A 57,671-nucleotide genomic window follows, 5' to 3' on the forward strand; every position below is an offset into this window, starting at 1 on the left:
GAAAACGCGGTTGCAAAATCAGGCAAAAAAACGCATTCTTGAGTCCCTTCGAAATCGCGTTTCGGGGCCATTCCAGGTGGCCTCATTACGCCGATCATCCCCGGCTCGATTACGCCGATCCGTGACAGCCGGCAAACTCCGCCTTCGCAATGCCTTGCCGGAGGGCGCCACAAACGCTCCGCGATGCCTCATTGATGCAGAATCGGCACTAAGGCCACAACGACACGACCTGAATACGATGGACGACCCAGAATCGCTTTCCATAGCACTGCCCGACGGCACCAAGGTCTCTGCGCTCCTCCGGGTGGCGGAGGACGCGCGGGCCCTTTATGTCTTCGCGCACGGTGCCGGGGCGGGCATGCAGCACGCCGGCATGTCGTCATTGGCCGACGCACTTGCGGCGGCCAATGTCGCCACATTGCGCTACCAGTTTCCGTACATGGAGCGGGGCTCCAAGCGGGTGGACTCGCCGGCCGTGGCACATGCTGCCGTGCGGGCAGCCGTCGCCGAGGCCCGCCGGCGGCTGCCAGCCCTGCCGCTCTTCGCCGGCGGCAGGTCGTACGGCGGCCGCATGACGTCCCAGGCCCAAGCCGTCTCCCCACTCGACGGTGTGCGTGGCCTCGCTTTCGTCGCGTTCCCGCTGCACCCCGCGGGCGCGCCCGGCGTGGAGCGGGCACGGCACCTGGCGGACGTCACGGTGCCGATGCTCTTCCTGCAGGGCACGCGCGACAAGCTGGCCGAGCTTCACCTGCTGAGGTCGGTCGTCGAGACGCTGCGGCCACGCGCCACGCTGCATGTGGTGGACGACGCAGATCATTCGTTCCACGTGCGCGCGTCGTCCGGTCGGACCGACGCGGAGGTCGTGCTCGAACTGGCGCGGACGATGTCGGCGTGGTTCTTCGCCGAAGGAGAGTTCGTGCCCGTTACCTGAGCAAGCGCAGGAATGCTTGTAGCAGGGTCGGGACGGCGAGCCGGCGAATTCGCCGTGCGCCGATCCGTGAGTGACCGCTTAGGGATGCGGGCGGAACCAGACAGGCGGAGCGTCGAACGACGCGCATTGGCCGGTCACTGCCCGACGCGGTCGCCCGAAACCGACCCTCCTCGGCCGCTCAGTGCATCGATCGAAGGCGACGGCTTTCGATTGGATACCGGCCGTTGAGACTAAGCATCAAGAGGTCGCAGAATCGCCCTTCGATCCTCGCCGCTTGCTGGTCGTCCTGCGCGTCGTCGGGTCAACTGGCGCAGCGACAGCGCGTGCAGAAGGATCGAACTCGGCACCACGAAAGCAGGGGTCAGCACATACGGATAAGCGCCGGCGTTAATGCTTGTCACATTCGGAACGATCAACTGGAAGCGGCCGGGCGAGGTTACTATCCCCAAGGTAACCGCGACGGCGAAATCGGCGAGGCCGAAGATGTTCCAGACGAGCGCCGCCTTCCGCCCTTGAGCTGTACCGCTCGCCACCGCGATTGCCGCCGGCACGGCGAACAAGCCCGTCAGTACATCGCCAGTTCCCGCTGGCAATGCCACGAGACCTGGCAGCGCACCATGCAGCCAGGCAGCAAGAGCCCAACTGCCGAACACCCGGTAAAGCTGAAGAGCGACCAGCCAAGCCGCCGGCATCACGTCGAGCACCTGGCCCACCCGCTTCGAAAACAGCAACAGCGGCGCGCCGATGACCACCGGCAGGATGATCGCCAACGGCAGCAACGGCACCGGTGGCGGGGAGTAGCTCAGGTGAAAGACGCCGTGGATCGCGACGCTCCAGACGATCGCGAACCATAGTGTGTGCGGGATGATGATCGCAAGCCAGGTCGTGCGGCGTTGACCCGGCGTCAGGTCGGTGCGTTCGAGGCCGAGCCACAAGCCGACCGCGATGAACGCCTGGGCAATCAACTGGTGTGCCGTGGTTTGAGCGCCACTGTCCGGGATAATCGGTTGCCAGTAGATCAACACAATCCATAGGACCGTAAGCGGGGTGAGCCAAAGCAGGCTGCGCCAGGCGGGGCGTGGCAGGACGATACCGGCGGAAACAGAGGCGGCGGTCATCAGCGGTTCTCCTGGTGAATTCAGGACTTCATGGCCAATCAGGCCGGTCGCGCGATCGTGTTCGCGCATCGCCATCAAATGCGTGAGGCATTGCAAGCTCGTCACTCCTGACTGACACGTTAGGTTTAGCATCAATCTGCGTGTGCGACTATTCCTCACAATGTTGATGGGCTATGAAGCAGAACTTCACAGTCAGGCAGGGGGCGCTCGATCACCTGAAGAGCCGCCAGGCAGGCGATGGCGATGTCCCGGCACAGGGATGACATGAGACAAAGAGCGTGATGGCCTGCGTCATTCCACGCATGGGACCGCGTTCGACCGTTCGACGTTACTGCAAAGGCGTCCGCTTTCGCGGTCCTTTCCGGCCGCTCGCGCCCGTCCTGGACGACCGCGCTCAATGTACAGCCGGCGGCGAGATCCTGCGTCGCCGTCAGGCGCTCATTCACGCCAACGCGAAGAGTTCAGGGTGCGTATCGCGATGCGTAACTCGCAGCACGCGCAGCCAACTGTGCTTGTCGTTCCGTCGCAGTGACGTACTTCGTTGTCGTCGGGAGAACGGTCTGAAGATCGCCAAGCTTGACAACCTTGACCGTCGCCGACGGACCCACCGAAGCAGGCGTCGCGGGTAACCCTTGCCAGCGTGGGTTAAGGAAGCCTTGGTGCAGTCCTGCCGTGTCAACCCAGTTGTAGACGCCTGGGTCTTTCGGCGATATCACGAACGTGTACGTGCCATCCGGGTTGGGCACCGCTTGCGCGTTGTTCAGCGTCTGGGTGTGATTGATGTAGTCGGTCGTGATCGTCCATCGGCCATAGGCCGGTGCGATGAAGTATTTTGCCCCACCGAGGTTGACGTTAAGGACCAGTGCTTCGTCATCGGCAAGCTGGAATGCAGCATATGAGGCGGCCTGGTTTGCGAGGCGCCCCCCGGTGCCGCCAAGCGATGGCGCAGGAAGCGTGTTGACAGGCTGAGCGTACCCAAGGGCATTGTAGGCAATGAAGGGCGCAGCCGCAGCTGGAGTTTGCAGTGTCGCTGCCAGAGTTGTAGCGAGAGCGTCAGCGGTCTGTGGTTGCGTCGAGACTGGCGGGGTCCGCTTTATCGCCAGGCTGTTGAATTGTTGTACTCCCCATTCGTTGATCGTATCGCGCACGAAGATGGATGCGGCTCCCGAGACGAGCTGGATTTGATTGCTGCCCCCGCTTGATAACGAGCTGGCGTTGATGACGAAACTGCCATCCGCCTGTGTGGCGAGCTGGTCGCCGGCGAGGTTGGAAAGCGTTGCGCTGGTGCTGCTGTAGAGGCTGAAATTGAAATCGACAGGCTTTTGCGCGTGGACTGTTCCCGCTAACACGTAGCTCGACGCAGGATCAACCGGGATCTTGCGGTATATGGTGTCCGGGTTATCAAAGGTTGTCCGCGATCCCGGCACGTTCATTCCGTACCAATTGTGCGGGGCTGCGAGAAAGGAAACCACCTTCGGGTCGTTGGCATCGCCGGAAGCAAGCGATAGCGCGAAGGCGAACACACTTTCATCTACGGCTTCATCGAGGTTTGTCAACGCCTCATCCGATACACCGCCGGTCGCTTGAGCCGCCGCGAGCCAGTTGGCTTTAAGCGTAGCTTTTGCCGCAACAACGGCAGGCTCCTCAACAACAGCGATTGCAAGTTTCTCGGCTGCCAACTGATCCGAGGTCGCCAAAGGGTTCGGGCTATCCGAAATACTACCTCCACCGCAGGCCTCCAGAATGAATGGGAGCGCGGCCAAAGCTATCAAACGTCTATTGGACATGTCGAGCGTGTCTAAGTTATTGGAATTTTCGAACGCACAATCTATTAGACGTTAAGGAACAGCGGAACCAAGAAAAACGAATATGGAAAGTCATTTCTCCGGCTATGCGGCGTGCATTCGAACAGATATCCGCAGTGCTTTCAGTGGTGAATGACCGGCTCGCCTTTCCGCCGTCGGGAAAAATACAGGTAGTTCAGGGCACTGCGGCGCTGTCTTGTTGCCGTGAGCGTAAGCAATGCCACGGTCAGGTGCCGCTGTGGCAACTTCAACTCGCCACGGTCGCAACACACGACGCCCGATGCGCGCGTGGCACGCGACTGGACACGGGCCTCACCAGATCGGAAACACGAAGTCCGGCTGCGGCTCAAACTGAATGCCGGATTCTGGACAGATCACGCGGCCCCTGACGGCGACTCGCTGGTTAAGATACGGCAGCAGGAGTGTGGGGGGCATCGCACCGCCTTCGCCAAGGAGGATGTCGGTCACCACCTTGTCAGTGCAGGGGGAGGTCGAGGGGCGATCCAGCGTGATCGTCGTATAGTCGCCCGGCGCATACGTCCCGCTGCCACGTCCGATTGTCCCGGTGATCCAGATATCGCGCTGCAGAGGCAACGTCGGCAGCGGCGGGCTGGCTGGCATCGTGGTCTCTGGCCACAACCCGGCAATCGCCGCTGCCGCGAGTAATCCACACAATCGTCTCTTCATGGCGAAGGCCTCTTACCGTCCAGTGCTGCCCGCCTGCGCGTCACCGTTTGGTGTTCACTTCCCTGAACTCCGCATCGATCACGTCATCGTCCACGTCTTGCCCCGGGCGGCCTGCCTCTTGCGGGCTGGTCGCAGGCCCGGGGCTGCTCCCCTGTGACTGCACGTCTGCGTAGACTTTTTCTCCGAGTTGCTGCGAGGCGGTAGCGAGTGCGCGGGTCCTGACGTCGATTTCGTCCCGGTCGGAACCCTTGAGCGCGGCCTCCAGTTCCCTGATCGCGGCTTCAATCTTCGCCTTCTCGTCCGGACTCAGCTTCTCGTGGTATTCGCCGAGGGCCTTGCGCGTGCGGTGTATCAGGGCGTCGCCCTGATTGCGCGCCTCGGCCAGTTCACGCAGCCGATGGTCCTCCGTGGCGTGCGCTTCGGCGTCTCTCACCATCTTTTCAACTTCGCCTTCGGACAGGCCCGAACTGGCCTTGATGGTGATCCGGTTTTCCTTGCCCGTCGCCTTGTCTCTGGCCGACACGTGCAAGATTCCATTCGCATCGATGTCGAACATCACCTCGATCTGCGGCATGCCACGCGGCGCAGGAGGGATGCCCTCCAGTTTGAACTCACCGAGCAGCTTGTTCCCGCTCGCCATCTCGCGTTCGCCTTGATAGACCTTGATGCCGACTGCCGACTGGTTGTCGTCCGCGGTCGAAAAAACCTCCGAGAACCGGGTCGGTATGGTGGTGTTCCTTTCGATCATCCTGGTCATGACCCCGCCGAGCGTCTCGATGCCAAGCGAGAGCGGTGTCACGTCAAGCAGCAGCACGTCTTTTCGTTCACCAGACAGCACGGCCCCCTGGATCGCCGCGCCCACGGCGACCGCCTCGTCCGGATTGACATCCTTGCGGGGTTCGCGCCCGAAAAACGCCTTGACCGCCTCCTGCACCCTTGGCATCCGCGTCATGCCGCCAACGAGGATGACGTCGTCGATCTTGTCCGTGGACAACCCGGCGTCCTTGATCGCAATTCGGCACGGCTCCATCGTGCGCTCGATCAGATCCTCGACGAGTGCCTCGAGTCTGGCGCGCGTGAGCTTCACGCTCAGATGCTTCGGCCCGGAGGCATCTGCCGTGATGTAGGGCAGGTTGATCTCGGTCTGTTGGCTCGAAGACAGTTCGATCTTCGCCTTTTCGGCCGCTTCTTTCAGGCGTTGCAGTGCGAGCACGTCCTTCGACAGATCAATGCCTTGCTCCTTCCTGAACTCGCCGACGAGATGGTCGATGATGCGCTGGTCGAAATCTTCACCGCCGAGGAACGTGTCCCCGTTCGTCGACAGCACCTCGAACTGTTTTTCACCGCGCACGTCGGCAATCTCGATCAGGGATATGTCAAAGGTGCCACCACCGAGGTCGAATACGGCGATCTTGCGGTCACGGTTTTCCTGCCTGTCCAGACCGAACGCGAGGGCAGCTGCGGTCGGCTCGTTAATGATTCTCCTGACTTCGAGCCCCGCGATACGGCCCGCGTCCTTGGTCGCCTGGCGCTGGCTGTCGTTGAAGTACGCTGGCACGGTAATCACGGCTTCCGTGACTGGCTCGCCGAGGTAGTCTTCGGCCGTCTTCTTCATTTTGCGCAACACCTCTGCGGACACCTGCGGTGGAGCGAGTTTTTCGTCGTGCGCTTCGACCCACGCGTCGCCGTTATCGGCCCTGATGATCCTGTAGGGCATCAGGCCGATGTCCTTCTGGACTTCCTTTTCCTCGAAGCGGCGACCGATCAGACGCTTCACTGCGAACAGCGTATTCCCGGGATTGGTGATGGCCTGGCGTCTGGCGGGCGCCCCGACGAGTATCTGGTTGTCATCGAGATACGCGACCACCGACGGCGTCGTACGGGCGCCTTCCGAGTTTTCAATCACTTTGACCTGCTTGCCTTCCATCAGCGCCACGCATGAGTTGGTGGTGCCAAGGTCGATACCGATGATCTTGCCCATGATGTCCTCGCCGATGCTCAGTCTTTGCACTGCATCGCCCGCGCAGGCGGACGCCCTCTGCCGCCGTGCGGACCGCCGTATCAATAATCGCCTACCGGAGGCACAACCGCCTTTGCCTCGTCTTTCGGCAGTTCAGCAACCACGGCATCGGTGGTGAGGATAAGACCGGCCACCGACGCGGCATTTTGCAGCGCCGTGCGCACCACCTTGGTCGGGTCGACCACCCCCATCTCCAACAGATCGCCGTAGGTGTCTGAAGCCGCGTTCCAGCCGAAATTGCCCGTCTCCCCGACCACGCTGTTCAGCACAACCGAGGACTCCTCGCCCGCGTTGGTGGCGATCTGGCGCAGCGGCTCTTCAAGTGCGCGCAGCACGATGCGGATGCCCGCGTCCTGGTCGGCATTGGCGCCCCGTACGTCGCCGAGGCTGGCCCGGGCACGCAGCAATGCGATGCCGCCGCCCGGCACGATGCCTTCTTCGACCGCCGCGCGCGTTGCGTGCAGCGCATCCTCGACTCGTGCCTTGCGCTCCTTCATCTCCATCTCGGTAGCGGCGCCTACCTTGATGACGGCAACGCCACCGGACAGCTTCGCGATGCGCTCCTGCAGCTTCTCCCTGTCATAGTCGCTCGTCGTCTCGTCGATCTGGCGACGGAGCGCCTGGACGCGCCCATCGATCGTCTTCCGGTCACCGGCGCCATCGATGATCGTTGTCGCGTCCTTTTCGATCTCCACCCGCTTCGCCCGTCCGAGGTCCTCCAGCTTGACGTTTTCGAGCTTGCCGCCCGTTTCTTCCGAGATGACGAGCCCGCCCGTCAGCGTCGCGATGTCCTCCAGCATCGCCTTGCGCCGGTCGCCGAAACCAGGCGCCTTCACGGCCACGGTTTTCAGGATGCCGCGCACGGAATTCACCACCAGCGTGGTCAGGGCTTCGCCCTCGACGTCCTCGGCAATGATGAGAAGCGGCTTGCCTGCCTTGGCCACCGCTTCCAGCAGGGGCAGCAGGTCGCGGATCGACGAGATCTTCTTGTCGTGCACGAGGATGTACGGTTCTTCAAGCACAGCGGACTGCTTTTCGGGATCGGTGATGAAATAGGCGGACAGCCACCCGCGGTCGAACTGCATGCCCTCTACGACCTCGAGTTCGCTTTGCAGCGATTTGCCTTCTTCGATGGTGATGGCGCCGTCCTTGCCGACCTTGTCCATCGCTTGGGCGATGAGCCTGCCAATCTCCTCATCTGCATTGGCCGAGATGGTGCCCACCTGGGTGATCTCGCGGCCGGTCGTGACAGCCCGGGAAAGCTTCCTGAGCTCCTCGACAATCGCCGCGGTGGCCTGGTCGATGCCACGCTTGAGGTCGATCGGGTTCAGGCCCGAGGCAACGTACTTCATGCCTTCCCGTACGATGGCCTGGGCGAGCACGGTGGCGGTGGTTGTACCATCACCGGCGACATCCGAGGTTTTGGCGGCGACCTGCCTGACCATCTGCGCCCCCATGTTCTCGAACCTGTCGCTCAGCTCGATCTCCTTCGCGACCGACACGCCGTCCTTGGTGACGGCCGGTTCGCCGTACGCGCGCTCGAGGACGACATTTCGCCCCCTGGGGCCGAGCGTGACCTTGACCGCATCGGCAAGGATGTTGACGCCCGTGAGAATATGCTGGCGGGCGAGTTCGTGAAACCTGACATCTTTGGCGGACATTTCGCGCTACCTCCTGACCTGTCAAACGAAGCACAGTTGCACCGGGCGCGGGCCTATGGGGCCGGGCCGAACAGTACGCGGTCGCCGACGTTGACGTCGGGCGCAAAGGCGACCGTCCTCAAGCCGCCTGCCGGGGCCTATCGCGATGACTTCTCCCTTACGCGACAGGATCGCTCGCGGGGAAGGTTTCCTCCAGCGCCTCGTCGAGCATTCTGTCCACGTCATTGATACGGTCTCGCGTTGGTCTCGTGGCTGTTTTCATCGTTGCCCTCCGTCATTGGTTCGGACGTTGCAGCGTCCGCACTCAATCATGAACGGGCCGTGCCCCCTGTGGGGTATCGCGCCGCGTCGCCTCGTCAAAATCCCTGGAAAGCCCGGATGCAGGCGGCAGCGTGCCCCGCGCGATGTAACCGGCAGGCTCGACCGACGGCTGCGGTGTCAGCCGCAGATCACCGAGCCTCGCCGTGAGAAAAGCGTCGGCATGGGCAAGCCGGTGCCGGAGTTCCTCCTCCGTGATCCCCAGAACCTGTGCCGCGGCGGCTTCCGGCTGCGCTTCAAGACGGCAGAGCGTCACGGCGCGACGCCATGGCTCTGGCAGCTCGGCGAGAAGCGCGGCGACCAGCTCGCGCAGCTCCCTCGAGATGACGGCGTCCTCCGGCGTGCCGTCCGCCGCTGGCACCACGTCCTCAAGGCGCAGCACTTCATCGGGCTGCCAGTACTCGAACAGCAGCTCGTCATCGTCTTCACGCGGTTCGTGCAGTTGGACGGGCAGCCGGCCCTCAAGCGAGATGCATCGGCCTTCCTCCATCTGGCGATGTGCGACTTCTGCTTCAAGCAGTTCCAGTGCGATCTGATAGAGCCACTGCAGGGGTTCGAGCCGACGCGGGCGCTCAGCAAACCGCTCGCAGGCGCGCGCGAGCGCCTCGTCGACAATATCGTCGACCGATGGGTCGTCCGAAGCGAGATCACCCCGCGTCTGAAGATAGGCGAGTTCCCGCTGCACGAAGCGCTGGAGCGACGCGAGCAGCGGACGAACGGTCTCGCCGAACAGCGTGGACGCGGCGTCCGTCTGTTCGGCCACCGCCGTCCTGAGTTGCCGCAACCCGGCGCGCCGCTCCTTGCGACGCCAGGCGTCCTCGTGACGCAGGTGTGCGACGTGGCGTTCCAGTTGCCGCTCCAGTTCAGTGATGGCATGCTCGATCGCCGTCTCTGGCTTCGGCGCATCGTGGCCGCACGCAAGCGTTGCGCCCGGTAGCACCAGCCTGAGCCGGACGTGGTAGAGACTGCGATGCAGGCTCCTTTCCAGCATCGCCTGCAGCCGTACCAGCCCGGCCGGGAAGTGCGACAGATGGGGCGTCAGACGCCGATCCGTGAGCCGGCTGATCAGGTCTTGCAGCCCGGGGCGGGAAAGTTTCGCGACATTACGGTAACTGATCGCCGTTTTCATCTCAAACCTGTCCATGGCCCACCGCCTAATGGTATCGCCCGGCCGTCCGCGATCCTACGCAGCACGCAGAGCCGGCATCCCCGGCGAGCAGGGATTTTCAGCGCATCCCGGCACCCTTGATGCCTCGTCATCCGTGGCAGCCTTGCCTAAATCTCATTAGTGATCCTGCTAATGTTAGACACGCACTCGAGAACCCCCGCCTCACTCGATGCGTCCGGATCATCACCGGGCGCCCACCTGAATGTTGGTCCTGTTCAACCGGCGCCCGTCCTTCCATTGACGTCCGACTCCCGGCCTTCCAGAGTCAGATACGTGTCAGTCGCCACCAGCCCGAAGAGGATGTGATTGAGAAAACTCACCAGCCTCGCGCGTCGGCAAACCACGGGAACAGGTATGTCATGCCGTGGAAATTGATCACGTACAGGAGCACGCCGAATACCACACCCACCACCGACGCCAGTCCGACGCTCGAATCCAGGCCGAAGGGCGCCATGATTACAGCGAGAATGACGGCGAAGAAAATCGACAGCACAATCGCCCGGCTAGCGTCTGCGCATGCGTGATCTCAACTGTCGGATCGTGGGTCGCATCGCATTGACCTGTGCATGGAGCATGCGACGGGCGCGCTCAGGGAGCGGTCGCAGAACGTCGGCAAGGGAGGCCGTCGTGCGGTGGAGGCGCTCGATCAGAGGGGAGTCCGAGCGTGGATGGAGGTTGCTCATCGTCTTCTCCTCAGAGGCAGCAAGGAAGAGAACGGGCTTGCGCGCTCCAGTTCGCCTGCCATGCTGCGAGGCAAACAAATCGAAACACGCAGTGTGCGACCCGTGGATCATGGGGCACACTGCCTGAGCTGGATATAACTTAGCTTCACTGACTAAAAATTTCAAGATACGTGCGCACTCAGATGCGGGACGCCGCGACGCCTCATGTCAGCACCCACGTCGGCGCTACCAACCCTCTCTGCGAGCGCCTTCGGCGGAAAATCATCAGAACTTTCGCATCTAACGAGGGCGACCAGCGCAGTGGTGTGACCTGATGAGACCCCGTCCGTGTCCTGCCGGACGGCGCCGCCCTTAACGGTGCCGAGTCACTGGATCGGCGGCGCCGTGCCCAGTTTTTCAGCGAGCATCCCTTCATACATGCCAAAGTCCTCGCGACCGGTTTCCTCACCGAGAAGCTGCGGACCGCGCGCCACGTCCTCTCCATAGGTGCCGAACGCCTGACGGCAGGCGAGCGCCTCGGCGGCGCCGGCGCCGATCACATTGCAGCCGCGCCGCTCGACGCGCTCGACATCCCACGCACCGGATTGCCATGCCGCATCCAGCAGCACGGTGTCCACGGTCTCGAAACTGTGCCACGGCGCATCAAGCTGGATCACCGAGGCCGGCACGGGCTGTGGAGTGATATCAACGCCGGGCAGGACAAGCGGTGTCGCTCGCCGGAAACCGTGCCAGTGGAGTATCGCGATGAGCGGCGTATTCACCTGCGCAGCCGCCGTGACCGTGACGGCAAAGAGTGGCAGGCGCACGCTGTCCATCTGTTCCTGAAGCATATCGAAAAGAACCATGCAGCCTCCTGAGTGACATGTTGCAGGGCCACTTGAAATTTCCGTTCCTTGCGCTATTTTGATCATCGCTCAGGCAGTCGCGATAAGCGCTGCGTGTTTCGATTTGTTTGTCGGCGGTGTTTTTCCACGGACGGGCGAACTGGAGCGCGTGGTCCGGTTCGTTCTTCGTGAGAGGCCCGGTTTCAGGGAGCCAGCCATGAGCGATCTTTTCTTCGGCATCGACCGGCCAGGCGAATTCGACCGCCTGCACCGGCAGATGGCCGGCGTCTTTGCGGCTTTCCCGCGAGCCTGCGCGCGATGCGCATCCTTTCTTTCCGTCAACCGTCGCAGCATCGACGACTGCGCCGAGATCGTCGCGTCCGCGCCGGGGCTTCGCCTGGCAGCGATCGAGGTCCCGGTTGAAAAGGGGGCTGTCGATCAGCGGCGAACGCAAGCCCCCGAGCCGGAGGCCGAACATAAAACGACGCATTACACGAGACCCGCCACCCAACGCGGGCTGTCCAGACGACGCCGGTTCGCCGGCGCGCTTCCTCGCGCAACAGCGCCACGCTGCATGGCAGCGCGGCCCTTGTACGGCCTGAAGTAAGCACGTGTCGTTTTCATGCATCGTGCGCCTGTTAAAGGGGCCATGTTTTACGGGAGACGGAAATGCTCAGTCCACACGAATTTGCGACCCTGATACTGGTTCGCCAGGCGCCGGACCAGCTCGACATGAATCGCGCCGAGCTCGACGCGCTGCTCGAGCGCCAGTTGGTCATGCTGGAACATTGCGCCTCGGGCGCACGCCGCGCGTACCTGTCAGGGAAGGGCAGAACGTTTCTCGACGCGCTTCACCCGGGCGGCACACCGGTGTAAGCCGGCAAGCCGCCGGCAATGGCGGTGGGGAAAGATCGGAGACGCCCCTCGTGCAAGGTGGCCGCACGCCCGACATCGTAGTGCCGGGACACGCAGGCTGAATGGCTGCACGATCGCAACGACAGGCGTGCCGTCCGCGCCGTGACGCGCGGGTGCGGGGCTGTCAGGGCAGGCCGGGCGGACGCGCGGGCGACGCCCGCGGTCATTGAAACGTTGCTCGCGCATGCCGGTGTCGCGGGCTTAGGTCTACGCGGCAAGGCACGGGCTGCAGGACTGATTGAAAAACCGCGTCGCCTCGCGTCTCCGGTGCGCCGCGACGCTTTGCGGAGGTGTCATATGCAAACGGACAAAGTGATGGAGTATCACGGCTACGAGATCCGGCCGATGGTAACCCCCACGGAGACGGGTCGCTACGCGGCGGCGGCCATTGTCACCGGCCGGGCCGGCGATACACGCACGCTCGGCGTCGATGTGGACTTTGCCAACGCCCAGGAGGCTCGCGACGAGGCACTCGAGCTTGCTATCGCATGGATCCAGCAACGCTCGGTTGTTTCGGACCGGTATGTTCGACGGACCTAGCGCGCCGGTCAGCAACCTCTGGCCGGACGCGAGTTGGACACCTGTCGATCCGCTTCCGGTTCGATATCCCGAGCCGTTTGGGCTCGACTCACCGCGAGGAAAAGAGAATGACGGACACCGCTGTCATCGATCCCGCCGAAGACGCGCTCTATGAACGCATCCGGATCCTGCTCTTTAGCGCGGACCTGCCGGCGCAGCGTTTGGAATCCGATATCGACGATATCGGACGCTTCACCGCGCCGGACGTCCGTTCATCGCAACTGCGCCTGATTGAGGTCATGCCGCCGCTTACACCGGCGGCCGAAGCAATTGTGCGGGCCATGATCCGTGCATATGGCACTGAACTGTTTGGGCACGGCAGTGCGAATTCCGTGCTGCGTGCCATGATCAAGGCCGGACCTGTCAGGTTCGGACAGACAGCCTTGACGTTGGGGCCTGATGCGCCGTTGCCAGAGCGTGTCCGTCCGCTTGTCGCGGAGATTAACCGGATTTTCGAGCGCTACCCCGAAAGCGGCTTCTCGCACGCCCGATACTCTCTTTCGGCGATTGGCTTGCCGGTCCCGCAAGTACACCGCTCGGTCCAACGCGGCCGGAACCTTCAGGGCTCGCCCGATTCGCGAGTTATCCTCAGCAACCCCGAACTGCGCGTCTTTCGTTCAAGTATCTAGCGTGTCAGCCGGCGGCAGGTGCCAGGCTCGGTACAGCGCGAGCGAAAGCCGGCCAAGTTGGCACCACACCACCATCCCAAGCGCATCTGTACGTAGCGTGCCGGGCAGAATCCTGGAGAGATCGGTGCCGATCAGTTGCGTGATAGTCGCACGCATATGGACGCTCGGCTGCGAACAGCGATTCGATACCGTGGGTTAGCCATACGACGCCCACCTGATGAAAGACAGTGCGCGGTACTATCTTCATCGGCCCGTCACGTAGACGCCTGTCCCATGGAACTGAAGCAGATCCAGTACTTCATCGCGCTTTTCGAAGAAGGCACCGTCACGCGCGCCGCCAGGCGGCTCAACATCGCGCAACCGGCGCTCAGCATGCAGATCGCCAAGCTCGAAACGGAGATTCGGCAGAAGCTCTTCGAGCGGGGGCCGCACGGCATGGCGCCGACCGAAGCCGCACGGTTGATGTACCGCCTTTACACGCCGATCATGCGCGACATCGATCACGCACGCGAACACCTGAGCCGTCGCGATGTCATCGTGACGGGCCGCGTGTCGCTGGGAATGGTGTCGTCGGAGGCGCAGAGCGTATTGCCCGAATCGCTCGCCCGATTCGATGCACTTTTCCCGCAAGTCGAAGTCTCCGTCGCCGATGGCTTCAGCGCGCAGCTGATCGACGCTGTCGAATCGGGCCGGCTCGATGCCGCCATCATCAACAAGCCGCGCGGACGGCTGACGCTCCACGTAGAGCCGTTGCTGGTCGAGGAAATGGTGCTGGTGACGAGCGTGGAGCGCGGCCCAAAGCTGCCCGACGAGATCGATCTCACGCAGCAGTCGGACATCGAATTCGTGTTGCCCACGCGCCGCAACGGCCTGCGCGGCGCGCTCGATGCCGCGCTGATGGCGGCTGACGTCGTCATCAAGCCGAAGTTCGAGATCGATCTGCTCAGCACCATCGTGCAGTTCGTCGAGCAGAGCGATGTCGCGACCATCCTGCCGCGCGTCGTCGTGCAGGCGAAAGTGGAGGAAGGGCGCTTGCGCGCACGCACGATAGCGTCGCCGCCGATCGTGCGCCACATCATTCAGGTCACGCATCCGAAGCGGCCGATCGGACCGTCCGCCCAGGCGCTCATCACGATTATCACTGATGAGATCAAGCGCGTGACGACGGGTGTTTCGGGGAAACAGGCGCCTTAGCGGCCGCGTTCCAACGGTTCGCGCGCACGGCTCGGAACGTCGCTGCGCGTGCCGAACAGCGTGTCGCAGATCGGGAACGTGAGGTTGAAGTTCTGTGTCGCCATCACTTCGGGATCGTGGTGTGTGGCGTGCAGGCGCCGCACTGTGTTGACGAGCGGAACGCGGTCGAGCAACGGGCTGTCGGTGACGTGGGAAAGCGTATGCAGGCCCTCGTACATCAGAAAGTACGCCGCCATCGTGAGCAGCGCGATGTAACCTGCGTTGCGGGAGAATGCGAACCCAATCACGAGCGCGAACGGCACGGCCGCCAGCACGAACGCAACCGGCGCAAAAGGCGGAAACAGCAGCGCGCGCCAGTGACGGTGGCCCTTGTATTCAAGCGTCACATGCGTGAAGAACCGGTGATGGACCGCGCAATGGCGCTTGTAGATCATGCTGAAATACTTCGTCGGGCGATGCAGCACGTAGCGGTGCGCCGCCCATTCCGCCCAGTTGCCGAACAGAAAGAGCGGAATGACCGCCAGCCATTCGGCAAGCGTCGGTGCATGAAGCTGCATCAGGCAATACACGATCACGCCGCCGGTGAAGAGCAATGTAAAGCCGAGGTGCATTTCACCGCGATACCACCATGGCGTGGCATTGACATACTCGTCACGGAACTTGTAGGAACGCGCACGAACGTCTTCTTCGTATTTCATCGATGTCTCCGGCTTTAGCGAAAGGCGTGCGCCCGTTGGCGTCCGCCATTACGTCCAATGACTCAGGATCCACTTCGCGCGGAACCGCCTTCGAGCTTGCCGAGCGTCTCGGGCACCACGAACGCGCCCACGAGAAAGATCACGCTGATCGCACCGACGAAGATCGCGAGCGTCGACGGCAACTGGCCCGCGTCCTTCGCGACGAGGGAAACGAACGTCGGCATCATTCCGCCGATCGCGAAGCCGATGTTCCACGACAGACCCGTTCCGGTCGCGCGGATCGCGGTCGGAAAGCGTTCGTTCAGGAAGATCAGCACGGGCGCATAGCCGGCGCTGCCGAGCGCGGAAAGCAGCACCGCGTAGACGCCGACCATCGTGATGCTTTGCGCCGTCGGCAGCAGCAGGAACAGCGCCGGCGTCGCGATGAGCCGGATGATGCCGATCCAGATAAACGCGCCCTTGCGTCCGATGAACGTACTGACGTGCCCTGCCGCGACCGAAGCGATCACCACGGCCACGCTGCAGATCATCAGGATCGCGGCGGCGGCGCCGTTCGGCGCATGACTCACGACTTTCAGGAAGGTCGGCAGATAGCCTGATGTGAGGTAGTAGCCGCTGCCGCCGCCGATAGTCAGCAGCAGATTGACGAACAGCACGCCGCGATATTCCCGCGAGAACAGCGTGCGGATCGGCGAGCGCGCGTTATCGGCGTTGACGATCTTCTTCTGTTCAGCGGCTTTCGCAGCTTTTTCCGCGGCGAGCTTCTTCCAGAGCGGCGATTCTTCCAGACCGTTGAACACGAAGAGACCGAGCACCGAACTCAGGATGCCTGTGAAGAACATGCAACGCCAGCCCCAGGCGTCGAACGCATCGCCGGGAAAGACCGCGGACATCGCCAGATACGTGAGCGATGCGAGCAACGCGCCGAGCCCGGCCCCGCCCCCACCGATGAGACCGGACACCGCGCCGCGATACTTCGGCGCGACGGATTCGGTGCCGATCGTATGCGTCGACGCCACCACGCCGCCGACGAACACGCCCTGCACGAGACGCAGCAGCAGAAACAGGACCGGAGCCACGAGCCCGACCTGGGCGACCGTCGGCAGCGCGCCGAAGGCCGCCGTCGAAAGCCCGACGCCGACGACCGCGACGATCATCGCACCCTTGCGGCCATGACGGTCGGCATAAGAGCCGAACAGCGCGGAACCGAGCGGGCGCATCAGCAGCGTCACCGCGAAGGACGCGTACACCGCCGCGAGCGAGAGCATCGCATGTTCGGACGGAAAGAACAGACGCCCGACAACCGGCGCCACATACAACAATACGAACAGGTCGAACAGGTCGAGGGCCCAGCCGAAGCATGAAGCCATCACAGCGCCCATCACCTGGCGCTGATTGACCGAAAGCACGGTGGCCCCGTCTTGCGCTGCTACAGACATTTGCGTCTCCTTTGTGTCACAGGCGCGCTTTGTTGGATGCGCGCTCTTGTCGAGGTTGAAAAATCGTCAGTGCGCGGAGGCGAACGGCGATGCCACGCTCGCCCGTCGCTGGGCGAGCATCGCATCGGCGATCTTCTCGGCGATCATGATGGTCGGTATGTTCGTATTCGCCGATGGCAGTCGCGGCATCAGCGATGCATCCACGACGCGCAGCCCGCGCGTGCCTCGCACGCGGCCTTGGGTATCGGTGACCGCGTCGAGGTCCTGCGCGCCGCCCATGCGGCACGTGCCGCTCGCATGCCACACGCCGAACACGTTCGCGCGGATGAAATCGGCGAGCGCGCGCTCGTCGCGGATCAGCGAAGTCATCTGCAGGCCGCGCGTGAAGAAGCGTTCGATCAGCAGACGCCGCAGCGGCGCGGGCGTATCGAGCAGCACGCCGAGGATCGAAGTCAGAAGCGCATTGCCTTCGCCGACCTTGCTCAGCGCCTTCACGCGTGGTGAGAATGCGGCCGGGAAGAAGTCACGTGAATCGCGGCCAAGACCTGATGCGTGGACGACGCGCGCCAGCATCCGCACGCCGGCGGCGAGCCGTTGCAAATCGCGTTCGTCGTCGAGCAGATTCAGATCGACGCGCGGCGCAACGGCAGCATCGGGCGATGCCAGTTGCACGCGGCCTCGCGAATACGGCCGGTTGCACCACAGGAAAAAGAGGCCGAGCCGGTTGCCGAGCGCATGCCACGCGGCGCGCGTCGCGCTCGACAGATACAGGTCCGACGCGTCGCAGCCCGCGACGCCCGAACTCATGCGCGCGGCCATCATGCTCGCGCGGCGGCGCGCGAGCGGCATGCGAAAGCGCGGCTCGAGAAAATGACAGAAGGTGAGCGACGGATGATCCTGCAGATTGCGTCCGACGCCCGGCAGGTCGGCCACACACGGAATACCCATCGCCACGAGTTGGCGAGCATCGCCGACACCGGCGAGCATCAGCATCGCGGGCGACTGCAACGCGCCCGCGCTCAGCACCACTTCGCCCGCATCGAAACGCACGCGCTCGCCATTCGCCGCGATCGCGACGACACCGCGGGCCGTCGCGCCTTCCATCACGATGCGTTCGACACGCAGATTCGAATAGATGCTGAGGTTCGGACGCTTGCGCGTGGCTTCGTCGAGATAGGCGATGGCCGTCGACACGCGCTTGTCGTCGATGTTCGAGAATGCGCCCGGAAAGAAGCCGTCGCCGAATTCGCCATTCTGGTCCTGAAGTTCCGCGAAGCCGTTCGCGCGCAAACCCTTCGCGAATGCATGGCAGAACGCCGGCCAGTCCTTCGGCATGATCCGGCGGATCGGCACCGGTCCGTCGCTGCCGTGCAATTCGCCGCCGGGAAAGTTCACGTCGCGTTCGAGCTTGCGAAAGTACGGCAGCACATCGCGCCACGACCAGCCTTCGGCGCCGTTCGCAGCCCATTCGTCGTAGTCGCGCGGCAGGCCGCGATTGGCCGATTGCACGTTGATGCTCGAGCCGCCGCCCATCACGCGGCCCTGCTCGTAGACGCGCGGCGCGGCGTGCTGCGTGGCCTTCGCTTTCAGATCGGGCCAGATGTACGCGTCGCCGCAGAAGACGGGCATCGGATAGCTGTCGAGAATCGCCGCGGGCACCGCGCCCGGCGGCGTATCGGCGCCCGCCTCGATCAGCGCGACGCGCACCGACGGCGCCGCCGACAGTCGATGCGCGAGCACGCATCCGGCCGAGCCGCCGCCTACGATCACGTAGTCGAAGCGAGTCATCGCGTTGTCTCCTCTTGTCTTTTGTTTAGCCCGCCGCGCGGCGTGTCGGGTATCAGCTGCCGCGAAACACCGGCTTGCGCTTGCCATGAAACGCTTCGACGCCTTCGCGGAAATCGTCCGACGAGCGCAGACGGCTATAGCAATGGCCTTCGAGTTCGATCGCGATCGACAAGGGCGCGTCTTCCGAATCGTTCAAGAGCTTCTTCGCGGTGCGTTGCGCGAGCGGCGAGAATGCGCGCAGTTCGTCGACGAGCGCGTCCGTCGCCGCTTCGAGTTCGGCGTCCGCGACGAATTCGACCGCGATGCCCCACTCGTACGCCTGCTCGCCAGGAATGCGGCGCGAGCGCATCACGATGTCCTTCGTGCGGCCGATGCCGACCATCGACTGCAAACGCGCCGAACCGCCCGAGCCGGGAATCTGGCCGAGCTTCTGCTCCGGCAGCGCATAGAAGGTCGTATCGGTGACGATGCGGAAATCGCACGCCAGCGACAACTCGAAGCCCACGCCGAAGCAGAAGCCGCGATTGGCCGCAATCACCGGCTTCGAGCAGCGCGCGGGCGCCGCGATATTCCACGCGAGCTTCGACACGTGTTCCGGCGATGCTTCCAGAAAGCCCTTGATGTCGCCGCCGCTCGAAAAATGCTCGCCCTTCGCGCGCACGACGATCACGCGCACGCGTTGATCTTCGTCGAGTGCTTCGAATACGGCGCGCAACTGATCGCGTGCGTGCATCGAAATGACGTTGAACGGCGGCCGATGCAGGATGATGTCGGCGCGCTCGCGCTGCGCGTCGATTTCGACCGAGAAGCCGTCGAGGTCTTGCAGCAGAGTCTGGCCGCGATGGTTGAGATCACTCATTGTGGGTTACTCCTTGGTGGTTGCTGTAGGTTGCGCGGGCAGGGCGTGTGAATCGGGCGTGTACTCGCCCGCTTGCAGCTTGCGGCGCAGGATCTTGCCGACGGGCGACTTCGGAATGTCGTCGACGAACACGTAATCGCGCGGACGCTTGAAGTTGACGAGGTCCGACTGACGGCACCATGCATCGAGCGAGTCGGCATCGACGTACTCGCGGCGCTTGATGAATGCGACCACACGTTGCCCCCAGCGCTCGTCCTTGACGCCCGCGACCGCGACTTCATCGACGGCGGGATGCAGCGACAGCACCGATTCGATGTCCACCGGTGAGATGTTTTCTCCGCCGCTGATGATCATGTCGTCGACGCGGCCCGTCACGTACAGATCGCCGTCGCGGTCGAGATAGCCCGTGTCCCCGGTGAAGTACCAGCCCTCGCGCAGGCACTTCGCATTCGCGTCCGGACGATTCCAGTAGCCTTCGAAGGCTTCGTCGCCGAGCAGGTCCACGATGATCTGTCCTTCTTCGCCGGCTTCGGCGATCGCATCGGGCGAGAGCGCATCGAGCTTCACGACGCGCAGCCGCGTATTGATGCCCGCGCGGCCCGCGCTGCCCGGTTTCTTCGTCGCGTCCTGATCGATGCTGAACGTGTAGACCTCGGACGAGCCGTAGTGATTGACGAAGAGCTCCGGCTCGAACGCGGCCGAAAGGCGCTTGAGCAGGCCGTCGTTCATCGGTGCGCCGGCGAAGCCGAGCTTTCTGACCGACGACGTTTCCGTGCTCGCGAACGCGCTGTCGGCGAGCAGATCGTGATAGAGCGTCGGCACGAGATAGAGGCAGGTGAGCGCGTGCTTCGAGATGCATTCGAGCGCGAGCTTCGCGTTCCAGCGCCGCACGCAGACGAACAGGCCATCGACGAGCGCCATCGCGAGCAGCGAGCGCACGCCCATCGTGTGATAGAGCGGCATCACGCCGAGCGTGCGTTCGCCGCGCCTGTAGAGGTTCTGGGCGACGTGCGCGAGCGCGCCCGCGCGTTCATGCCGATGCCGGCGCGGCACGCCCTTGCCTTTGCCCGTCGTGCCGGACGTATAGAGGATCAGCGAGATGTCGTCGGCGGTGGCGTGCGTCGTGTCGGTCACGTCGCCGCTGCGCGTTCGTTCGACGATGAGCGCATCGAAGGTGGTGGTGCGGCCGAGCGCATCGTCGAGTGCGACGCGCGGCACTTTTTGCGCGGCGGCGCTCTGCGCGACGGAATCCGCGCTGACGGGTTCGTAGACGATCGCCTTCACCCCCGCGTCGGTCACGCAGTAGTCGACTTCTTCCGGCTTCGCGCGCCAGTTGAGCGGCACGATCACGATGCCCGCGAACTGTCCGGCCCAATGCAGCGTCGCCATTTCCCAGCGGTTTTGCAGCACGACGAGCAGCCGGTCGCCGCGTTCCAGGCCGAGCTCGCGCAGGCCATCGGCGACATTCAGGATCATGCGATGCCACTGCGCGTACGTCAGTTGCACCTCGCCATCGACGAGCGCGAGCGCGTTCGGACTGCGCTCGACGCTTTGCAGGAACGTGCGTCCGAGATCAAGCATGTTCGGCCTCCTTTGCGCTTGCCTCGGCCCGGCGGCGCGCCGCCACGTCGAGCACCGCGGCCACGATGGGCGTGTAGCCCGTACAGCGGCAGATATGACCCGAGAGCATCTCGCGCACTTGCTCTTCGGAAGGATCGGGCACGCGCCGCAGATAATCCGCGCACGACATCAGAATGCCCGCCGTGCAAAAGCCGCATTGCAGCGCGTGATGCCGCTGGAACGCCTGCTGCAGGTCGCCGAGCGTCTGGTCGGGCGCAAGGCCTTCGACGGTATCGATACGCCGACGGTCGGCCTGCACCGCGAGCATCAAGCACGAGCGCGCCGCGACGCCATCGACCTGCACGGTACATGCGCCGCACACGCCGTGTTCGCAGCCGACGTGCGTGCCCGTCGCGCCGAGTTCGTGCCGGATGAAGTCCGACAGCAGTTCGCGCGGCTCGCAATGGCCGCTTCGTTCGCGGCCGTTCAGCGTCAGCGCGATGCGCCGCACTTCGCCGTGCCGCATGATGGTGTCCGACATCTTGCTCACTTTGCCTCCTCGACCACGCGCCATCCGAGTTGCCGGACCAGATTCCGGCGATATGCCGCGCTGATCTGCGCATCGTCCTGCGCGTTCAGTTTCCAGCTCAAATCGTTCAGTGCGCCGCGCAGGTCGTCGCCCCGCAGACGCGGCCATTGCTCCGTCACCGGCCGGTCCGCGACGCCGCCGACAGCAATGCGGATCCACTCGTCGGTGACCACGGCCGCGCACGCGACGATCGCGAAGTCGCCGTGCCGCGCGGAAAATTCGGCGAACGCGTAGCGCTCGCCTTCCTTGCGCAGCGGGAAGCGCACGGCTTCGACGAGTTCATCGGGCTCGCGCGCGGTCATCAGCATTCCCTGAAAGAAGTCCTGCGCCGCGAGCGTGCGGCGCCTCTTTCGCGAGCGCAGCATCACGTCGCCGCCGAGCGCCGCAAGCACGAGCGGCAACTCCGCGCTCGGGTCCGCATGCGCGATCGATCCGCACACGGTGCCGCGGTTGCGAATCTGAAAGTGCGAGATATGCGGGAAGGCCATCGCGAGCAGCGGCGCTTCGTCGGTGAGCGTGCTGCGCCATTCGACGCTGCCTTGCGTCGCCGCGGCGTTCACGACGAGATGCCGCGCCTGCTGGTCCACGCGCACGGCATCGAGTTCGGCGGTGCGCGAGATATCGACGAGCACCTTCGGCTGCGCGAGCCGCATATTGAGCACGGCCATCAGCGACTGGCCGCCCGCCAGCACGCGGGCGTCTTCGCCGTATTGCGCGAGCGCGTCGAGCGCGTCTTGCGCGGTCATCGCGCGCAGGTAATCGAAGGGTGCGGGCTTCATGCGTGTCTCCTGAAACGTGCAAGGAGTCTTACGATCCACGATCCGTGCGCTTGCACGGGCTTGCCCGCCGCCTGCCGTCCGAGCGATTCGAACAACTGCTTGAGCACGACCTTCGCCGCGCCTTCGAGCATCCGGCCGCCGACCGCCGCGACCTTGCCTGACACCTGTGCTTCGTAGTCGTACGTGAGCCGCGTGCCGCTGCCTTGCGGCGTCAGTTCGACGAGACCGCTGCCGCGCGCGCTGCCGAGCGGCGAGATGCCCGCGCCGGCGAGTCGCAGGCGGCGCGGCGCATCGATCTCCGACAAGCCGATGCGCGCCTCGAAACGCGCCTTGATCATGCCGACGCCGACGGTCACGTCAGCGCGATACTGGTTCGGCGCCGTCTCTTCGAGCGCGTGACAGCCGGGAATGACCTTAGCGAGTGCCTTCGGATCGAGCAGCACGGCGAACACGGCTTCGGGTGTCGCGGGCAGGTCGACCGCGCCCTGCGCCGTCAGTGCGCGACCGCCGCCTGGCGTCGCCGGCTTCGCGGCGGGCGCTTCGCGATATTCCGGCCGCGACGGTTCGGGATCGTCCATGCCGATCATCGCCATCACTCTGGGCGGCGTGAGCGGCAGGCGAATCTCTTCGACGCCGAGCGCGTCCGCCACCGCATTCGCGATGCACGGCGGCGTGCTCATGTTGTTGCCTTCGCCGAGACCCTTCGCGCCAAGCGGCGTGAAAGGCGAAGGCGTCTCCAGATGCACGATCAGCGGATCGGGCACTTCGCAGGTGGTCGGCATCAGATAGTCGGCGAGCGTGCCGGACTGGAAGCTGCCGTCCGCGCCGTAGCGGAATTCTTCCATCAGCGCCGCGCCGAGGCCTTGCGCGAAGGCGCCGCGAATCTGGCCATCGGCGAGTGCGGGATTGAGGAGGGTGCCGGCGTCGTGCACGGTCACATACCGGTCGATGCGCACGCGTCCCGTCGCGCGATCCACTTCGACCCCGCACATGTCGAACGCGAAGCCGTATGCCGCCGAGGTATTGATGCGGTCCTGTTCGTCGGGCGCATCCATGTGCGGCGGCGACCAGAACACGGTTTCGCGCAGGCCCGGCTCTTCGCCTTCGGGCAGGAGCGCGGGCGCCCAGTGCGGCGCATTGCTCGCGGCACGCGCGAACGGCAGCGCGCGGTCTTCGGCGTCGTGCGGAAAGACGCGCGCGCCTTCGAAGCGCACGTCGCCGGGCGCGCAGTTGAACTGCTTCGCGAGCACGCGCGCGAGCTTGTCGCGCACGCGCGTCGCGGCGAGATGCACCGTGCCCGCCACTGCGCCCGCGAAGCGGCTCGAATAATTGCCTGCCGCGACGGACCAGGCGTCCTTGTGCGTATCGAATTCGACGTTGACGACGATGTCCTTCGGATCGAGCCCGAGCACATCGGCGACGACTTGCGCGCACACGGTCATGTGGCCCTGGCCCGCGGGCGTCGATGCGATCGTGACGACCACGCCGCCGAGCAGATCGACGCTGACGGTCGCGCTCGCGATCGCGCCGCTCTTCGGCCCGGCTTTCTTGCGTGCGTCGGCTGGCATCACGGTCGTGATGTAGCCCATGTTCGATACCGACGGCTCGACGATCGCCGCGAAGCCGATGCCATACAGCCGCCCTTCGCTGCGCGCGGCGTCGCGGTGCGCGACGAGTTCCCGGTATCCGCCTTCGTCGAGTGAACGGCGCAGCGCTTCCTGATAGTTGCCCGAATCGAGCAGGGCGCCCGCCGCCGCGCGATACGGGAACGCATCGGCGGGAACGAAGTTGCGGCGATACACGTCGAGCACATCGAGCTTCAGTTCGATCGCGATACGCTGGATCAGCCGCTCTAGCGCGAAGTACACCTGCGGGCCGCCGAAGCCGCGCACGAGCCCCGTCGGCGTCTTGTTCGTCAGCACGACGCGATTGCGCACGAGCAGATTCGGGATCGCGTACGCGCCCGTCAGGCAGCCGTGCATCCGGTAGAACGTCGCCGGCTCGGGCGCGCGCACGTAGCCGCCGACATCTTCCAACTGATCGTAAGACAGCGCGACGATCCGGCCATCGGCTTCGACTGCCGCTTCTATGGTTGAAACACGCGCCGTCGCCGATGTCGCCGCGCTCAGGTGTTCGAGCCGATCCTCGACCCACTTCACCGGCGCGCCGGCCTTGCGCGACGCGAGGCACATCAGCACGACATACGGAAACACCGCCTGCTTCACGCCGAAGCTGCCGCCGGAATCACGCGGGGCCTTGTGACGCAGCCGATTGGCAGGCACGTTCAACGCCATCGCCATGACGGCGTGCAGCGAGAACGGCCCCATGAAATTGGACGTGACGTCGTAGCCTTCTTCGCCCGAAAGATACTCGGCGATGACCACGCCGCACTCGATCGGCGCGCAGGTGTTGCGCGGATAATGCGCGACCAGCTTCACGCGATGCGGCGCGCGCTGGAAGGCCGCTTCGGGCTCGCCGTAGCGGAAATGCCGGTCGCTGATGACGTTGCTGCCGACGCGTTCGTGCAGCACCGGCGCGTCGTCCTTCGCGGCCTGTTCGATCGACGTCACGGGATCGAGCATCGCGTAGTCGACCTTGATGAGATCGAGCGCGTCTTCCGCGAGCGCACGCGATTCGGCCATCACGACCGCGACCGGCTCGCCGACGTAGCGCACACGGTCCATCGCGAGCGCCCACTGTTCCATCGGCGATTTCACGCCGACGACGAACGGTCGCGACCACGGACGCAAATCGTCGCGCGTGAGCACGGCGCGCACGCCCGCGAGTTTCGACGCGGCTTGCGTATCGATCGACAGGATATCCGCGTGCGCATGCGGCGAACGCAGAATCGCGGCGTGCAGCGTGCCCGGCTTGACAGCGATGTCGTCGCCATAGCGGCCACGGCCCGTCAGGATCGCCGGGTCTTCGAGGCGCTCTATCGAGCGTCCGATGTGACGCTGCGGTGCGCTCGCTTCGCGCACCTCGTTGCCGGCGACGCGCGCGTCCATGTCGGCGAATGCGGTTTCGCGCTGATTCATGACCTTACTCCTCACGTGCGGCGCGGCCGCCGAATTCATCGGCTAGACCGCTCCAGCGGCGCGCAATCTCGTCGTGCTCGATCTCGAACAGATCGAGAATGCGCCCGACAGTGTGGTCGACCACGTCGTCGATGGTCTGCGGATGCGCGTAGAACGCGGGCACCGGCGGCATCACGATCGCGCCCATTTGCGTGGCGAGCGTCATGTTGCGCAGATGCGCGAGATTGAGCGGGGTTTCGCGCGCGACCAGCACGAGGCGGCGGCGCTCCTTGAGCATCACATCGGCGGCGCGCGTCAGCAGGTTGTCCGCGAAGCCGTTCGCGACGCCCGCGAGCGTTTTCATCGAGCATGGCGCGATCACCATGCCTTCGGTCAGAAACGATCCGCTTGCCACGGCCGCGCCGATATCGCGCACGTTGTGCACGACGTCGGCAGCGGCTTCGAGATCACCACGCGCGAGGCCGAGTTCCTGGGCGGCCGTCACCGCGCCCGACGACGACACGATGAGATGCGTCTCGTGCGTGCCGAGCCGGCGCAACGCGGCGAGCAAACGCACGCCGATCACCGCGCCGCTTGCGCCCGAAATGCCGACGACGATGCGTTTCTTTCGTTCAGCCATGATCGCGTGACAGATAGGCGTCGAACGCGCTGTTGTCGGCGGCGACGAGTGCTTGCAGGTCGACCGTGTCCTGCCCCGGTATGCGCACGCGGGTGAACACATGCGCGGGGTAGACGACGGGGCGCGTCGCATCGAGGCCCATCTTCGCGCTCACGCCCTGCAGATGCGCCGGCGCATCGTCGGGCTGACCGAGCGTCGTCGACGGATCGAGCGGCGAGCCTTGCGCGCCTGCTATCACGACGAGATCGCGGTCTGCCTGGAAGCGCGTCGCGATGGCCCATTCGATTTCGGCGGGATCGTACACGTTCACATCGGTATCGACGACGACGACCTGCTTGATGTCGTAATGCGCGCCGAACGCGCACAGGATGACGTTCTTCGCTTCGCCTTCGCGCTTCTTGTCGAATTGCACCCACAGGTGATAGCGGCACACGCCGCCCACCGACAGATGCACGTCCTTGACGGCGGGATGACTGCGCTGAAGATGCGCGAGCAACGTGGCTTCACGCGGAATCGCGCCGAGCAGCAGATGCTCCATTTCGGCGGGCACGATCGTATGAAAGATCGGAGCGCGCCGATGCGTGACGGCCGTCACTTCGATGACTTCGCGTGCTTCCTTCGCGCTGTAGTACTTTGGAAATTCGCCGAACGGACCTTCCGGCTCGCGCACGTTCGGCAGAATGCGCCCTTCGATGACGATCTCCGCGAACGCCGGCACGTGCACGCCGTTCGTCACGCATTGCGCGACAGGCAGCGGCGCACCGTGCAGCGCGCCTGCGATTTCGAGTTCGTCGTGATCGATCGGCGTGATCGCTTGCGACGCGAGCATCGTCAGGGGATCGACGCCGATCGCGATCGCGACGTCGAGCGCATCGCCCGCGGCTTCCGCGTCGCGCTGGAACGCGTAGAGATGACGCGGCAGCAGCAGGATCGCCATGCGATCGGGGCCGTGCACCTGAATGCGGTTGATCGAGACGTTCTGCACGCCGGTGCGCGGATTGCGCGCGATCACGAGACCGGCGGTGATGTACGGGCCGTTGTCGTGTTCGCTGTGCGTGGGAATGGGCAGCAGCGCGTGGAGATCGATGCCGCTCGTATGCACCACCTGCTGACAGGGCGCGTCTTCACGTTGAATCAGTTTCGATGCGAGCGGCGCCGCGGCTGCAGCGGAAAAACGCGCGAGCAACGCCGATTCATCGACGCCCATCGCTTCGGCGATCCACGCGCGCTTCGACATGAAGCCGCTCACGACGGGAATCCCATGTCCGTGCGGCTGCGTGAAAAACGCAGCTTGTTCGCCGTCGAGGCGCTTTGCAATGGCGGCGAGTTCGTGCTCGAGCGCGACGGGCTTGTCGATCGTCGCGATCCGGCCGGTTTTCGCGAGATGCGCGAGCCAGTCGCGCAGCGACAGCGAGCCGGTTTCGGCGTGATCTGGTGCCCAGTTGAATGAGGGATTGCCGTGCGTTGCGGCATCGCGTGTGTTCATCAGCGTCTCCATCTGTGCGCGCTACCGTAGCAAGCGCATTGGGATGAAGCGTAGCGAGATCGCGTCATAACATCTAATACTGTTTACTGATGCGACGAATCATTCGTCGTTATATCGGTGTTAGCCCGGATGACAGCGGTCTTACAGTTACGTATCAATAGACCGCTCACCCACGCCCGTACTGAAGGGCGCACTACCAAAAGGGGCCCTGCACCGTCGATGAACGCAGGGTGATAATGGCACCGCGCCCCATTAGCATCGCTGATGCTCTGAGGGAACATGGATCTCAAGCAAATCCAGTACTTCATCGCACTATTCGAGGACGGCTCGGTCACCCGTGCCGCAAAGCGGCTGAACATCGTGCAACCGGCCCTGAGCATGCAGATCGCCAAGCTCGAGGACGAACTGCATCAACAGCTGTTCGAGCGCGGCGCGCACGGCATGGCGCCGACCGCCGCGGGACGGCTGATGTACCGCCTGTTTTTACCGATCGTGCGTGACCTTGCCCACGCACGGCAGCAACTCGTGCAGCGCGATGAAGTGGTGACGGGGCATGTCGGCATCGGGCTGATCGCATCGGTGACGGAAAGCGTGCTCGCGGATTCGCTGTCGCGCTTTCACGCGCGTTACCCCGATGTCGAAGTCACCGTCGCCGATGGCTACAGCGCGACCTTCATCGACTGGGTGGCGGGCGGGCAGCTCGATGCCGCCCTCATCAACAAGCCGCGCGCGCGCTTGTCGCTCGACTCGCGCCCGCTGCTCGACGAGGAGATGGTGCTAGCCACCAGCGCCGCGCATGGCCCCGACTTGCCGCATGCAATCGAACTGGCGCAATTGCCCGAACTGGAACTCGTGCTGCCCACCAAACGTCACGGCCTGCGCGGCGTGCTCGACAGCGCCGCGCAACACGAGGACGTGCTGCTCGCGCCGCGCTTCGAGATCGACGTGCTTTCGACAATTCTGAAGCTCGTCGAGCACACGCGCTTTGCGACGATTTTGCCGCGCATCGTCGTCGAGCGCGCCGCGCGGCACGGCACGTTGCGCGCGTACCCGATTCTGGCGCCTCGCATCGTGCGGCACATCGTCTGCGTGAATCATCCGCGCCGCCCGTTGAGCGCGGCGGCGGAAGCACTGATCGGGATCATCGGCGACGAGTTGCACCGCGTGTCGAGCCTGTCGGGCGATGAGCCCTCACACACCATCAAGGAACGATCTTCATGAACGCACGACACTGGATTGCCGGCGAATGGACCGGCACGCCCAACATCGACAGCATGGATCCCGCGACGGGCGAGGCCATCGGCCGGTTCGCCGACGGCGGATCGAGCGAAGCCGATGCCGCCATCGCCGCCGCTCGCCACGCGTTCGATCGCACGACATGGGCGCAGGACGCGCGCTTGCGCCAGGACGTGCTGCTCGGCTGGGCTTCGGCGCTCGAAGCCGAACGCGACATGCTCGCGACGCTGCTCACGCGCGAAAACGGCAAGGCGATCGCGCAATCGCGCGGCGAGATTGCCGGCGCGATATCGGAGGTGCGCTATTACGCGGGGCTCGCGCGCCATATTGCCGGGCACGTGCTCGAACCGGAACCGGGCACGATATCGACGATGCTGCGCGAAGCGGCCGGCGTCGCGGCGATCATCGTGCCTTGGAATGCGCCCGCCGTGCTGCTCGTGCGCTCGCTCGCGCCCGCTCTCGCGGCCGGCTGCACGGCGATCGTCAAACCGGCGGCGCAAACGTCGCTGCTCACGGCCGCGATGTTGCGCTGCTTCGAACACACGGCGTTGCCTCAAGGCGCGGTGAACCTCGTCAACGAACGCGGATACGCGGCCAGCCAGCGGCTCGTCGATTCGCACGGCGTCGACGTGGTGAGCTTCACGGGATCGACGGCGACGGGCAAGAAGATCATGGCGGCCGCTGCCGACAGCATGAAGAAGCTGTCGCTCGAACTTGGCGGCAAGTCATGCTGCGTCGTCTTCGACGATGCCGATGTCGCGGCGATCGCGCCGCGGCTCGCGCGCGCCGCGACGATCATCTCCGGGCAGCAATGCACGGCGGCGCGCCGGGTGCTGGTCCATGCGTCGCGCGCTGCGCAAATGCGCGAGCACCTCGCGTTAGCGCTTGCGTCGCTGCGGGTCGGACCGGGCATCGATCCGGCGACGGATATCGGCGCGCTCATCGACGGCACGACGCGCGATGCGGTGGCACGGACGATCGAGCGCGCGTGCGCAACGGCCGAGCGTGTGCTGCTGCGAGGCACTTGCTCGGGGCACGCGTTTCTGTCGCCGACGCTCGTCGAGCATGACGATCCGAAGGCGTTCTTTTGCCAGGACGAGATCTTTGGCCCGTTCGTCACGCTGGAAGTCTTTGAGAACGAAATGGAAGCGATCGAGAAAGCCAACGACACGGTCTTCGGTCTCTCGGCGAGCGTATGGACCCACGACGGAGCGCGCGCATTGCGCGTCGCGCGTGCGCTGCGCAACGGCACGGTGTGGATCAACGACCACAACAAGCTTTTCGCCGAAGCCGAAACGGGCGGGTATCGCCAAAGCGGACTGGGTCGGCTACACGGCTACGATGCGCTGGCGGACTTCACCGAGTTGAAGCACATCTGCATGCCGGCCGGCGTGGCGGAAGGCATCGCGCCGTTGCGGTGAACGGCAGGGAGGCGAGTCAATGGATAGCGTGGATCTCGAAGTCCTGAAAAGCAGCGCACGATGGCTGGCGGACGGGCATCGCGTGCTGCTGGTGACGGTGGTGAAGACATGGGGATCGTCGCCGCGTCCCGTGGGCGCGATGCTCGCGGTGCGCGCCGATGGGCAGGTGGTCGGGTCGGTGTCGGGCGGATGCATCGAAGACGATCTGATCGATCGCGTGCGGCAGCGAGGCATCGAACAGGAAAGTCCGCAGGTGCTGAAGTACGGCGTCAGCGCGCAGGAGGCGCATCGCTTCGGCCTGCCTTGCGGCGGCACCATTCAGCTCGTGCTGGAGCCGTTGACGCTCGCGAGCGGTATCGCCGGGCTGTGTGCAGCGGTGGAGGCAGGCAGGCTCGTCGCGCGCACGCTCGACATGGCGACGGGGGCTGCGCGCCTCGAACCCGCGCAGGCGACGGACGGTCTTCTGTTCGACGGGATGACGCTGATGAGCATCCATGGGCCCCGTTACCGGATGCTGGTGATCGGCGCGGGACAGTTGTCGCGCTATCTGTGCAGCATCGCGGTGGGGCTCGATTATCAGGTCACGGTATGCGATCCGCGCGAGGAATATACGGACGAGTGGAACGTGCCCGGCACGACCCTCGTTCGGGCCATGCCCGACGACACAGTGATGGACATGAAGCTCGACGAACGCTCTGCGGTGATCGCGCTGACGCACGATCCGAAGCTCGACGATCTCGCGCTGATGGAAGCGCTGAAAACGCCTGCGTTCTACGTGGGTGCGCTCGGTTCGCGTCGCAATAACGCGGCGCGGCGCAAGCGCTTGAAGGAGTTCGATCTCACCGATGAAGAACTCGCACGCCTGCACGGACCGGTGGGCATCTACATCGGCAGCCGGACGCCGCCGGAGATCGCCCTGTCCATACTGGCCGAATTGACGGCCGCGAAAAACGGCGTGTCGTTGCCGGAACTGCTGCGGGTCGAAGGCGCCAAGGCGGTCCGGGAGATGGCGGGCAACGCGGTGGGCTGTGACGCCTTGTAAGCGGAACCGATTTCACCACAGGCGCCGTAAGGCGAGCGGTCCATCGCTCAACTGCTGGCGCAGGAAATCCACCGCCACGCGCACCTTCGCCGTGGACGGCCTGCGCTGAGTCCCGTCGAGGTTAGTCAGTCGTTGTCGGCGCCGGGGGCTCCGGTATCGAATCCGGCAGCCTCGCGCAGCGCTTGCAGCATCGCCCGCGCACCCGGTGAGAGCCTGTCCCCGCGCCGTGTGACGATGCCCGCCGGCCCGAGCTTCAGATCGAGCTCGAACGGCAGCGGTTCGAGCGCGCCGGCAATGCAATACGGCCGCACCGGCTCGCGCGCAAGCGGCGCGATCATATCGCTGATCTGCAGCAGACTCGTGATGACAGGCAGCGATGAGCTCTCGACCACATCCGTTGGCAACGCGAGCTGCCGTTCGAGAAAAAGTTGTGTGAACTGATTACGCATCACGTTGCCCTTCGGCGGCAGGATCCACGTTTGCGGCGCCAGTTCGTTCCAACTGAGAGCCTTACGCCTGGCGAGCGGATGGCCAACGCGCGCGAACAGCGCGTGCTGAGCTTCTGCGAGCGGGGCGTAGTGCAGTTCCGCCAGATCGTCCGGATTGCGGATTCGCGCGACGATCATATCCAGCTTGCCTTCCTGCAAACGCTGCACCAGCACCTCGCTGAACTCCATCTCGATGTTGACGCGAATCTGCGGAAAGCGCTTCTTGAGTAGCGCCACGGCCTGCGGCACGAGGTTGGTGGCCGCCGTGACCTCGGTGCCGATCATCGCCTGCCCGGTCAGGCCGGCTTTGAGCGCGGACACTTCGTCGTACGCGTGCTGCAGCTCCGCCAGCACGCTGCGCGCATGGCGGATCAGCACCTCGCCGTACCACGTGGGCTCGACACCGCGCGGATGCCGTTCGAACAATGGCACACCCATCGTCTCTTCCAGTTCCCGCAGCAACTTGGTCGCCCCGGGTTGGGTCATGTGCGCCGCGTCCGCCGCGCGCAATACCGAGCGATGGGTGTCGAGCTGAACGATCAGGGCCAATTGGCGCGTCTTCAGGCGCGTGGGGTCGAAGCGGCCCGGCGCGATGGCCCCCGCGCCGTCGTCCGGATGAAGTGCCGAGCTCACGATGTCGCCTCCGCGTATTCCGTATTGATATAGATCTTGCGTTATTTTTCATTATAAAAGCATATCGAACAATCCTACTATGCAGCAGTCGCCCTGCATTTCAAGGCGGGCGGTTTCCCATCATGGGCATCGAGACCGGCTGCATCCAGCATCCGCGCAGGCAGCCGCACAGGAGGCGAAGAGGTAATGAACATTCGTACTGCAGACATCCCGCCGGAAGGCATCACCACCGACGAATTCCTCGGCCGCGTCGCCAAGGTCCGCAGCGCGCTCGACAAGGCGGGCCTCGTCGGCCTGCTTGCATTCGGCGATTGCTGGCGTGGCGCGAACATCGGCTACTTCACCGAGTTCCGCCCGCTCGACGGCGTATCGGACATTGCCAATGCGATCCTGCTGCTGCCGGTGGACGGCGACCCCGTGCTGTTCGTGTCGGATCAATGCTTCGATTACGCGACGAGCGTGACCGCCTTCGGGGTGCGCAGTCTGCGTGAAGTCACGCAACAGGTGCAGGCCTTTTCTGCGCGGCACCGCAGCGGCACGGTCGGCCTGGCTGGCGCCGCCTATATCCCCGCGGACCTGTTGCAGCGCCTGAACGCCGGTCTCGGCGAACTGAAGCTCGAACCGACGATGGTGCTGGCCGAAATCAAGGCGATCAAGAGCGAGCCCGAGGTCGCGCTGATGCGCAAAGCCGCCGCCTTGACCGATTCGGCGATGGCCGCGATTCGCGACGCGCTCGCCGACGGCCGTCCGTACACCGAGCGCGAACTCGCTTTAATCGCCGACCGCGCGATGCTCGCGGGAGGCGCGGACCGGACCGCGTTCGATTCGATGGTGCAATCCGGTCCGCGCTCGGCGTATAACCTGGCGCGCCCCACCGACCGCATCCTGCAACCGGGCGAGCTCATTATGACCGACATCGGTGCGCGTTATCGTGGGTACGTGGCCGACGGCGGACGCGGCTTTACCTACGGTCCGGCGAATCCAGAGAAGATGGCGATCGTCGCGGCAGCGGCGCGCGCGGTCGAAGCGGGGCTGGCCGCCGCGCGTCCCGGCATGGCGGCCATGGAGTTGAACGCGGTGATCCAGCAGGCGCTGGTGAAGTCGAACTACGAGCAATACTCGAGCGAAGCGCGCGGCCATGGCACCGGTCACGGCACCGGCATGGACCCGGAAGAAGAAGCGCCGTGGATCGGGCCGGGCAACAGGACCGTGCTGCAGGAAAACATGGTCTTTACGCTGAAGGCGACGATCACGGTGCCGAACGTCGGCGGCCTGCGCACGGAACGTATCGTGCGGTTGACCTCGGGCGGCGTCGAAACACTCGACCATTTCCCGATGGAACTGCACTGGTGAGCACAGTGAACTGATCGTAACGTGCGGGCGGCCCCGCGCCGCCGACACGCAGCAGTTCAAAACATAGATTCCCAGAGAAGGGAGGAGACGTGAAAACATCGCCCATTTCATCCGGCAACGCGCCGGTTATCAGCCGGTCGGCCGTCAACCGTGTGCTGGTCGCCTCGGTGGTCGGGACCGCCATCGAGTGGTACGACTTTTTTCTCTATGCCACCGCTTCGGCGCTGGTCTTCGCCAAGCTGTTCTTTCCCTCGTTCGATCCGATGGTCGGCACCATCGCGGCATTCGGAAGTTTTGCGGTCGGCTATCTCGCCCGGCCCTTCGGCGCCGTGTTTTTCGGGCACTTCGGCGATCGCATCGGACGTAAGGCGACGCTCGTCGCGACGCTGACGATCATGGGCGTCGGCACCTTCGTGATCGGCCTGCTGCCGACCTACGCCTCGATCGGCGTCTGGGCGCCGATGCTGCTTGTCGCGATGCGCTTCCTGCAAGGGCTCGGCGTGGGCGGCGAATGGGGCGGCGCGGTGCTGATGGTGGTCGAAACGGCACCGGCCAGAAAGCGTGGTTTCTTCGGCGCGTTCCCGCAATTGGGCGTGCCGCTCGGATTGATGCTCTCGACCGCCGTGTTCAAAGCCGTCTCGAGTCTGCCGTCGGAGGCGTTCTATTCTTGGGGATGGCGCCTGCCGTTCCTGCTGAGCGTCGCGCTGATCGCCATCGGCCTGTTCATCCGCCTGCGCGTCATGGAGTCGCCGGTATTCGAACAGATCAAAGCGAGCAAGCAGGTCGTGAAAGCGCCGCTGATCGAATTGCTGCGCCGGCATCCGAAAGACCTCGTGCTGACGATCGGCACGCGCTTCGCGGTCGACATCACCTTCAACGTGATCAACGTGTTCGTGCTGGTGTACGGAACGACGCGGCTCGGCTTGTCGCGCGGACTGCTGCTGAACGCCATCATTGTGGGCTGCATGGTTGCGCTGTTCACGCTGCCGCTGTTCGGCAAGCTGTCGGACGCGATTGGACGCCGGACCGTCTTCATGCTCGGCGCGGTATTCGTGGCAATCTATGGATTCGCGTTCTTCCCGTTGCTCGAGACACGCAATCCGACTTTGATTTTCGTGGCGTACGTCTGCGGCATCGCGTTGAGCCAGGCGTCGGTGTACGGCGTGCAATCGACGTGGTTCGCGGAACTGTTCGGGACCCGGGTGCGTTATACAGGTGCTTCACTGCCGTATCAGATCGCCGGCATCATCACGTCGGGACCGACGCCATTGATCGCCACCTATCTGTTCGCGACGTTTGGCCAGACGCTGCCCATTTCGATCTATATCGCGGCGACAGGATTGCTGAGCCTCGCGTGCGCGTTTTTCCTCGCAGAGACTTTCAAGCGCGATCTGTCCGCGGAGCCGGGAGATGAGGCGGCCGCGGCGCCGGGCGCGCGTGCGTCCGCGCACTCGCCGCATCCTCTGGCGCGGTGAGTGCAAATCGATCCGCTTGCTGTGCCGTCCAGGACCTGGTCATTTTCGGTTGACGACTGAACGGTGTTGACCAGTGCGCCGAGCTCCGGCGTTGCAATAGTCACCTTGTCTCCGAGGTGATGCGTGAAGCCACTGCCCGGAGCATGCCGGTCTTTAATCGGGGAGAACATCGTGCCGAGAAACAGCATGAAGCCGTCGGGATACTGGTGATGCTGGCCGGCAGTCTGGGCGACGAGTTGCTCCGGGTCACGGCTGATCTCGCGCATGTGGCTCACGCCTTCGAGAATGAATCCGTCGTCCGCGCCTTCTATCCTCAGCGACACGCTGGCCGCCCGCACCGAGTCCATCGTGAAGCGATCATCGAACAAGCGGATAAAAGGACCGATCGCGCATGAGCCGTTGTTGCCTTTTGCGAAGAAGGGTGCGAGCGTGGTCGTCTGCGAAGCGGGAACGGTCGGCCAGGCGGCCTCTGGCCGCAACGGCGGCATGTGCAACAACGGCTTCGCGCAGGACTATGCAACGATGTCGCAACTGATCGGGACCGAGCGCGCGAATGACATCTATCGCGCGTTCGACGCCGGCGTCGACACGGTCGAGCGGCTCGTGCGGGAAGAATCGATTGACTGCGATTTCGCGCGTAGCGGCAAGCTCAAACTTGCTGCAAAACCCGAGCATTTCGACAAGCTGGTGCGCAGCCAGGCGCTGCTGGCGGCGAACATCGATCCCGACACGCGCATCGTCACACGCGCGGAACTGCGCGACGAGATCGGCTCGGACCGGTATCACGGCGGCCTGATCTTTGGCAAGAGCGCGGGTATGCACGTGGGGCGCTATGTGCGCGGACTCGCGCGCGCCGCCGAGGCGCGCGGCGCGCATATTCTGGAACAGACCCCCGTGCTCGCGCTGCGCCGCGAGCCGGACGGCCTATACCGGATCGGCACGCCGCGCGGCGAGATCCGGTGCAAGCAGGTATTGCTCGCGAGCGGCATCTCGCAGGTCGGCCCGTTCGGCTGGATCCGGCGGCGCATCGTGCCGGTCGGCGCATTCCTGATCGTCACCGAGCCGCTGTCCGTCGAACAGCTCGACCGGCTGCTGCCGCGCCGGCGGATGGCGACCGACACGAAAAACTTCGTCAACTTCTTCCGTACCACGCCGGACGATCGCCTGCTGTTCGGCGGCCGCGCGCAGTTCGCGGTGTCGAATCCGCACGTTGACGAAAAAAGCGGAAAGATCCTGCGAGAGCAACTGGCTAGCGTGTTCCCGGAACTGGCGGAGACGCGGATCGACTATTGCTGGGGCGGCATGGTCGATATGACGACGAACCGGCTGCCGCGCGCCGGGCAGCGCGACGGCGTGTACTACTCGATGGGCTACAGCGGCCACGGCACGCAAATGTCGACGCTGATGGGCACGCGCATGGCCGACATCATGGATGGCCGCACCGACCTGAACCCGTGGAAGGATTTCTCGTGGCCGGCGATTCCCGGCCATTTCGGCAAACCGTGGTTTCTGCCGATTGTCGGCGCCTGGTATCGCTTCAAGGACGCAACCCAATGACTTCCCCGCTCGATCATCTGAAGAGCTCCGGGCATCTGGAGCAGATCTACATCAACGGCGAATGGACGCAGCCTGCCGGCACGTTGAGTGCGCCACTCGTGTGTCCGTCGAATGGAGAGACGTTGGTCGAGTTGCCGCTCGGTGACGCGCACGACGTCGAGCGCGCGGTGCAGGCCGCGCGCGCCGCGTTCGTACGCTGGTCGGCGACTTCGCCGCAAGAGCGCGCCGGCTATCTCGACCGCCTGCACACGCTGATGCGCGAACGCGCGGAAACTTTCGCGCAGGCGCTGACCACCGAGATGGGCGCGCCGATCACCTATGCGCGCAACGCGCATGTGCCCTTCGCCGCAGAGCATCTACGCGTCGCCCGCGACAACCTCGCGTCGTATCCATTTCGTGTGCAGCGCGGCACGACCGCGATCGTGCGCGAGCCGATCGGCGTGTGCGCGCTGATCACGCCGTGGAACTGGCCGATCTACCAGATCACCGCGAAGGTCGGCCCGGCGCTCGCGGCCGGCTGCACGATCGTGCTCAAGCCGAGCGAGCTGTCGCCGCTCAGTGCGCTGCTGTTCGCCGAGGTTGTCGAGGCCGCCGGGCTGCCGCCCGGCGTGTTCAATCTGGTCAGCGGCACGGGACCGGAGGTCGGCGAGCGGCTCGCCGCGCATCGGCAGATCGATATGGTGTCCATCACGGGATCGACGCGCGCCGGCGTGCTGGTCGCTCAGGCAGCCGCGCCGACCGTCAAGCGCGTCGCGCAGGAACTCGGCGGCAAGTCGCCGAACGTGGTGTTGCCGGATGCGGATCTGTCGCGCGCAGTATCGCTCGGCGTCGCCGCCGCGTTCCGCAACATGGGGCAATCGTGCAGTGCGCCGACGCGGCTGATCGTGCCGCGCGCGCTGCTGCCGCAGGCGGAACAGCTCGCGGTCGCGGCCGTCGACGCGATGGTGGTCGGTGACCCATTCGTCGAGACGACGACCCACGGTCCGCTCGCGAACCGCGCGCAGTACGAGCGCGTGCAGACGATGATCGCGACGGGGATCGACGAACGCGCCAAGCTGCTGGTCGGCGGCCCGGGTCGGCCTGCGGGGTTCTCGCGCGGCTGGTTCGCGCAGCCGACGATCTTCTCGGCGGTGCGCTCCGACATGGCGATCGCGCGCGAGGAAATCTTCGGCCCGGTGTTGGCGATGCTCGCGTACGACAGCATCGACGAAGCAGTCCAGATCGCCAACGACACGGTCTACGGACTCGGCGCGCACGTGCAGGGCACCGACCTCGACACGGTGCGCGCGGTGGCCGCACGGATCGCGTCGGGACAGGTGCATTTAAACTATCCGGCGTGGGATCCGCAGGCACCGTTCGGCGGCTACAAGCAATCGGGCAACGGTCGCGAGTATGGCGTCGAAGGGATGGAAGAGTTTCTGGAGATCAAGTCGATCCTCGGGTACTACGCGTGAAGGCTTGCATAAGGTGGTGCCGCATGCGCGGCGGAGAGCGAGCGCACCACCCGGAATGCGTGGATCACCGCCCCGTCGACTTCGCCTGAGGCGGCACGTTGCTGTTCCGGCCAGGCGGGATACAGATTTCGAGTCCGGCGAGAGCCGTCGTCCGCGAGATTCGCCCGCAGGATGTGCTGTTAGGGATTTCAGGACAACTGGATTGTGTTTTTTTACTGCTCAAATCAGTGACCGCGAGACTTTTTACACTGGTCAAATATCGAAAGGGGAGGCGTAGTAGACAGGCTTGGACTTCAGCCGTTTAACTAGATTTTCAACGAGACGACTCTTCCATGATCGACTTCGATGGGCGAGTACATTGAATTCCTAATTGATCATATGCCTCGAGGCCTGCGTGGCCAGCAGCTCAATACTGCATTCCCTTCTTTCAGTCGATATGTGCGCAATGCGCAGGAGCAAAAATGACCGCGGCTTTTGTGCTGCACCGCGCCGACGGTGCATCACCTTCAACCTCGTTCCGCAGGGCGGCGTTCGGAACTTCAAGCGAACGAGGTCAGCCATGTCCCCTCCGTTGAACGTTATCCAATCCCCACCGGCGTTACCGGCCGCTGCCGATGTGGTCGTGATCGGAGGCGGCATCATCGGCGTGTTTACCGCCTACTATTTAGCCCGGCGCGGCGTGTCTGTTGCTCTCGTCGAGAAGGGAAGGATCGGCGCCGAACAATCGAGCCGCAATTGGGGCTGGTGCCGGCAGCAGAATCGCGACGCACGCGAATTGCCGATGGCAAGCAAAAGCCTTGATCTCTGGGAGCGATTTGCCATCGAGTCCGGCGAAGATACGGGCTTTCATCGCTGCGGGCTGCTGTATCTGAGCAATGACGACGCCGAGCTCGCTCGTTGGGCCAGTTGGGGCGAATTCGCAAAGACGGCGGGAGTGACGACCTACATGCTCGATAGCCGCCAAGCCGCCGAGCGCGGAAAGGCGACGGGCCGGCCTTGGAAAGGCGGCGTCTTCTCGCCCAGCGACGGCACGGCGGATCCAGCGAAAGCCGCGCCCGCCGTGGCAACCGCACTCATGAAGCTCGGGGGTAGTGTCATTCAACACTGCGCGGCGCGCGGCGTTGAACTGGAGGGCGGGCGGGTCTGCGGCGTCGTGACGGAAGCCGGCGTCATCAAGACGCGCACAGTCGTGCTCGCAGGTGGCGCATGGGCATCCGCGTTCTGCCGCCAGTTGGGCGTCCGTTTTCCTCAGGCGTCGATCCGCCAGTCCATCCTGAGCGTGTCCCCTGTCGGACATCGCTTGCCGGACGCTTTGTTCACCTCTGGCGTATCTGTGACCCGCCGCAACGACGGACGCTATGCATTGGCCATCAGTGGTCGCGCGCGGGTGGATGTGACGCCACAGTTCCTGCGATTTGCCCCGCAGTTCATGCCCATGTTCGCCAAGCGCTGGCGCAGCCTCCTGCCGGGCGGCCTGGAGGGAGTCCGGGGTGGCCATGAAACGCTGCAGCGGTGGCGGCTCGATGCGCCGACACCCATGGAGCGCGTACGCATCCTGGATCCCAAGCCTGATCGGGCGACGGTCACCGAAACCCACCGCCGCGCCGTCGAACTGCTGCCCGAACTTCGCAAAGCCAACATCACGCATGCGTGGGCCGGTTTCGTCGACAGCACGCCCGACGGCGTGCCGGGTATTGGCGAGTTGCCGGGTGTGCCCGGATTAATCCTGGCTGCGGGTTTTTCGGGCCACGGCTTTGGCATCGCGCCCGGCGCGGGGCACTTGATCGCGGACCTTGCCAGCGGTGCTGAACCGATCGTTGACCCGATACCGTATCGACCTGGCCGATTCGCCAATTCCTCCTGGGGTAAGGTCGCCGATTTCTAGACTACACCTGAGCGATCTGACTTCTAATCAATGACGTTTAGGACTCGAATCTGACTATGACAACCATCGCCGTGGTTCACACAGGACCAGTATCGGTCCAGCCGATCAAGGAGCAAATCAGCGAGCTGATTCCTAATGCGCGAGTGATCAACATCGTCGATGACAGCTTGCTCAATGACGTTCGTGCCGCCGGCCATGTGACTCCGGAAGTCGCAAGTCGAATTCATTCCTACATGTCCAATGCGCAGGCGATGCGCGTCGACATCATCCTTAACGCCTGTTCGTCCGTCGGCGAAGCTGCTGACTCGGTGCGCAACTTGATTGGCACTCCGATCGTGAAAATCGACGAGGCGATGGCAGAAGAGGCTTGCTCCATCGGTTCTCATATTGGGGTGATCGCGACTCTGCCGACTACGCTGGAGCCCACCGTTCGCCTCGTTAAAAAGAAGGCCGGAGAATTGCGGCGCGCCGTCGAAGTGACCGAACGGATTGCCGAAGGCGCCTTCGAGGCCCTCTTGAGCGGGGACGGTGCGCGCCATGACGAAATTGTGAAGAGCGCAATCTCGGCCCTTGCAGCACAGGTCGGCGTGATCGTACTGGCGCAGGTCTCAATGGCGCGGCTCGTGCCGCAGTTGGAGGGCGTGCGCGTTCCCGTGTTAGCTAGCCTGCGTAGCGGTGTTGCTGCTTTGAAACGCGCGCTCGATAGCTTGCCTAAGGTAAGCGCGCCCAACCAGAACAGATGATCGGCAGCGTGACAGGGGCGCGGATCGCATCAACCACTTTCCGCTTTAAACCCTTCTTGCGCGCGGCTCTTCGAATTATTCAGACCCGACTGAGTAGCTGGCGCGACCGTTAAATGGCGTGGCTGGTCCTGGACAGAAGCTAAGGAGCGAACGCCGAGCCAGGGGAGTCGTCGATCCGCAGCAGACGGCCCGCGTTGGCGATCACGATGAACGTGCCGACGTTGTGCAGGATCGCGGCCCACACTGCGCCGAGCATGCCGGTCGCGGCGAGCGCGATCACCGCGAGCGTCCACGCGAGGCCGATCGCCGCATTGGTCGTCGCCGTGCGCCGGCATTGCCGGCCGAGGCGGATGCAGGTCGGAATCCGCCGCAGATCGTCGCCCAGCAGCACAATATCGGCCGACGCGATCGCAATGTCGACGCCGCGCTCGCCCATCGCGATGCTCGTCGAGCCGGCCTTGATCGCCAGCACGTCGTTCAGCCCGTCGCCGACGACCAGCGGATGCAGGCCCGCGCCGATCTCGCGCATCACGTAATCGAGCTTGTCGTGCGGCAGCGCCTGCGCGACCACCGTCTCGATACCCGTCTCGGCCGCGACTTTGCCAGCGACGCGCTCGAGGTCGCCCGTCAGCAGCGTCTGCCGCGCGAGGCCCAGCGTCCGCAGCTCGGCGAGCGCTTCGTGCGCGTCGGGCCGCAGCGTGTCGGCAAAACCGAACCACGCGAGCAGCCGCCCGCCGAGCACGAGTCCGACGAGCGGCCCGTCGAAACCGTCAGGGGCCGGCGGCAAGTCACCGGCATGGTCGGCCAGCAGTGCGGGCCGGCCGAGTACCGCCGTGCCGGCCGGCGTGTCGGCGACGACGCCGAGCCCGCGCAATTCCCGCGTGCGTTCGAACGGCGCAACAGCGGCGCCCGTGAGGCCGGACGCGGCGGCATCACGGACGAGCGCGCGGCTCGCCGGATGCGCGCTGCTTTCGCCGAGCCGCGCGGCCAGCGCACGCGCCTGCGCGGCGTCGACACCGGGCTGCAGCCACACCTGCCGGACCTGCAATTCCCCGCGGGTGAGCGTGCCCGTCTTGTCGATCACGAGCGAATCGACCTCGGCGATCTTGTCGAGGAACGCGGCATTGCGAAACAGGACGCCGTGCCGCGCGCCGACCGCGATCCCGGCAATGGCCGTGGACGGCGCGGCGAGCACCAGCGCGCACGGGCACGCGGCCACGATGACCGCGAGCATCGCCGCTGCATTCGCGGACGTGAACCAGACGATCGCCGCGATCAGCAGGACGAGCGCGAGATACGCGCCCATGTGCCGCTCGAGGACCTGCGTGACGGGCGGTTTCGCCTGCTCCGCCTGTTGCATCAGCGCGATGATCTTGCCGAGCGTCGAATCCTTGCCGGTGTGAGTGACTTCGATGCGGAGCACGCCGTCGAGATTCAGTGCGCCGCCATACACGGCGCTGCCCGCATCGATGTCGTGCGGCACGGATTCGCCGGTGATCGGCCCGTTGTCGACGCTCGACGTGCCCGCCACCACGATGCCGTCGACCGGAATGCGGGCGCCGGCCACCACTTGGATGCGGTCGCCCGCGCGCAACGCGTCGTACGCGACTTCGACCACACTGCCGTCGGCGCCGATGCGGCGCACACGGCCGGCCGTCAGCCGGCCGAGCGCGCGGATGGCTTCCTGCGAGCCCAGCACGCTGCGCTCTTCGAGCGCATGGCCGAACGTCATCACGATCGGCAGCAGCGCGGCCGTCGTCATGTCGCCGATCGCCCACGCGGCCAGCATCGCGAGCGCGATCAGGCGGTCGGTCACGCCGTGCAGGCTCGGCACACGCAGGCTGTGCCACGCACTCGCGAACACCGGCCCCGCTACGATCAGCGATGCGAGCGCGGCGAGGAGTTGCGCGAGCGTTTGTCCGCCGCCCGACAGCATGCGCCACGCGAACGACAGCACGAGCAGGCCGCCCGCGAGCAGCGCCAGCGCGATCTGCCCCGTGATCGTGCGGCGTTCGTCGGAGGACAGCGCGTAGGCCGTCGTACCTGCGGGAGCGGCGTCCGGCTGCGTGGCCGGTTCGGCGAGCGAATTCATCGGGCGTTTCCGGGCAGGATCAGGTTCGAGGTGTCGTGCGGATCGATCGTCGTCACGCGCCCGGCTTTCGACAGCACGCGCTGCACGCGATCGCGATACAGCCGTGCCAGCAGCCCCGGATCGCCCTTCTCGTGGAGCGTTTCAGCGAGTTGCCGGATTTCGAGCGTGTCGGTCTGCGCGTTCGCGACGCGTTCGGCCGCGTGGGCCTGCGCGTCCTGCACGATCCGGTCGGCATCCTGCTGCGCGTCCTGGCGCCGCTGTTCGGCTGCGGTGCGTGCTTCGGCGATGGTGCGCTCGGCGACCTGCAGCGACGTCAGCACCGCGTTGAACGCGTCTGCCGCCGCGCCGGGAAACGCGGGCTGCACGTCGACGCGCGCAACTTCGACGCCGAGCCCCGCGTGCGCCGCGTCGAGTGCGCGCAGGTGGCGCGCGATCGCGTCGGCTAGATCGCCGCGCAACCGTTCGCGACGCGCGGCCATCTGCCGGTCGGCGGCCAGTTGCTCGGGCCGCGCGACCAGGATCGCGTCGAGATCGCGGGTCGCCGCGACCTCGACGGCCGACGCGGACACGATCCGCTCGAGCGCCAAATCGAGACGGTCCTGCTGCAGCACATACGCGTACGGATCGCTGACCCGGTAATAGAGCACCGCGCTCAACGCGACCGCGCCGCCGTCGCCGGTCAGCACGTAGCCTGAACCGGCCAACGCGTCGGGCAATCGCGCGACACCCTGCGCGGATGGCGCGAGCGCCCGCGGATCGCGCTCGAGCGAGCGGATCCGCTGCTCGAGCACACGCGCGGCGCCTGGCACGAGCAGGACCGATTCGAACGGCTGCGGCCACGCGATCACGAGCCCGGCGTCCTGGGTGCGCACGAGCGCGCCGAAACGCATTACGACTGCGCGGCTGTCCGCCGGAATCCGCCGGATGTTCGAGCCGGCCCATGTGCCTGCGGCGAGCACCGCGAGCGCGGCGATGAACCAGAACGACAGGCGCACGGCCTGCGCGCCCGGACCGAGCGGCGGTGCGGACGGCTCGCTCATCGCGCGGCCTTGTGCGCTTTGGGTGCCGGCTGCGCCTGCCCCGACCCGTCGGTCGGGCCATCCACGAGCATGCGGAACGGCGCGGCGTCGGTGCGCAGGATCAGGTTCGTATTGGTGCCGACCACCGCGTTCAGCGTGTCGAGCGAACGCAGCATTGTGTATAGGTGCGGGTTGCCCGCATAGTTCTTGCCGTAGATGTCGGCCGCGTCCTTGCGCGACTGCGCTTCGATGCCGGCCGCTTTCACGTTCGCATCGGCCAGCGCGATGCGCGCGTCGCGCTCAGCGTCCGAGCGGATCTGCGCAGCCTCGCGATTGCCGTCCGCGGTACGCTGCGCGGCCACGGTCTCGCGTTCGGCGCTCATCCGGTCGACCGTCGCGGCAAGCGTGGCGGCCGGCAGCGTGAGCCGTTCGAGCCCGACCTGGGCAACGCGCACCCCGTAAGTCGCATAAAGCTGCGCGTCGATCTGTCGGCGCAGCGCATCTTCGAATTCACTGATCTTCACCTGGGCCGGATCGGTGTTCACGAGCGACGCCAGATCGTATCCGGCGGACGTCGTTTGCAGCGCGGAGCCGACGAGCGAGCGGATCTGCCGCGCTGCTTCGTCCGGCTCGTTGCCGACCGCGCGCATGAAGCGCCCGATGTCGCTCGCATCGGCTGGCACGCGCCACGCGACGTAGGCCTCGACGATGATGCGTAGCCCGTCGCGGGTACCGACGTCCTGCAGGCCGCTCGACGTGGTGTGCAGGCGCAGGTCGACGGGCGTCACCGCATCGATCGGCGCAGGCAGGCGCCACGCGAGCCCGGGTTCGAGCAGCACCCGCACGGGCCGCCCGAAGCGCGTGACGACCGATGCCTCGCCGGCGCGCACCTGCACCAAACTCGCAACCGCGAGCGCGACCTGCACACACAGCAGCGCGATGGCGACGCGCAGGCGGAACGCGCCCGGCGGCTGCGATGCGCCGTGATGCGCGTGGTGGTGGTCGTGGCCATGGCCGTGGTGCGCATGATCATGCGCGTGCGAATGAAACAGACTCACGATGTCGCCCCGAGTGCGGCGTCGTCCGCGTGCGAGGCGGCGGCACGGCCTGCCGCCGTGTTGCGCCGCCCGTGCGGATATCGCCGCGACAATTCAATGGATGCCGGCCAGATCGCCGGCAGGAGTATTGCGAAGATCGACGGTCGCCCGCGTGCCGTCGGCAAGCCGGTCGTCGATGATCGTTATGCGCGCGTTGCGCAGGCCGCGTTGCAGCCGGTCGAGGTAATACTCGAACGGAAACGCGGGGCCGCCGAGCCGGTACGAGACGAGGTCGGCGTCGAAATCGATCTGCTGCACGCGCGCCGACGACACCGTATCGCCGGCCTGCGCTTCGGCCTGCGCGACCCGTTCGAACCCCTGCTGCTGCGCGTTGCCGAGCAGGCCGGCCGCGAAGCCGCGTGCCTGCGCGACGCTGCCCTGCGCGCGAATCTGCGCGGCCTGCACGTCGTGGAAAGCGGCGGCCGCACCGGTCGGCGGGTGCACGCTCTCGATCACGACCGCGATCACGTCGACGCCGCTTTGCAGCAGGTCGAGCTGTTGCTGGATCGCGCGCTTCAACTGAGCGGCCATCGCGGCCTGATTGGTTTCCAGCAGCGATTCGAGCGTATGCGACGCGAGGTAGTGCACGAGTTCGCGATTGGCGCCCGTGCGCACCGTGCTTTCCGGGTCGATCGTGCGATAGAGCGCCGCGCGCGCGTCGGCATCGGTCAGCCCGAGCCGGTAGTCGACCCGGACGTCGGCGTTGACGACCTGGAAGTTCTGGCGGTCGCCGTTCGCGCCGGCGATCACCTGGGTGGTTTCCCACGGATGCGGCACATCCCACAGACGGTCGAGGCGTTCGGGCGTCGGGCCATCGGCTGGCACCGACGCCGTATCGGCGCTACCGTCATTCGCGCTGCCCGCGATCGCGACTTGGTGCACCGCGCCGTTGTCGACGATGCGCGCGCGCCCGAACGGCCAGGGCAAACCGACGTGCAGGCCCGGCTGCCAGACCGCGACCGGCGCGCCGAACCGTTCATATACCGCGCGCTGCTCCGGGTTCAGCACGACGACGGCGGTGAGCAGCCACGCGCACGCAACGGTGGCGGCCAGCGCGCCCGGCAGCAGCCGCACGAAGCTGCGCCAGCCCCAGCTCTGCCGCAGATCGACGCCGTACCGATGGCGCAGTTCGGCGCCGAGCGACGCGAACGGCGACGGGCGCCGGCTCAGCAGTCCGGCGATCGCGCTGGTCGGCACGACGGCGCCGCGCGGCACTGCAAACCACGACAGCACGCCGCGCAGAGCCAGTTCGGCGGCGACGGCTGCGTTGAGCAGCGCGACCGCCTGCACGAGCCAGTCGGCCGTGAGGTGCCGGAATGCGAACCATGCGGCGGCCAGCGCACCCGCGAGCGCGGTGACGAGCGCGACACGCAACACCCGGGTGAGCGACGCGGATACCGCCGAACCGCTGGCGGCCGCCGCATGATGGCGTTCGGCGACCAGTGTAAGAAAGGCGAGGACGATGCAGGCCGCACCGGCCGCGAGCGTGGGTTCGGGCGCAGCCATTGCGCGAACCAGCATCGCGGGTGAGGGCGGCTGCCACGCGAGCGCGGCAAGCGCGACGGAGAACGCACCGCCGGCGGTGACGGCCCACGGCCGCCAGTCGATCGCGGCGGCGATCGCCGGCCACGGATTGTCGACTTGCTCCGCGTCCTGCTTGCGGCTGAATGCGCTGCGCAGCCAGTTCTTGAGCAGGCCGGCCGCCGAACCCTGCGGTGGATGGCGGCGTGCACGATCGGCGAGCAGCACACCGATCGCGATGACGAGCACGTTGCACCATGCGCTGGCGAGCGGCGCGCACCAGCGCAGGTCTACGGGCAGGAAGTCGACGGCGCTCAGCGTGCCGAGCGCGGCGACCAGCAACCCGGCGGCCCCTGCGACCGGCGCGAACGCGTCGCGGCCGGCCGGGCTGCAGGGAGTGTCGTCGTTGCCTTCCGCCTGTTGCCCCATCGGAGGTTCCTTACGTACGAGTTACAGGGTGCGCAGGAGTCCGTGCGGAATGCTGCGAGCGGCAATGTAGCGCGACGGATGATGAAACTCAAGGTGAGCGACGCGAGTGGAGCTATCCGCGCTTACCGGCAAAAATTCGTGATGGAGAATGTTGAGCCAATCGCGGCAAAGCTTTGCGGGCAGGCAGGAATTGATTGATGAGGAATTTTGAATTTCATGAAAATGAGAAGTGCGATTACCTGGCCGCGTCAGTTTGGAACAACGTTGTCAGCGACTTCGCACAACATCGTCGTAACAGTCACCCATTTGCCGGACCGATCGCGCGCTTGATGCTTTGTCTCTTGCGCCAGTCACCGCATTCCTGCCATCGGTTCTGCGGATCAAGGCCGGTGGAACTCCTCTGCCGACTTCCTTTCATCGCGAAAGATACTAAAGAAATTCTCGGCTTGAAGAATTGATCTGAAGAATGCTGCGGCATTGCCGTTAACCCTTATGTGAGGTTCTGGCAAGGTCCCGGTCGTCCAGACCGGCGCTGCTTGTCAGACGTCAATCGCAAGTAGGGATGAGGTGCATCTGCTCGCAACTCGGGGCGCACTTGCGGTTCCATTGTTGTCCTGAGAAAGCGAATTATGAATTTCAGCAATATGAAACTCGGCGCCAAACTGATCATCGCCTTTGTGCTGGTCTCGACCATCAGTGCCATCGTCAGTGCAATTGGCCTGCGCAATATGTCGCAAATCAGTGCAAACGCAGACAAAACCTATCGGCAGGATCTCGTCGGGCTCAACCTCATTCAGCAGGCAAACGCCGACGTCCTGAGAGTCGGTACATACCTGCGCAATGCCATCCTCGCTCCGACGCCTGAGCAGCGGACTACCTCGATGGGTCAGGCTGAAAAAGCCCTCGCCTCGGCACGCGATCACCTTAACCAGGCGGAACCCCTCGTCTACACGGAGAAGGGCAAAGCTACCTTCACCGAACTCGACCAGGGCTGGCAGGACTACATCCAGGCGTTCAACGAATTCAAAGCCAGGATCAATGCAGCCGGGCCACAGGACCGGGACGGACTGACTGATTACCTGTTGGGCGAGTACCACCATAAGGGCTTCAGGACCCTGGTCCTGATGGGCAACCTCGTGGTTCTCAAACAGGGCGATGCGCAAAAAACCGCCGAAGCCAACGACGCGGTATACGGTGAAGGCCGCAATCTGATGTTTGTTCTGGTGGCGATGTCCGTGTTGATCGGCCTGGGAATTGGAGTCTGGATGGTGCGTAGCGTGACGCGTCAGTTGGGAACGGAACCGGCGACGGCCGCGGCGCTCGCCAGAAGCGTCGCTGCCGGTGACCTGAATGTCAGGATCGATCTGCGTCCCGGCGACACCAGCAGCCTGATGGCATCGCTGAAGGCAATGTGCGATGCCCTGATGCGGGTCGTCTCGGACGTGCGCGAGAACGCCGAAGGTGTGGCCGCAGCAAGTGCGCAGCTCGCGCAAGGTAATCAGGATCTGTCGAGCCGCACGGAGCAGCAGGCGGCCTCGCTTGAAGAAACGGCATCGAGCATGGAAGAGCTGACCGCAACGGTCCGTCACAACACGGACAATGCGAAGCAGGCCGCAACGCTCGCGGGCACCGCCTCGAACGTCGCGCAGCGGGGCGGCGAAATTGTCGGGCGGGTAGTCGAGACGATGCGCGACATCACCGCCAGTTCGACCAGGATGTCCGAGATTATTGGTGCTATCGAGGGCATCGCCTTCCAGACCAACATCCTGGCGCTGAACGCTGCGGTCGAGGCGGCTCGCGCTGGTGAACAGGGACGTGGCTTCGCTGTGGTCGCCGGTGAAGTCCGCACGCTCGCGCAGCGCAGCGCTACCGCTGCAAAGGAAATCAAGGAGTTGATCTCCGCCTCGGTCGGCCGGGTGGAGGCTGGCTCGATGCTCGTCGAAGAGGCTGGGGGAGCAATCAAGGAGATCGTCACGTCGGTAAAGCGCGTGACGGACATCGTGGGCGAGATTTCGTCGGCATCGAGCGAGCAGAGCAGCGGTATCGAGCAGGTGAATCAGGCAGTTAACCAGATGGACCAGGTCACCCAGCAGAACGCTGCGCTCGTGGAAGAAGCTTCGGCCGCAGCACAGAACATGGCGCAGCAGGCAGAAAGCCTCCGGGACGCGGTGTCTTTCTTCAAGGTCGCCAGCGGGCAGGCAAGTGCATCGCAAGCGATGACGCCACACAAGGATCCACCGCGGATGCCGCCGCGACATTCGGCGTCCTCGGCTGTTATCACCGCATAGGCAGTGAAAGTCGTTCGTTCTTTCGCGGGCGAACGTACAGGAAAAACGACCAGTGGCAGAGCGGGCTGACGCAGCGAGCTAAACGCTGCGCAGGAGCGGCAACCCCTCGAGCCATTGCTTCGGCGACTGGACCGGCGTATATGAGCCGCGATGTCGCCGGGGAGGAAGCGACATGGATGGAGACACGGGCTCGCCGATGACGCGGGTTCGAAGAAGCAACGCGAGATGCGACTGCAGTCAGTGTGCAGCGCACTAAAGGCCGTCTCGCCGTCTCCATGCCGGTTGACGCAGGCTTCGTCACTTAGTCCATGCTAGCTGCTGCAAGTGACGACCGGATGAGAAACAGCGAGATTCGACTAATGGGTTCTGTTCGGATCGTGACCAAAAATTATGGGATCACACGCGTCTCTCAATGTATCGAAAACGGTCGTGAAATCGTTGGAAGTAGCAAACATCGATCATGTCTTTCTGGTTCCCGGGAAGCTGATCTACCCTCTGCTCGAGGCCATCGACGAATCGCCGACGATCCGCGCGATCGTCGGCGCCCATGAAACCGGCAGCGCTTTCATGGCGGACGGTTATGCGCGGGCGAGCCGGAAATTCGGCGTCTGTGTGGGCATTTCCGGGCCGGGCACCATGAATTTCGTGCCCGGAATGGCAGCCGCCCAGGCAGACCGGATCCCAGTGCTTTATATCGCCGGCGGCGTCTCGTCGGGCGCGGAGGGTAAAGGCGCGTTCCAGGACGGTACTCAGGGCGGCATCTTCGAAAGCGCCGTGGTGAGGGGCCTGATGGAAGATGTCGTTGATCTCAAGAACAAGGGCAACATTCAGGCCGAAATGCGCCGCGCGACGGACGGGCTGAACTGGATGCGTCGGGCGCGATCATTTGTCAGCATTCCCGTCGATGTACAGCAACAGGATGTTCCAAGTAGTCAGGAGGCCGCGCGCACACCGTACTCCCAAAGCGAATTCAACGCACGCGAAGTCCCCGCGAACCGCGCAGCGTTGGATGCCTTGTGCGACCAGTACCTACTCGGCTCGAAGAGGGTCGCGTTTCTGATCGGAAGCCGTGGCAACGACGCGCGAACGGCGCAGGCCCTTCTCGAGGTAGCCGAAAAATTCCATGTTCCTGTTGCGACGACGCTATCAGGAAAGGGGGCGTTTCCTGAGAAGCACCCCCTCGCGCTCGGCGTCTATGGATTCGCCAGCCACTCGAGGGCGGTTCGCGCGATCAACACCGACGAACTCGACGCCCTGATCGTGTTCGGCAGCGACCTGAATCAACGCGACAGCATGAACTGGAGCAGAAAGTTGCTCGCGGGCAAAGAGGTGATCGTCTTCGACGACAGCTTCGATCCGCCCGCTACTGGCCACATCGCTCAAGGAACGATTTTCTCTGGTATTGGCGCGTCCTTCCGCTTGCTGGCAGAAAAGAAGGTGGAAACGGGCGCCGGGTTCCGGCAGGTGCTGCAAAAAAGAAAGGCATGGGTGGCCGACCTCAACACGACTGCGCTGTACGACTATCAATTCGAGCAAGCCGGAGGGCAGGTTTCAGATAGCGATCAGCGGCTCTATCCTGGGGACGTGGTGAAGCGTCTGTGCCGGCTACTGCCGAAGGACAGCAACGTCGTCGTGGACTCCGGTGCTCATCGAATCTTCATGGCTCACTATTGGCTGTCGTCGGGAATGGGCAACTATTTTTCGTCGAGTTCTCTCGCGCCGATGGGATGGGCTATTGCCGCTGGAATCGGCGTCAAGCTTGCTGCACCAGAACGGCCGTGCGTTGTCGTGACCGGTGACGGTTGCATGATGATGCATGGAATAGAAATTCAGACGGCGGCCCGATATCGCGTCAAGGTGATTTATGTGGTTCTGAATAACGCCGCACATGGCGCAATCCATATCGACGCGGTCGACAAAGGTTCGATTTCGGAACAGTTCACCCGGCTGCCCAATCATGACTGGACGGCGTTTGCGGCTTCGCTCGGTGTGGCGGCGCGTCATGTCCAGTGCCTTGACGACCTGGACGGAGCCCTCAGCGAAGCGATGCAACACGAGGGGCCATTCCTGATAGAAGTCAAGACGGGCGTCTTTGCCGCACCGAACCGGTACTATGCGCAAGCCACCACTCACGGTGAGGCCGTCGAGCTCGAGTTCGATGTGAGGCGGCTCACCGGCGATCGTGCCGACGTTGGCGACGACGAGTCATGCGAGATCATCGTTTGAATTGAGTTCCTTCGAAGAGCGCATGTTGCGTCGCTCGCCCATCCAGCGCATCGAGCAGATGCTTCGGGCGAGCGTGCCGATCTCGCGCGTGTCCACGTGCACCGTCGTCAGGGGCGGCCGCGCTTCGCGCGCGATCGCGAGACCGTCGAAGCCGGTGTCCGAAAGCTGCTCAGGAATCGCGATACCGAGTTCTTCTGCCTCCCGCAAAACGCCCATCGCAATTTGATCGTTGCCGCAGATCGCCGCCCCAGGGCGCGGCCCGGCTCCTGCCAGAGCGCATGCAAGGGCCGCCGGCAGAAATCGAGTGTTGTTTGACCCGTCGGAGAACGGCTTGGCCCTCGCCACGCGGCCACGCCACGAGTTATTTCAACCCTGCCACTGCGCGCCGACGCGCCAACAACCTCACCGCAAGCAGACACCCGCCCATGACGGTCAACGACAACACCGTCGTCATCGTGCCGAGCGCATATATGACCGGTGTCGTCACCGACGTGGTGAGCCCCTGAAGCTCGAGCGGCAGCGTGTTCTGATCGCCGATCGCCTGCGAGGTGCGAGCGATCTCGTCCCATGACAGCGTGAAGCCGAACATCGCGACGCCGACCACCGACGGTCCGATGATCGGCAGCACGACGTGCAGGAAACTCTGCCACGGCGTCGCGCCCAGATCGCGCGACGCCTCTTCATAGGCCGGATTGAAGCGGTTGAACACCGCGAACATCACCAACAAACCGAACGGCAGCGTCCACGTCAAATGCGCTCCGAGCGCGGAGGTGAACAGGCCCATCGACGTCGTATAGCTATCGGAAAACGATTGATACCCCCATGCCGACGCGAGGTACTTCACCCCATTATCGAGCAGCCGGAACGTCAAACCGATCCCAAGCGAAACAATAATGGACGGCATGATCAGACTCGCGACCGAAACGTAGAACACCGCCGTGTCGCCGCGAAACTTTCGACGAAAGGCGAGGCCCGCCGCCACTGAAAACAACACCGTCAGCACCATGACCGCCAGCGCGAGCCGCACGGATCGTCCGAACGCGCTCCAAATATCAACATCGCCGACGCCGTCGCGCAACGCGGCGAACCAATGCAGCGAGACACCGCGCATCGGAAACGTCAGGCCGCCCTCGGGGCCCTGAAAGGACAGAATGAATATCGTAATCACCGGCCCATACAAGAACAGCACGAACAGGCCGAACAGCAGCGCAAGCCAGTAGAAACTGGCTGGACGGCGTTCCCGATGTTTGACGCGAATGGCCTGCATTTTCACAGCTCCTTGCGGATATCGACGACCCGCGTCAAACCCCACACGATCATCAGTACGACGGCGAGCAGAATGATCGCATTGGCTGCCGCGGCGGGAAATTGCAGGTAGCCGGTCTGCACCTGAATGACCTTGCCCACCGATGCAATCTGTTGCCCGCCCATCACGCCGACGGTCAGAAAATCGCCCATGACGATCGTGATCACGAAGATCGAGCCGATTACGATGCCCGTCTTCGACAACGGCAGGACCACGTCGCGTACCACCTGCCAACCGCTCGCACCGGCATCGCGCGCGGCTTCGAGCAGCGACCGCTCGATGCGCATCATCGCGTTGAAGATCGGCACGATCATGAAGAACGTGTAGAGATGGACGAACGCGAGCACCACCGAGAAGTTAGAGTACAGCAGCCATTCGAGCGGCTGGTCGATCAGATGCGCGCCGAGTAGCACCTGATTGACGAGGCCATTGCGGCCGAGCAGCGGCATCCACGAAATCATCCGGATCACGTTGGAGGTCCAGAACGGAATCGTGCAGACGAGGAACAGCACCGTCTGCATGCTCGTCGTGCGCACGTGAAACGCGAGGAAGTAGGCGATCGAAAAGCCCAGCAGCAAGGTCATTGCCCACACGATCGCGCAGAACTTGAGCGTCGACCAGTACGTCTTGAAGGTCACGCAAACGTCCGTCATCGACGAACAGCCGTTGAAGATCGCCGCGTAGTTCTTCAGCGTGAACGCGGGAATGATCTGGTATTCGTTGAAGTCCCAGAAACTGACGATCAGCGTGATGACGAGCGGCACGATGAAAAACAGCAGGAAGGTCAGCGACAGCGGCGTCGCCTGCAACCATGCCGGTGCGAGGCGATGTTTGACGGGCGTGTCCTGCGCGTGCGAGGGAAGGTCGATGGTTGCCATGGGCGGGTGTTTATCGAATGACTGCGCGGCGCATCGCTACGCGAGAACGAGAAATGACTACGCTGCTCAAAGGAGCCGTGCTTGCCGGCGCGTCACACCTCGGCAAGCACATCGAACCGCGGCGTCGATCAGGCGGCGATGAACTCGTTCCACTTCTGAACCATGTAGATGTTCTCGTCCATCACCGCGTTCCAGCACGCAATCGCACTCATGCGCTGGGTGTATGAACCGCCGTCCCGCACGGCGCCGGCCTTTTCGAGCAGTTGGCCGTCCGGCGCCTTGATGTCCTGCGCGGCCGCTTTGCCTTCGATCCAGTAGTCCCATTCGTACGGCTGCATGTGCGTCTTCGCGGTCTCGATCACGCCGGGGTAGTAGCCCTGGCGCATCAGGTAGGCGCCGGCCCAGCCGTCCTGGAACCAGTTGACGAATTCGTACGCGGCGTCGAGCTTCTTGCCTTGCAGCGAGCGCGGGAAGCCGAAGCCCGAGGCCCACGAGCGATAGCCTTCCTTGAGCGGCTGAAATTTGCACGCGATGCCCATCGTGCGCACCTTCGTCACCGCCGGCGACCACATCGACTGGATCACCACTTCGCCCGACGCCATCAGGTTCACGCTTTCGTTGAAGTCCTTCCAGAACGCGCGAAATTGGCCAGCATGCTTGGCGTCGATCAGGATCTTGATGGTCTGGTCGATCTCGGCCTTGGTCATATTGCCTTTGTCGCCGTATTTCATGTGACCCATCGCCTCGATCGCCATCGCCGAATCCATGATGCCGATCGCGGGAATGTTCAGCAGCGCCGCCTTGCCTTTGAACTGCGGGTTGAGCAGTTCTGCCCAACTGTCGATCGGGCGCTTGATCAGGTCGGGACGAATGCCGAGCGTGTCCGCGTTATAGGTGGTGGGGATCAGCGTCATCCATTCGGTCGGCTTTGCTGAGAACTCGGTCGAGCGCGGGCCGGTCAGGAACATCACCTTCTTTGGCGCGGTGCCCTGGTCGCCGATCGTCTTGCCGTTGACTTCACCGCGCGTCAACACCGGCGTGATCTTGTCGGCGAGCTTGATGCGTTTGGCGTCCATGCCCGCGAGCGTGCCGGCCGGAATCAGCTTCTTGAGCGCGAAGTATTCGGTGTCGACAATATCGAACGAGTTGGGTTGCGTGATGATGCGCTTGGCGACGTCGTCGGTGGTCACTGGCACGTATTGAATCTCGATGCCGGTGTCTTCCTTGAATTTCTTCGCGATGTCGGCACTCTGATTGACCGCGGTGCCGAGGTAGCGCAACGTGATCTTTTCCTGCGCATGCACGTACGGAAAGCCGGCAATGCCGGCCGCCGCCACCGCGCCCTTGATGAACGTGCGGCGCGACAGGCCTTTTTCCTTCACATCGGTTGCGGCCACTGCCGGGCTCTCGTTCGTTTCACTCATTGCTTTCTCCTCAGTTGACGTTCAATTCGCGCTTATTCGACGCTCGGGTCACTGCAATGCGATCCGCTGCGATGCAAGCACTCAGGCTGCCAGCGGATGCGCGTCCCGCTCGTTCCACCAGATCACCACGCGCGCGTCGGGACCGAGCCGTGTCGCGTCGTAGTCGCCGTCGCTCACGAGCGAGATCAATTCGGGCGAGCCGTCGAGCGGGTCGAGCGTCATGCGCAGATGCGTGCCCTGGTATTCGGCTTCACGGACCCTGCACGGTACGCCGCCAATGCGTGTCAGGCCGCTCTCGCCGCCGGCGTTCTGCACTGGCGTGACGCCGTGCGGCACCACGCGCAGATGGTCGGCGCGCACGGTAAACAGGTGGCCATTCGTATTGAAGACGTTATGGCCGCCGAGGAAGCGGGCCACGAATTCGGTACGCGGACGGTTGAATACTTCGTGCGGTGTGCCGCTCTGCTCGATACGGCCATGGCTCATCACCACGACGAGATCGGCCAGCGCCATCGCTTCTTCCTGCGAGTGCGTGACATGCACGAAGGTAATGTCGAGATCCTTCTGCCAACGCTTGAGCTCGGCGCGCATCTGCACACGCAGAAACGGGTCGAGCGCGGAGAGCGGTTCGTCGAGTAGCAGGCAGCCCGGTTGATTCAGTAACGCGCGCGCGAGTGCCACGCGTTGCTGCTGGCCGCCGGACAACTGGGCTGGTTTGCGATCGGCATACGCGGACATCGCGACCAGTTCGAGCAGTTCGGCGGCACGCTTGCGCCGCACGTCCTTCGCGACGCCGCGCACTTTCAGGCTGAACGCTACGTTGTCGAGCGCGCTCAGATGCGGGAACAGCGCGTAGTTCTGAAACACCATTGCGGTGCCGCGCGCGGCGGGTTCGGCGCGCGTGACGTTGCGGCCCGCGATCAGAATGTCACCTTCAGTGACGGATTCATGACCGGCGATCATGCGCAAGGTCGAGGTCTTGCCGCATCCGGACGGGCCGAGCAGGCAACAGTACTGGCCACCGGCGATGCGCAGGTCGATCGCGTCGACGGCCAGCGAATCGCCATATTGCTTTGACACGTGGACCAGTTCGATATCGGCGGCTTTGGTTTCGAGCACCGTTGAAACAGGCTGAATCATGAAGGATGTGTCCTCGTGAACGGCGAACAGTGGGGCACGCGTCAAAACCAATGCGCCGCCCATGCGAAGCCATGCAAACGCAAGACGTGTGCCATCCATCGAATTGTGACGCTCGCGATTGCCGACGTACCGTTGTGCTTAACGTCTACGAGTTGGCTCACATATTGCAAACGATCCGCAGCGTCGATCGTTCGCGATCAGAAGGATGGGATTGCGCGATCACGGTGCGTCTTCGATCCGTCTCGGGGCATGAACTGACCAATCCGGTTCATCCATTACGTGTCGTGGCGCTTTTCGACATCCACGATTTCTTGCTCATGAACGACACACGGAACATGCCCGTAGCAGTGAACCGCGCGCGTCAATCGCTTGCCACGCATGGCCGCTTTGCCTACCGCCCGATCACCGATAGTGACGCGTTCCGCTGGCCTGGCGACACCGGACTCGCGGTCTATCTTGGCTTTAACATCGAGCACTTTGCGTTCGGCGAAGGCCTCGGTGCGGCCCTCGGTCCGCTCTCCCCGCAACCGGATGTGCTGAACCATAGCTGGCGCGAGTATGGCAATCGCGTCGGCGCGTGGCGCTGCATCGAACTGTTCGATCAGCTCGCGCTGCCTGCGGGCACGCTGATCAATACCGCGCTCTACGACCACTGTCCTGAACTGATCGAGGCTTGCGTCGCGCGTGGCGATGAACTGATCGGCCACGGCCACACGAACGCGCACCGGCAGAGCGACCTCGACGAAAGCGGTGAACGCGAGCTGCTGTTGCATTGCTGCGAACGGATCGCGGAAGAATCCGGTACGCCGCCGCAAGGCTGGCTGTCGCCGTGGATTTCGGAGTCGCATCTGACGCCCGATCTGCTGGCCGAGACCGGCTATCGCTACACGTTGAACTGGTGTCACGACGACCGCCCAGTACGAATGGCCACGCGTGGCGCGCCGCTGTGGTCGATTCCGTATCCGCAGGAACTCAACGATCTGCCGATGATGGTGGGCCGTCACATGGACGGCCGCGCGTTCGCCGACATGATCGTCGATCAGTTCGACGAGATGCTCGAACAGGCCAATCGCGGCGCGCAAGCGCAAGCGCTGGTGATGGGCATCGCGCTGCATCCGTATCTGGTCGGACAGCCGTACCGGTTGCGGCATCTGCGCCGCGCGCTCGAACATATCGCCACGGCGCGCGCACGAGGCGATGTGTGGATTACCACTCCAGGTGAGATCGCGAGTCATATGGACGATCTGGAGCGGGCCGGCATCGTGCGCCTGGCCGTCGCATGAGCGCGAAAGCCGGCGCGGCTACCGCGAAGAAAAACGCCGGTGACGACACGGATATCAATGCACGCATCTATCAGTCGATCTTCGACGGCGTGATGAATCATCGTTTGCTTCCCGGCACGAGGTTACCGGAGCCCGAACTGTGCCAACTGTTCGGCGTGGGCCGCGCGGTCGTACGTCGTGTGCTGGAAAAGCTCGCCTATGACGGCATCGTCGTATTGCGGCCGAACAAGGGCGCGGTAATCGCCGAGCCCTCGCCCGAGGAAACGCGCGAGATATTCGAGGCGCGGCGCTCAG

47 protein-coding genes and 3 pseudogenes (1 of these 50 running past the window's edge) are annotated in these 57,671 nt (G+C 64.3%); 20 read left to right on the top strand and 30 right to left on the bottom strand.

What is annotated here, in order from left to right; translation table 11 throughout:
• Positions 1–238: 238 nt before the first annotated feature.
• The gene (locus AB3X86_RS33440) at positions 239–931 is read left to right on the top strand and encodes an alpha/beta family hydrolase (protein ID WP_368599266.1); all 693 of its coding nucleotides are present in this window, start codon (positions 239–241) and stop codon (positions 929–931) included.
• 230 nt (positions 932–1,161) lie between these two features.
• Here AB3X86_RS33440 and AB3X86_RS33445 read toward each other — a convergent pair whose 3' ends face one another.
• The 8 genes and pseudogenes from AB3X86_RS33445 to AB3X86_RS33480 form a co-directional block, all read right to left on the bottom strand.
• Complete coding sequence (locus AB3X86_RS33445; RefSeq protein ID WP_368599267.1) at positions 1,162–2,145, bottom strand: MFS transporter; 984 nt, start codon at positions 2,143–2,145, stop codon at positions 1,162–1,164.
• Between the two features lie 365 nt (positions 2,146–2,510).
• Entirely contained in the window at positions 2,511–3,836 is a 1,326-nt protein-coding gene (locus tag AB3X86_RS33450) for a hypothetical protein (RefSeq protein ID WP_368599268.1), read from the bottom strand.
• A gap of 330 nt (positions 3,837–4,166) precedes the next feature.
• Complete coding sequence (locus tag AB3X86_RS33455) at positions 4,167–4,541, bottom strand: hypothetical protein (protein WP_176122102.1); 375 nt, start codon at positions 4,539–4,541, stop codon at positions 4,167–4,169.
• Between the two features lie 40 nt (positions 4,542–4,581).
• Positions 4,582–6,522, bottom strand: coding sequence for a molecular chaperone DnaK (gene dnaK / locus AB3X86_RS33460; protein WP_368599269.1), 1,941 nt, complete (start codon positions 6,520–6,522; stop codon positions 4,582–4,584).
• An 80-nt stretch (positions 6,523–6,602) separates the two neighbouring features.
• The gene (gene groL / locus AB3X86_RS33465) at positions 6,603–8,222 is read right to left on the bottom strand and encodes a chaperonin GroEL (RefSeq protein WP_368599270.1); all 1,620 of its coding nucleotides are present in this window, start codon (positions 8,220–8,222) and stop codon (positions 6,603–6,605) included.
• Between the two features lie 304 nt (positions 8,223–8,526).
• Positions 8,527–9,669, bottom strand: coding sequence for a sigma factor-like helix-turn-helix DNA-binding protein (locus AB3X86_RS33470; protein ID WP_368599271.1), 1,143 nt, complete (start codon positions 9,667–9,669; stop codon positions 8,527–8,529).
• Between the two features lie 355 nt (positions 9,670–10,024).
• A complete protein-coding gene (locus AB3X86_RS33475) occupies positions 10,025–10,162 on the bottom strand; it encodes a hypothetical protein (protein ID WP_368599272.1) in 138 nt (45 codons plus the stop codon).
• Positions 10,163–10,867: 705 nt separating this feature from the next.
• Positions 10,868–11,236 (bottom strand): annotated as a pseudogene (locus AB3X86_RS33480) (diguanylate cyclase); the annotation flags it as partial.
• 196 nt (positions 11,237–11,432) lie between these two features.
• On the opposite strand from AB3X86_RS33480, the gene AB3X86_RS33485 reads away from it, so the two are divergent.
• From AB3X86_RS33485 to AB3X86_RS33500, 4 genes are all read left to right on the top strand, one after another.
• Positions 11,433–11,822: an Hsp20/alpha crystallin family protein gene (locus tag AB3X86_RS33485; protein WP_368599273.1), complete on the top strand. Its 390-nt coding sequence runs from the start codon at positions 11,433–11,435 to the stop codon at positions 11,820–11,822.
• 62 nt (positions 11,823–11,884) lie between these two features.
• Entirely contained in the window at positions 11,885–12,091 is a 207-nt protein-coding gene (locus AB3X86_RS33490) for a hypothetical protein (protein WP_368599274.1), read from the top strand.
• Positions 12,092–12,427: 336 nt separating this feature from the next.
• Complete coding sequence (locus tag AB3X86_RS33495) at positions 12,428–12,670, top strand: hypothetical protein (RefSeq protein WP_176122110.1); 243 nt, start codon at positions 12,428–12,430, stop codon at positions 12,668–12,670.
• Between the two features lie 107 nt (positions 12,671–12,777).
• Positions 12,778–13,338, top strand: coding sequence for a hypothetical protein (locus tag AB3X86_RS33500; protein WP_368599275.1), 561 nt, complete (start codon positions 12,778–12,780; stop codon positions 13,336–13,338).
• Here AB3X86_RS33500 and AB3X86_RS33505 read toward each other — a convergent pair.
• The gene (locus AB3X86_RS33505; protein ID WP_368599276.1) at positions 13,327–13,494 is read right to left on the bottom strand and encodes a hypothetical protein; all 168 of its coding nucleotides are present in this window, start codon (positions 13,492–13,494) and stop codon (positions 13,327–13,329) included. The two genes, AB3X86_RS33500 and AB3X86_RS33505, sit on opposite strands and share 12 nt — an antisense overlap.
• A gap of 117 nt (positions 13,495–13,611) precedes the next feature.
• Here AB3X86_RS33505 and AB3X86_RS33510 point away from each other — a divergent pair, with 117 nt between their 5' ends.
• On the top strand, positions 13,612–14,532 hold the full coding sequence (locus tag AB3X86_RS33510) for a LysR family transcriptional regulator (RefSeq protein WP_368599277.1): 921 nt from the start codon (positions 13,612–13,614) through the stop codon (positions 14,530–14,532).
• Here AB3X86_RS33510 and AB3X86_RS33515 read toward each other — a convergent pair.
• The 10 genes from AB3X86_RS33515 to AB3X86_RS33560 form a co-directional block, all read right to left on the bottom strand.
• Positions 14,529–15,230, bottom strand: coding sequence for a sterol desaturase family protein (locus AB3X86_RS33515; RefSeq protein WP_368599278.1), 702 nt, complete (start codon positions 15,228–15,230; stop codon positions 14,529–14,531). The genes AB3X86_RS33510 and AB3X86_RS33515 overlap by 4 nt on opposite strands.
• A gap of 62 nt (positions 15,231–15,292) precedes the next feature.
• Positions 15,293–16,669, bottom strand: a complete 1,377-nt coding sequence (locus AB3X86_RS33520) for an MFS transporter (RefSeq protein WP_368599279.1) — start codon at positions 16,667–16,669, stop codon at positions 15,293–15,295.
• A 66-nt stretch (positions 16,670–16,735) separates the two neighbouring features.
• A complete protein-coding gene (locus tag AB3X86_RS33525) occupies positions 16,736–18,457 on the bottom strand; it encodes a GMC family oxidoreductase (protein ID WP_368599280.1) in 1,722 nt (573 codons plus the stop codon).
• Positions 18,458–18,509: 52 nt separating this feature from the next.
• Complete coding sequence (locus tag AB3X86_RS33530; protein ID WP_368599281.1) at positions 18,510–19,316, bottom strand: enoyl-CoA hydratase/isomerase family protein; 807 nt, start codon at positions 19,314–19,316, stop codon at positions 18,510–18,512.
• Positions 19,317–19,322: 6 nt separating this feature from the next.
• Positions 19,323–20,897: an AMP-binding protein gene (locus AB3X86_RS33535; protein WP_368599282.1), complete on the bottom strand. Its 1,575-nt coding sequence runs from the start codon at positions 20,895–20,897 to the stop codon at positions 19,323–19,325.
• Positions 20,890–21,426, bottom strand: a complete 537-nt coding sequence (locus AB3X86_RS33540; RefSeq protein ID WP_368599283.1) for a (2Fe-2S)-binding protein — start codon at positions 21,424–21,426, stop codon at positions 20,890–20,892. The genes AB3X86_RS33535 and AB3X86_RS33540 overlap by 8 nt, the downstream gene beginning before the upstream one ends.
• Positions 21,423–22,244, bottom strand: a complete 822-nt coding sequence (locus AB3X86_RS33545) for a xanthine dehydrogenase family protein subunit M (RefSeq protein ID WP_368599284.1) — start codon at positions 22,242–22,244, stop codon at positions 21,423–21,425. Before AB3X86_RS33545 ends, AB3X86_RS33540 begins: the two co-directional genes overlap by 4 nt.
• Complete coding sequence (locus AB3X86_RS33550; protein WP_368599285.1) at positions 22,241–25,282, bottom strand: molybdopterin cofactor-binding domain-containing protein; 3,042 nt, start codon at positions 25,280–25,282, stop codon at positions 22,241–22,243. The genes AB3X86_RS33545 and AB3X86_RS33550 overlap by 4 nt, the downstream gene beginning before the upstream one ends.
• A 4-nt stretch (positions 25,283–25,286) precedes the next feature.
• Positions 25,287–25,901 (bottom strand): UbiX family flavin prenyltransferase, encoded by a 615-nt coding sequence (locus AB3X86_RS33555; RefSeq protein WP_013093433.1) that lies wholly within the window; start codon positions 25,899–25,901, stop codon positions 25,287–25,289.
• On the bottom strand, positions 25,894–27,387 hold the full coding sequence (locus tag AB3X86_RS33560) for a UbiD family decarboxylase (protein WP_368599286.1): 1,494 nt from the start codon (positions 27,385–27,387) through the stop codon (positions 25,894–25,896). The genes AB3X86_RS33555 and AB3X86_RS33560 overlap by 8 nt, the downstream gene beginning before the upstream one ends.
• 279 nt (positions 27,388–27,666) lie before the next feature.
• Here AB3X86_RS33560 and AB3X86_RS33565 point away from each other — a divergent pair, with 279 nt between their 5' ends.
• The 3 genes from AB3X86_RS33565 to AB3X86_RS33575 are packed head-to-tail and all read left to right on the top strand — an operon-like array spanning position 27,667 to position 31,086.
• Positions 27,667–28,608, top strand: a complete 942-nt coding sequence (locus AB3X86_RS33565) for a LysR family transcriptional regulator (protein ID WP_176122122.1) — start codon at positions 27,667–27,669, stop codon at positions 28,606–28,608.
• A complete protein-coding gene (locus tag AB3X86_RS33570; RefSeq protein ID WP_368599287.1) occupies positions 28,605–30,044 on the top strand; it encodes an aldehyde dehydrogenase family protein in 1,440 nt (479 codons plus the stop codon). The genes AB3X86_RS33565 and AB3X86_RS33570 overlap by 4 nt, the downstream gene beginning before the upstream one ends.
• 19 nt (positions 30,045–30,063) lie before the next feature.
• The gene (locus tag AB3X86_RS33575) at positions 30,064–31,086 is read left to right on the top strand and encodes an XdhC family protein (protein ID WP_368599288.1); all 1,023 of its coding nucleotides are present in this window, start codon (positions 30,064–30,066) and stop codon (positions 31,084–31,086) included.
• Between the two features lie 125 nt (positions 31,087–31,211).
• Here AB3X86_RS33575 and AB3X86_RS33580 read toward each other — a convergent pair whose 3' ends face one another.
• Positions 31,212–32,207, bottom strand: a complete 996-nt coding sequence (locus AB3X86_RS33580) for a LysR substrate-binding domain-containing protein (RefSeq protein WP_368599289.1) — start codon at positions 32,205–32,207, stop codon at positions 31,212–31,214.
• Positions 32,208–32,393: 186 nt separating this feature from the next.
• Between AB3X86_RS33580 and AB3X86_RS33585 the strand changes: the two genes are divergently transcribed.
• Both AB3X86_RS33585 and AB3X86_RS33590 read left to right on the top strand, forming a co-directional pair.
• The gene (locus AB3X86_RS33585; RefSeq protein ID WP_368599290.1) at positions 32,394–33,560 is read left to right on the top strand and encodes a M24 family metallopeptidase; all 1,167 of its coding nucleotides are present in this window, start codon (positions 32,394–32,396) and stop codon (positions 33,558–33,560) included.
• 89 nt (positions 33,561–33,649) lie between these two features.
• The gene (locus AB3X86_RS33590; RefSeq protein WP_368599291.1) at positions 33,650–35,035 is read left to right on the top strand and encodes an MFS transporter; all 1,386 of its coding nucleotides are present in this window, start codon (positions 33,650–33,652) and stop codon (positions 35,033–35,035) included.
• 44 nt (positions 35,036–35,079) lie between these two features.
• Here AB3X86_RS33590 and AB3X86_RS33595 read toward each other — a convergent pair.
• Positions 35,080–35,439, bottom strand: a pseudogene (locus AB3X86_RS33595) (fumarylacetoacetate hydrolase); the annotation flags it as partial.
• Between AB3X86_RS33595 and AB3X86_RS33600 the strand changes: the two are divergent.
• The 4 genes from AB3X86_RS33600 to AB3X86_RS33615 all read left to right on the top strand — a co-directional run bounded on the left by AB3X86_RS33600 (position 35,408) and on the right by AB3X86_RS33615 (position 40,674).
• The gene (locus tag AB3X86_RS33600) at positions 35,408–36,592 is read left to right on the top strand and encodes an NAD(P)/FAD-dependent oxidoreductase (RefSeq protein WP_368599317.1); all 1,185 of its coding nucleotides are present in this window, start codon (positions 35,408–35,410) and stop codon (positions 36,590–36,592) included. The pseudogene AB3X86_RS33595 and the gene AB3X86_RS33600 overlap by 32 nt on opposite strands.
• On the top strand, positions 36,589–38,046 hold the full coding sequence (locus tag AB3X86_RS33605; protein WP_368599292.1) for an aldehyde dehydrogenase family protein: 1,458 nt from the start codon (positions 36,589–36,591) through the stop codon (positions 38,044–38,046). Before AB3X86_RS33600 ends, AB3X86_RS33605 begins: the two co-directional genes overlap by 4 nt.
• A gap of 559 nt (positions 38,047–38,605) precedes the next feature.
• Complete coding sequence (locus AB3X86_RS33610; protein WP_368599293.1) at positions 38,606–39,931, top strand: NAD(P)/FAD-dependent oxidoreductase; 1,326 nt, start codon at positions 38,606–38,608, stop codon at positions 39,929–39,931.
• 56 nt (positions 39,932–39,987) lie between these two features.
• Positions 39,988–40,674, top strand: coding sequence for an aspartate/glutamate racemase family protein (locus tag AB3X86_RS33615; RefSeq protein ID WP_368599294.1), 687 nt, complete (start codon positions 39,988–39,990; stop codon positions 40,672–40,674).
• A gap of 139 nt (positions 40,675–40,813) precedes the next feature.
• On the opposite strand, the gene AB3X86_RS33620 is transcribed toward AB3X86_RS33615, so the two are convergent.
• The 4 genes from AB3X86_RS33620 to hflK (AB3X86_RS33635) form a co-directional block, all read right to left on the bottom strand.
• A complete protein-coding gene (locus AB3X86_RS33620; protein ID WP_368599295.1) occupies positions 40,814–42,766 on the bottom strand; it encodes a heavy metal translocating P-type ATPase in 1,953 nt (650 codons plus the stop codon).
• On the bottom strand, positions 42,763–43,806 hold the full coding sequence (gene hflK / locus AB3X86_RS33625) for a protease modulator HflK (RefSeq protein ID WP_368599296.1): 1,044 nt from the start codon (positions 43,804–43,806) through the stop codon (positions 42,763–42,765). Before hflK (AB3X86_RS33625) ends, AB3X86_RS33620 begins: the two co-directional genes overlap by 4 nt.
• The gene (gene hflC / locus AB3X86_RS33630) at positions 43,803–44,843 is read right to left on the bottom strand and encodes a protease modulator HflC (RefSeq protein WP_368599297.1); all 1,041 of its coding nucleotides are present in this window, start codon (positions 44,841–44,843) and stop codon (positions 43,803–43,805) included. Before hflC ends, hflK (AB3X86_RS33625) begins: the two co-directional genes overlap by 4 nt.
• Positions 44,844–44,936: 93 nt before the next feature.
• Positions 44,937–46,832 carry a protease modulator HflK gene (gene hflK, locus AB3X86_RS33635; protein ID WP_368599298.1) on the bottom strand — a complete coding sequence of 632 codons (1,896 nt, stop codon included), beginning with the start codon at positions 46,830–46,832 and terminating at the stop codon, positions 44,937–44,939.
• 197 nt (positions 46,833–47,029) lie between these two features.
• Between hflK (AB3X86_RS33635) and AB3X86_RS33640 the strand changes: the two genes are divergently transcribed.
• The 3 genes from AB3X86_RS33640 (at position 47,030) to AB3X86_RS33650 (ending at position 51,346) form a co-directional block, all read left to right on the top strand.
• Positions 47,030–47,290, top strand: coding sequence for a hypothetical protein (locus AB3X86_RS33640; protein ID WP_368599299.1), 261 nt, complete (start codon positions 47,030–47,032; stop codon positions 47,288–47,290).
• Positions 47,291–47,461: 171 nt separating this feature from the next.
• Positions 47,462–49,120, top strand: a complete 1,659-nt coding sequence (locus tag AB3X86_RS33645) for a methyl-accepting chemotaxis protein (RefSeq protein ID WP_368599300.1) — start codon at positions 47,462–47,464, stop codon at positions 49,118–49,120.
• Positions 49,121–49,510: 390 nt separating this feature from the next.
• Positions 49,511–51,346, top strand: a complete 1,836-nt coding sequence (locus AB3X86_RS33650) for a thiamine pyrophosphate-binding protein (RefSeq protein ID WP_368599301.1) — start codon at positions 49,511–49,513, stop codon at positions 51,344–51,346.
• Here the strand turns inward: AB3X86_RS33650 and AB3X86_RS33655 are convergent.
• The 5 genes and pseudogenes from AB3X86_RS33655 to AB3X86_RS33675 all read right to left on the bottom strand — a co-directional run.
• Positions 51,336–51,663: pseudogene (locus AB3X86_RS33655) on the bottom strand (substrate-binding domain-containing protein); the annotation flags it as partial. The gene AB3X86_RS33650 and the pseudogene AB3X86_RS33655 sit on opposite strands and share 11 nt — an antisense overlap.
• A gap of 44 nt (positions 51,664–51,707) precedes the next feature.
• On the bottom strand, positions 51,708–52,613 hold the full coding sequence (locus AB3X86_RS33660; RefSeq protein ID WP_368599302.1) for an ABC transporter permease: 906 nt from the start codon (positions 52,611–52,613) through the stop codon (positions 51,708–51,710).
• A 2-nt stretch (positions 52,614–52,615) separates the two neighbouring features.
• Positions 52,616–53,530, bottom strand: coding sequence for an ABC transporter permease (locus AB3X86_RS33665; RefSeq protein ID WP_176122142.1), 915 nt, complete (start codon positions 53,528–53,530; stop codon positions 52,616–52,618).
• 128 nt (positions 53,531–53,658) lie between these two features.
• A complete protein-coding gene (locus tag AB3X86_RS33670) occupies positions 53,659–54,954 on the bottom strand; it encodes a PotD/PotF family extracellular solute-binding protein (protein WP_368599303.1) in 1,296 nt (431 codons plus the stop codon).
• A gap of 81 nt (positions 54,955–55,035) precedes the next feature.
• The gene (locus AB3X86_RS33675; protein ID WP_176122144.1) at positions 55,036–56,094 is read right to left on the bottom strand and encodes an ABC transporter ATP-binding protein; all 1,059 of its coding nucleotides are present in this window, start codon (positions 56,092–56,094) and stop codon (positions 55,036–55,038) included.
• A gap of 317 nt (positions 56,095–56,411) precedes the next feature.
• Between AB3X86_RS33675 and AB3X86_RS33680 the strand changes: the two genes are divergently transcribed.
• Positions 56,412–57,377, top strand: a complete 966-nt coding sequence (locus tag AB3X86_RS33680) for a polysaccharide deacetylase family protein (protein ID WP_368599304.1) — start codon at positions 56,412–56,414, stop codon at positions 57,375–57,377.
• Positions 57,374–57,671: the beginning of a GntR family transcriptional regulator gene (locus AB3X86_RS33685; protein WP_368599305.1), read on the top strand. Its footprint extends 458 nt past the window's final position; 298 of the gene's 756 nt are visible here — the first part of the coding sequence; the start codon lies at positions 57,374–57,376; its stop codon lies off the right edge, out of view. Before AB3X86_RS33680 ends, AB3X86_RS33685 begins: the two co-directional genes overlap by 4 nt.

The organism is Paraburkholderia sp. BR14374 (genome assembly GCF_040948685.1).
Classification (GTDB): Bacteria; Pseudomonadota; Gammaproteobacteria; order Burkholderiales; family Burkholderiaceae; genus Paraburkholderia; species Paraburkholderia youngii.

What these genes read in the sequence shown, in the direction of transcription:
- AB3X86_RS33440 (WP_368599266.1), top strand. Translation starts at nt 239, where the DNA reads ATGGACGACCCAGAATCGCTTTCCATAGCACTGCCCGACGGCACCAAG.
- AB3X86_RS33450 (WP_368599268.1), bottom strand. Translation starts at nt 3,836, where the DNA reads ATGTCCAATAGACGTTTGATAGCTTTGGCCGCGCTCCCATTCATTCTG.
- AB3X86_RS33455 (WP_176122102.1), bottom strand. Translation starts at nt 4,541, where the DNA reads ATGAAGAGACGATTGTGTGGATTACTCGCGGCAGCGGCGATTGCCGGG.
- dnaK (WP_368599269.1), bottom strand. Translation starts at nt 6,522, where the DNA reads ATGGGCAAGATCATCGGTATCGACCTTGGCACCACCAACTCATGCGTG.
- groL (WP_368599270.1), bottom strand. Translation starts at nt 8,222, where the DNA reads ATGTCCGCCAAAGATGTCAGGTTTCACGAACTCGCCCGCCAGCATATT.
- AB3X86_RS33470 (WP_368599271.1), bottom strand. Translation starts at nt 9,669, where the DNA reads ATGAAAACGGCGATCAGTTACCGTAATGTCGCGAAACTTTCCCGCCCC.
- AB3X86_RS33475 (WP_368599272.1), bottom strand. Translation starts at nt 10,162, where the DNA reads ATGGCGCCCTTCGGCCTGGATTCGAGCGTCGGACTGGCGTCGGTGGTG.
- AB3X86_RS33485 (WP_368599273.1), top strand. Translation starts at nt 11,433, where the DNA reads ATGAGCGATCTTTTCTTCGGCATCGACCGGCCAGGCGAATTCGACCGC.
- AB3X86_RS33490 (WP_368599274.1), top strand. Translation starts at nt 11,885, where the DNA reads ATGCTCAGTCCACACGAATTTGCGACCCTGATACTGGTTCGCCAGGCG.
- AB3X86_RS33495 (WP_176122110.1), top strand. Translation starts at nt 12,428, where the DNA reads ATGCAAACGGACAAAGTGATGGAGTATCACGGCTACGAGATCCGGCCG.
- AB3X86_RS33500 (WP_368599275.1), top strand. Translation starts at nt 12,778, where the DNA reads ATGACGGACACCGCTGTCATCGATCCCGCCGAAGACGCGCTCTATGAA.
- AB3X86_RS33505 (WP_368599276.1), bottom strand. Translation starts at nt 13,494, where the DNA reads ATGCGTGCGACTATCACGCAACTGATCGGCACCGATCTCTCCAGGATT.
- AB3X86_RS33510 (WP_368599277.1), top strand. Translation starts at nt 13,612, where the DNA reads ATGGAACTGAAGCAGATCCAGTACTTCATCGCGCTTTTCGAAGAAGGC.
- AB3X86_RS33515 (WP_368599278.1), bottom strand. Translation starts at nt 15,230, where the DNA reads ATGAAATACGAAGAAGACGTTCGTGCGCGTTCCTACAAGTTCCGTGAC.
- AB3X86_RS33520 (WP_368599279.1), bottom strand. Translation starts at nt 16,669, where the DNA reads ATGTCTGTAGCAGCGCAAGACGGGGCCACCGTGCTTTCGGTCAATCAG.
- AB3X86_RS33525 (WP_368599280.1), bottom strand. Translation starts at nt 18,457, where the DNA reads ATGACTCGCTTCGACTACGTGATCGTAGGCGGCGGCTCGGCCGGATGC.
- AB3X86_RS33530 (WP_368599281.1), bottom strand. Translation starts at nt 19,316, where the DNA reads ATGAGTGATCTCAACCATCGCGGCCAGACTCTGCTGCAAGACCTCGAC.
- AB3X86_RS33535 (WP_368599282.1), bottom strand. Translation starts at nt 20,897, where the DNA reads ATGCTTGATCTCGGACGCACGTTCCTGCAAAGCGTCGAGCGCAGTCCG.
- AB3X86_RS33545 (WP_368599284.1), bottom strand. Translation starts at nt 22,244, where the DNA reads ATGAAGCCCGCACCCTTCGATTACCTGCGCGCGATGACCGCGCAAGAC.
- AB3X86_RS33550 (WP_368599285.1), bottom strand. Translation starts at nt 25,282, where the DNA reads ATGAATCAGCGCGAAACCGCATTCGCCGACATGGACGCGCGCGTCGCC.
- AB3X86_RS33555 (WP_013093433.1), bottom strand. Translation starts at nt 25,901, where the DNA reads ATGGCTGAACGAAAGAAACGCATCGTCGTCGGCATTTCGGGCGCAAGC.
- AB3X86_RS33560 (WP_368599286.1), bottom strand. Translation starts at nt 27,387, where the DNA reads ATGAACACACGCGATGCCGCAACGCACGGCAATCCCTCATTCAACTGG.
- AB3X86_RS33565 (WP_176122122.1), top strand. Translation starts at nt 27,667, where the DNA reads ATGGATCTCAAGCAAATCCAGTACTTCATCGCACTATTCGAGGACGGC.
- AB3X86_RS33570 (WP_368599287.1), top strand. Translation starts at nt 28,605, where the DNA reads ATGAACGCACGACACTGGATTGCCGGCGAATGGACCGGCACGCCCAAC.
- AB3X86_RS33575 (WP_368599288.1), top strand. Translation starts at nt 30,064, where the DNA reads ATGGATAGCGTGGATCTCGAAGTCCTGAAAAGCAGCGCACGATGGCTG.
- AB3X86_RS33585 (WP_368599290.1), top strand. Translation starts at nt 32,394, where the DNA reads ATGAACATTCGTACTGCAGACATCCCGCCGGAAGGCATCACCACCGAC.
- AB3X86_RS33605 (WP_368599292.1), top strand. Translation starts at nt 36,589, where the DNA reads ATGACTTCCCCGCTCGATCATCTGAAGAGCTCCGGGCATCTGGAGCAG.
- AB3X86_RS33610 (WP_368599293.1), top strand. Translation starts at nt 38,606, where the DNA reads ATGTCCCCTCCGTTGAACGTTATCCAATCCCCACCGGCGTTACCGGCC.
- AB3X86_RS33615 (WP_368599294.1), top strand. Translation starts at nt 39,988, where the DNA reads ATGACAACCATCGCCGTGGTTCACACAGGACCAGTATCGGTCCAGCCG.
- AB3X86_RS33620 (WP_368599295.1), bottom strand. Translation starts at nt 42,766, where the DNA reads ATGAATTCGCTCGCCGAACCGGCCACGCAGCCGGACGCCGCTCCCGCA.
- hflK (WP_368599296.1), bottom strand. Translation starts at nt 43,806, where the DNA reads ATGAGCGAGCCGTCCGCACCGCCGCTCGGTCCGGGCGCGCAGGCCGTG.
- hflK (WP_368599298.1), bottom strand. Translation starts at nt 46,832, where the DNA reads ATGGGGCAACAGGCGGAAGGCAACGACGACACTCCCTGCAGCCCGGCC.
- AB3X86_RS33640 (WP_368599299.1), top strand. Translation starts at nt 47,030, where the DNA reads ATGAGGAATTTTGAATTTCATGAAAATGAGAAGTGCGATTACCTGGCC.
- AB3X86_RS33645 (WP_368599300.1), top strand. Translation starts at nt 47,462, where the DNA reads ATGAATTTCAGCAATATGAAACTCGGCGCCAAACTGATCATCGCCTTT.
- AB3X86_RS33650 (WP_368599301.1), top strand. Translation starts at nt 49,511, where the DNA reads ATGGGATCACACGCGTCTCTCAATGTATCGAAAACGGTCGTGAAATCG.
- AB3X86_RS33660 (WP_368599302.1), bottom strand. Translation starts at nt 52,613, where the DNA reads ATGCAGGCCATTCGCGTCAAACATCGGGAACGCCGTCCAGCCAGTTTC.
- AB3X86_RS33665 (WP_176122142.1), bottom strand. Translation starts at nt 53,530, where the DNA reads ATGGCAACCATCGACCTTCCCTCGCACGCGCAGGACACGCCCGTCAAA.
- AB3X86_RS33670 (WP_368599303.1), bottom strand. Translation starts at nt 54,954, where the DNA reads ATGAGTGAAACGAACGAGAGCCCGGCAGTGGCCGCAACCGATGTGAAG.
- AB3X86_RS33675 (WP_176122144.1), bottom strand. Translation starts at nt 56,094, where the DNA reads ATGATTCAGCCTGTTTCAACGGTGCTCGAAACCAAAGCCGCCGATATC.
- AB3X86_RS33680 (WP_368599304.1), top strand. Translation starts at nt 56,412, where the DNA reads ATGAACGACACACGGAACATGCCCGTAGCAGTGAACCGCGCGCGTCAA.